57 protein-coding genes (1 of these 57 only partly in view) are annotated in these 53,868 nt (G+C 71.5%); 26 read left to right on the forward strand and 31 right to left on the reverse strand.

Features of this window, described 5'->3' with window-relative positions; translation table 11 throughout:
• On the forward strand, positions 1-333 hold a 333-nt coding region (locus HNQ09_RS00005; RefSeq protein ID WP_484482065.1), incomplete at its 5' end, for a transposase family protein.
• On the opposite strand, the gene HNQ09_RS00010 is transcribed toward HNQ09_RS00005, so the two are convergent.
• From HNQ09_RS00010 to HNQ09_RS00025, 4 genes are all read right to left on the reverse strand, one after another.
• The gene (locus HNQ09_RS00010) at positions 320-1,579 is read right to left on the reverse strand and encodes a hypothetical protein (RefSeq protein ID WP_184023751.1); all 1,260 of its coding nucleotides are present in this window, start codon (positions 1,577-1,579) and stop codon (positions 320-322) included. The two genes, HNQ09_RS00005 and HNQ09_RS00010, sit on opposite strands and share 14 nt — an antisense overlap.
• Positions 1,580-1,697: 118 nt before the next feature.
• On the reverse strand, positions 1,698-2,249 hold the full coding sequence (locus tag HNQ09_RS00015; protein WP_184023754.1) for a DUF402 domain-containing protein: 552 nt from the start codon (positions 2,247-2,249) through the stop codon (positions 1,698-1,700).
• A complete protein-coding gene (gene purN, locus HNQ09_RS00020) occupies positions 2,246-2,818 on the reverse strand; it encodes a phosphoribosylglycinamide formyltransferase (protein WP_184023757.1) in 573 nt (190 codons plus the stop codon). The genes HNQ09_RS00015 and purN overlap by 4 nt, the downstream gene beginning before the upstream one ends.
• Before the next feature lie 91 nt (positions 2,819-2,909).
• Positions 2,910-4,274, reverse strand: a complete 1,365-nt coding sequence (locus HNQ09_RS00025; protein WP_184023760.1) for a dipeptidase — start codon at positions 4,272-4,274, stop codon at positions 2,910-2,912.
• A gap of 182 nt (positions 4,275-4,456) precedes the next feature.
• Here HNQ09_RS00025 and hspR point away from each other — a divergent pair, with 182 nt between their 5' ends.
• From hspR to HNQ09_RS00055, 6 genes are read left to right on the forward strand one after another with little or no spacing between them, the layout of a single operon-like run.
• Entirely contained in the window at positions 4,457-5,233 is a 777-nt protein-coding gene (gene hspR / locus HNQ09_RS00030; protein ID WP_184023764.1) for a heat shock protein transcriptional repressor HspR, fused homodimer type, read from the forward strand.
• Positions 5,230-5,565 carry an NUDIX domain-containing protein gene (locus tag HNQ09_RS19070; protein ID WP_184023766.1) on the forward strand — a complete coding sequence of 112 codons (336 nt, stop codon included), beginning with the start codon at positions 5,230-5,232 and terminating at the stop codon, positions 5,563-5,565. Before hspR ends, HNQ09_RS19070 begins: the two co-directional genes overlap by 4 nt.
• Positions 5,562-6,467 (forward strand): metallophosphoesterase, encoded by a 906-nt coding sequence (locus HNQ09_RS00040; RefSeq protein ID WP_343057538.1) that lies wholly within the window; start codon positions 5,562-5,564, stop codon positions 6,465-6,467. The genes HNQ09_RS19070 and HNQ09_RS00040 overlap by 4 nt, the downstream gene beginning before the upstream one ends.
• Before the next feature lie 52 nt (positions 6,468-6,519).
• Positions 6,520-7,050 (forward strand): phosphoribosyltransferase family protein, encoded by a 531-nt coding sequence (locus HNQ09_RS00045; RefSeq protein WP_184023768.1) that lies wholly within the window; start codon positions 6,520-6,522, stop codon positions 7,048-7,050.
• A 7-nt stretch (positions 7,051-7,057) separates the two neighbouring features.
• Entirely contained in the window at positions 7,058-7,642 is a 585-nt protein-coding gene (locus HNQ09_RS00050) for a GNAT family N-acetyltransferase (protein ID WP_184023770.1), read from the forward strand.
• Positions 7,643-7,652: 10 nt separating this feature from the next.
• On the forward strand, positions 7,653-8,213 hold the full coding sequence (locus HNQ09_RS00055) for a phosphoribosyltransferase family protein (RefSeq protein WP_184023772.1): 561 nt from the start codon (positions 7,653-7,655) through the stop codon (positions 8,211-8,213).
• 64 nt (positions 8,214-8,277) lie between these two features.
• On the opposite strand, the gene HNQ09_RS00060 is transcribed toward HNQ09_RS00055, so the two are convergent.
• Entirely contained in the window at positions 8,278-9,171 is an 894-nt protein-coding gene (locus tag HNQ09_RS00060; protein ID WP_184023774.1) for a complex I NDUFA9 subunit family protein, read from the reverse strand.
• On the reverse strand, positions 9,168-10,163 hold the full coding sequence (locus HNQ09_RS00065) for a MerR family transcriptional regulator (RefSeq protein WP_184023777.1): 996 nt from the start codon (positions 10,161-10,163) through the stop codon (positions 9,168-9,170). Before HNQ09_RS00065 ends, HNQ09_RS00060 begins: the two co-directional genes overlap by 4 nt.
• 177 nt (positions 10,164-10,340) lie before the next feature.
• On the opposite strand from HNQ09_RS00065, the gene HNQ09_RS00070 reads away from it, so the two are divergent.
• Positions 10,341-11,219 carry a UbiA family prenyltransferase gene (locus HNQ09_RS00070; RefSeq protein WP_184023779.1) on the forward strand — a complete coding sequence of 293 codons (879 nt, stop codon included), beginning with the start codon at positions 10,341-10,343 and terminating at the stop codon, positions 11,217-11,219.
• Positions 11,216-12,592 carry a phytoene desaturase family protein gene (locus HNQ09_RS00075; protein WP_184023782.1) on the forward strand — a complete coding sequence of 459 codons (1,377 nt, stop codon included), beginning with the start codon at positions 11,216-11,218 and terminating at the stop codon, positions 12,590-12,592. The genes HNQ09_RS00070 and HNQ09_RS00075 overlap by 4 nt, the downstream gene beginning before the upstream one ends.
• 141 nt (positions 12,593-12,733) lie before the next feature.
• Here the strand turns inward: HNQ09_RS00075 and HNQ09_RS00080 are convergent, their stop codons facing one another.
• From HNQ09_RS00080 to HNQ09_RS00115, 8 genes are all read right to left on the reverse strand, one after another.
• Positions 12,734-14,491, reverse strand: coding sequence for a S8 family serine peptidase (locus tag HNQ09_RS00080; RefSeq protein WP_184023785.1), 1,758 nt, complete (start codon positions 14,489-14,491; stop codon positions 12,734-12,736).
• Between the two features lie 347 nt (positions 14,492-14,838).
• Positions 14,839-16,410 carry an L-glutamate gamma-semialdehyde dehydrogenase gene (gene pruA / locus HNQ09_RS00085; RefSeq protein WP_184023787.1) on the reverse strand — a complete coding sequence of 524 codons (1,572 nt, stop codon included), beginning with the start codon at positions 16,408-16,410 and terminating at the stop codon, positions 14,839-14,841.
• The gene (locus tag HNQ09_RS00090; RefSeq protein WP_184023790.1) at positions 16,403-17,284 is read right to left on the reverse strand and encodes an SDR family oxidoreductase; all 882 of its coding nucleotides are present in this window, start codon (positions 17,282-17,284) and stop codon (positions 16,403-16,405) included. Before HNQ09_RS00090 ends, pruA begins: the two co-directional genes overlap by 8 nt.
• Positions 17,281-18,228, reverse strand: a complete 948-nt coding sequence (locus HNQ09_RS00095) for a proline dehydrogenase family protein (protein WP_184023793.1) — start codon at positions 18,226-18,228, stop codon at positions 17,281-17,283. The genes HNQ09_RS00090 and HNQ09_RS00095 overlap by 4 nt, the downstream gene beginning before the upstream one ends.
• Complete coding sequence (locus HNQ09_RS00100; protein WP_184023796.1) at positions 18,225-18,878, reverse strand: GntR family transcriptional regulator; 654 nt, start codon at positions 18,876-18,878, stop codon at positions 18,225-18,227. Before HNQ09_RS00100 ends, HNQ09_RS00095 begins: the two co-directional genes overlap by 4 nt.
• Positions 18,879-18,992: 114 nt before the next feature.
• The gene (locus HNQ09_RS00105) at positions 18,993-19,490 is read right to left on the reverse strand and encodes an MgtC/SapB family protein (RefSeq protein WP_184023799.1); all 498 of its coding nucleotides are present in this window, start codon (positions 19,488-19,490) and stop codon (positions 18,993-18,995) included.
• A 68-nt stretch (positions 19,491-19,558) separates the two neighbouring features.
• The gene (locus tag HNQ09_RS00110) at positions 19,559-19,816 is read right to left on the reverse strand and encodes a hypothetical protein (protein ID WP_184023802.1); all 258 of its coding nucleotides are present in this window, start codon (positions 19,814-19,816) and stop codon (positions 19,559-19,561) included.
• 134 nt (positions 19,817-19,950) lie between these two features.
• The gene (locus HNQ09_RS00115) at positions 19,951-20,355 is read right to left on the reverse strand and encodes a hypothetical protein (RefSeq protein WP_184023805.1); all 405 of its coding nucleotides are present in this window, start codon (positions 20,353-20,355) and stop codon (positions 19,951-19,953) included.
• Between the two features lie 192 nt (positions 20,356-20,547).
• Here HNQ09_RS00115 and recO point away from each other — a divergent pair, with 192 nt between their 5' ends.
• Positions 20,548-21,282 (forward strand): DNA repair protein RecO, encoded by a 735-nt coding sequence (recO, locus tag HNQ09_RS00120; RefSeq protein WP_184023808.1) that lies wholly within the window; start codon positions 20,548-20,550, stop codon positions 21,280-21,282.
• Between the two features lie 4 nt (positions 21,283-21,286).
• Here the strand turns inward: recO and HNQ09_RS00125 are convergent, their stop codons facing one another.
• Together HNQ09_RS00125 and HNQ09_RS00130 are read right to left on the reverse strand one after the other, a co-directional pair.
• Positions 21,287-21,700, reverse strand: a complete 414-nt coding sequence (locus HNQ09_RS00125) for a hypothetical protein (protein WP_184023811.1) — start codon at positions 21,698-21,700, stop codon at positions 21,287-21,289.
• Positions 21,701-21,818: 118 nt separating this feature from the next.
• Positions 21,819-22,712 carry an alpha/beta hydrolase gene (locus HNQ09_RS00130; RefSeq protein WP_184023815.1) on the reverse strand — a complete coding sequence of 298 codons (894 nt, stop codon included), beginning with the start codon at positions 22,710-22,712 and terminating at the stop codon, positions 21,819-21,821.
• A 172-nt stretch (positions 22,713-22,884) separates the two neighbouring features.
• Between HNQ09_RS00130 and HNQ09_RS00135 the strand changes: the two genes are divergently transcribed.
• The 4 genes from HNQ09_RS00135 to sdaAA all read left to right on the forward strand — a co-directional run bounded on the left by HNQ09_RS00135 (position 22,885) and on the right by sdaAA (position 26,248).
• Positions 22,885-24,120 (forward strand): lycopene cyclase family protein, encoded by a 1,236-nt coding sequence (locus tag HNQ09_RS00135; RefSeq protein WP_184023819.1) that lies wholly within the window; start codon positions 22,885-22,887, stop codon positions 24,118-24,120.
• A 69-nt stretch (positions 24,121-24,189) separates the two neighbouring features.
• Positions 24,190-24,405, forward strand: a complete 216-nt coding sequence (locus HNQ09_RS00140; RefSeq protein ID WP_184023823.1) for a hypothetical protein — start codon at positions 24,190-24,192, stop codon at positions 24,403-24,405.
• Positions 24,406-24,634: 229 nt separating this feature from the next.
• Positions 24,635-25,300 (forward strand): L-serine ammonia-lyase, iron-sulfur-dependent subunit beta, encoded by a 666-nt coding sequence (sdaAB, locus tag HNQ09_RS00145; protein WP_184023826.1) that lies wholly within the window; start codon positions 24,635-24,637, stop codon positions 25,298-25,300.
• Between the two features lie 63 nt (positions 25,301-25,363).
• Positions 25,364-26,248, forward strand: a complete 885-nt coding sequence (gene sdaAA, locus HNQ09_RS00150) for an L-serine ammonia-lyase, iron-sulfur-dependent, subunit alpha (protein ID WP_184023829.1) — start codon at positions 25,364-25,366, stop codon at positions 26,246-26,248.
• Positions 26,249-26,267: 19 nt separating this feature from the next.
• On the opposite strand, the gene HNQ09_RS00155 is transcribed toward sdaAA, so the two are convergent.
• From HNQ09_RS00155 to HNQ09_RS00165, 3 genes are all read right to left on the reverse strand, one after another.
• Positions 26,268-26,840: a Uma2 family endonuclease gene (locus HNQ09_RS00155; RefSeq protein WP_184023832.1), complete on the reverse strand. Its 573-nt coding sequence runs from the start codon at positions 26,838-26,840 to the stop codon at positions 26,268-26,270.
• Positions 26,841-26,919: 79 nt separating this feature from the next.
• The gene (locus HNQ09_RS00160) at positions 26,920-27,603 is read right to left on the reverse strand and encodes an HAD-IA family hydrolase (protein ID WP_184023835.1); all 684 of its coding nucleotides are present in this window, start codon (positions 27,601-27,603) and stop codon (positions 26,920-26,922) included.
• Complete coding sequence (locus HNQ09_RS00165) at positions 27,600-27,956, reverse strand: histidine triad nucleotide-binding protein (RefSeq protein ID WP_184023838.1); 357 nt, start codon at positions 27,954-27,956, stop codon at positions 27,600-27,602. The genes HNQ09_RS00160 and HNQ09_RS00165 overlap by 4 nt, the downstream gene beginning before the upstream one ends.
• Before the next feature lie 49 nt (positions 27,957-28,005).
• Between HNQ09_RS00165 and HNQ09_RS00170 the strand changes: the two genes are divergently transcribed.
• Positions 28,006-28,998 carry an SDR family NAD(P)-dependent oxidoreductase gene (locus HNQ09_RS00170; protein WP_184023841.1) on the forward strand — a complete coding sequence of 331 codons (993 nt, stop codon included), beginning with the start codon at positions 28,006-28,008 and terminating at the stop codon, positions 28,996-28,998.
• Here the strand turns inward: HNQ09_RS00170 and HNQ09_RS00175 are convergent.
• The gene (locus tag HNQ09_RS00175) at positions 28,995-29,657 is read right to left on the reverse strand and encodes an alpha/beta fold hydrolase (protein WP_184023844.1); all 663 of its coding nucleotides are present in this window, start codon (positions 29,655-29,657) and stop codon (positions 28,995-28,997) included. The two genes, HNQ09_RS00170 and HNQ09_RS00175, sit on opposite strands and share 4 nt — an antisense overlap.
• A gap of 46 nt (positions 29,658-29,703) precedes the next feature.
• Entirely contained in the window at positions 29,704-30,540 is an 837-nt protein-coding gene (nadE, locus tag HNQ09_RS00180; protein WP_184023861.1) for an ammonia-dependent NAD(+) synthetase, read from the reverse strand.
• Between the two features lie 401 nt (positions 30,541-30,941).
• On the opposite strand from nadE, the gene HNQ09_RS00185 reads away from it, so the two are divergent.
• The 3 genes from HNQ09_RS00185 to HNQ09_RS00195 are packed head-to-tail and all read left to right on the forward strand — an operon-like array spanning position 30,942 to position 34,719.
• On the forward strand, positions 30,942-32,315 hold the full coding sequence (locus HNQ09_RS00185) for an MFS transporter (protein WP_184023864.1): 1,374 nt from the start codon (positions 30,942-30,944) through the stop codon (positions 32,313-32,315).
• A complete protein-coding gene (locus HNQ09_RS00190; RefSeq protein WP_184023867.1) occupies positions 32,312-33,778 on the forward strand; it encodes a nicotinate phosphoribosyltransferase in 1,467 nt (488 codons plus the stop codon). Before HNQ09_RS00185 ends, HNQ09_RS00190 begins: the two co-directional genes overlap by 4 nt.
• Positions 33,775-34,719: an adenylyltransferase/cytidyltransferase family protein gene (locus HNQ09_RS00195; RefSeq protein WP_184023871.1), complete on the forward strand. Its 945-nt coding sequence runs from the start codon at positions 33,775-33,777 to the stop codon at positions 34,717-34,719. The genes HNQ09_RS00190 and HNQ09_RS00195 overlap by 4 nt, the downstream gene beginning before the upstream one ends.
• Positions 34,720-34,736: 17 nt before the next feature.
• Here HNQ09_RS00195 and meaB read toward each other — a convergent pair whose 3' ends face one another.
• Complete coding sequence (meaB, locus tag HNQ09_RS00200) at positions 34,737-35,687, reverse strand: methylmalonyl Co-A mutase-associated GTPase MeaB (protein WP_184023873.1); 951 nt, start codon at positions 35,685-35,687, stop codon at positions 34,737-34,739.
• Between the two features lie 152 nt (positions 35,688-35,839).
• On the opposite strand from meaB, the gene HNQ09_RS00205 reads away from it, so the two are divergent.
• A complete protein-coding gene (locus HNQ09_RS00205) occupies positions 35,840-37,270 on the forward strand; it encodes an aldehyde dehydrogenase family protein (protein ID WP_184023876.1) in 1,431 nt (476 codons plus the stop codon).
• Between the two features lies 1 nt (position 37,271).
• On the opposite strand, the gene HNQ09_RS00210 is transcribed toward HNQ09_RS00205, so the two are convergent.
• Together HNQ09_RS00210 and scpA are read right to left on the reverse strand one after the other, a co-directional pair.
• On the reverse strand, positions 37,272-37,691 hold the full coding sequence (locus tag HNQ09_RS00210; RefSeq protein WP_184023879.1) for a hypothetical protein: 420 nt from the start codon (positions 37,689-37,691) through the stop codon (positions 37,272-37,274).
• Between the two features lie 60 nt (positions 37,692-37,751).
• On the reverse strand, positions 37,752-39,914 hold the full coding sequence (gene scpA / locus HNQ09_RS00215) for a methylmalonyl-CoA mutase (RefSeq protein ID WP_184023882.1): 2,163 nt from the start codon (positions 39,912-39,914) through the stop codon (positions 37,752-37,754).
• 161 nt (positions 39,915-40,075) lie between these two features.
• On the opposite strand from scpA, the gene rpe reads away from it, so the two are divergent.
• From rpe to nspC, 3 genes are all read left to right on the forward strand, one after another.
• Positions 40,076-40,762, forward strand: a complete 687-nt coding sequence (gene rpe, locus HNQ09_RS00220) for a ribulose-phosphate 3-epimerase (RefSeq protein ID WP_343057541.1) — start codon at positions 40,076-40,078, stop codon at positions 40,760-40,762.
• Positions 40,759-41,502: a 2-phosphosulfolactate phosphatase gene (locus HNQ09_RS00225; protein ID WP_184023885.1), complete on the forward strand. Its 744-nt coding sequence runs from the start codon at positions 40,759-40,761 to the stop codon at positions 41,500-41,502. The genes rpe and HNQ09_RS00225 overlap by 4 nt, the downstream gene beginning before the upstream one ends.
• Before the next feature lie 117 nt (positions 41,503-41,619).
• Entirely contained in the window at positions 41,620-42,849 is a 1,230-nt protein-coding gene (gene nspC / locus HNQ09_RS00230; protein ID WP_184023888.1) for a carboxynorspermidine decarboxylase, read from the forward strand.
• Positions 42,850-42,868: 19 nt separating this feature from the next.
• Here nspC and HNQ09_RS00235 read toward each other — a convergent pair whose 3' ends face one another.
• Positions 42,869-43,747, reverse strand: a complete 879-nt coding sequence (locus HNQ09_RS00235; protein WP_246363041.1) for an SDR family NAD(P)-dependent oxidoreductase — start codon at positions 43,745-43,747, stop codon at positions 42,869-42,871.
• A 282-nt stretch (positions 43,748-44,029) separates the two neighbouring features.
• Positions 44,030-45,280: a DUF4384 domain-containing protein gene (locus HNQ09_RS00240; protein ID WP_184023891.1), complete on the reverse strand. Its 1,251-nt coding sequence runs from the start codon at positions 45,278-45,280 to the stop codon at positions 44,030-44,032.
• Between the two features lie 206 nt (positions 45,281-45,486).
• Between HNQ09_RS00240 and HNQ09_RS00245 the strand changes: the two genes are divergently transcribed.
• Positions 45,487-45,924, forward strand: a complete 438-nt coding sequence (locus HNQ09_RS00245; protein ID WP_184023894.1) for a hypothetical protein — start codon at positions 45,487-45,489, stop codon at positions 45,922-45,924.
• Between the two features lie 14 nt (positions 45,925-45,938).
• Here the strand turns inward: HNQ09_RS00245 and HNQ09_RS00250 are convergent, their stop codons facing one another.
• Positions 45,939-46,709, reverse strand: a complete 771-nt coding sequence (locus HNQ09_RS00250) for a DUF554 domain-containing protein (protein ID WP_184023897.1) — start codon at positions 46,707-46,709, stop codon at positions 45,939-45,941.
• A 287-nt stretch (positions 46,710-46,996) separates the two neighbouring features.
• Between HNQ09_RS00250 and HNQ09_RS00255 the strand changes: the two genes are divergently transcribed.
• A complete protein-coding gene (locus HNQ09_RS00255) occupies positions 46,997-47,200 on the forward strand; it encodes a helix-turn-helix domain-containing protein (protein WP_034359803.1) in 204 nt (67 codons plus the stop codon).
• A 333-nt stretch (positions 47,201-47,533) separates the two neighbouring features.
• Positions 47,534-48,250, forward strand: a complete 717-nt coding sequence (locus HNQ09_RS00260; RefSeq protein WP_343057542.1) for a hypothetical protein — start codon at positions 47,534-47,536, stop codon at positions 48,248-48,250.
• Positions 48,251-48,258: 8 nt separating this feature from the next.
• Here HNQ09_RS00260 and HNQ09_RS00265 read toward each other — a convergent pair whose 3' ends face one another.
• The 4 genes from HNQ09_RS00265 to HNQ09_RS00280 form a co-directional block, all read right to left on the reverse strand.
• Entirely contained in the window at positions 48,259-49,080 is an 822-nt protein-coding gene (locus tag HNQ09_RS00265) for an ion transporter (protein WP_184023900.1), read from the reverse strand.
• A 78-nt stretch (positions 49,081-49,158) separates the two neighbouring features.
• Positions 49,159-50,403, reverse strand: coding sequence for a cytochrome P450 (locus HNQ09_RS00270; protein ID WP_184023910.1), 1,245 nt, complete (start codon positions 50,401-50,403; stop codon positions 49,159-49,161).
• 41 nt (positions 50,404-50,444) lie between these two features.
• Positions 50,445-51,320 (reverse strand): DivIVA domain-containing protein, encoded by an 876-nt coding sequence (locus tag HNQ09_RS00275; protein WP_184023912.1) that lies wholly within the window; start codon positions 51,318-51,320, stop codon positions 50,445-50,447.
• Positions 51,317-51,991, reverse strand: coding sequence for a YggS family pyridoxal phosphate enzyme (locus tag HNQ09_RS00280; protein WP_184023914.1), 675 nt, complete (start codon positions 51,989-51,991; stop codon positions 51,317-51,319). Before HNQ09_RS00280 ends, HNQ09_RS00275 begins: the two co-directional genes overlap by 4 nt.
• Before the next feature lie 260 nt (positions 51,992-52,251).
• On the opposite strand from HNQ09_RS00280, the gene HNQ09_RS00285 reads away from it, so the two are divergent.
• Positions 52,252-53,868 carry the 5' portion of a BamA/OMP85 family outer membrane protein gene (locus HNQ09_RS00285; protein ID WP_184023916.1) on the forward strand. It continues 930 nt past the right edge of the window, so the window shows 1,617 of its 2,547 coding nt (coding positions 1-1,617); the start codon lies at positions 52,252-52,254; the stop codon falls past the right edge of the window.

Raw genomic sequence — 53,868 nt, forward strand, 5'->3', positions numbered from 1 at the left:
GGCCGGATTCTTCAGTACCTGATTCGACCCGCGAACCTGCATGACACCACGGTGGCGTACGAGCTGAATGCCAGATGGGGGGAGTTTGGTGGCCCCAAGATCATCGGAGATAAGGGGTACTGCTCTCTGGGCTTCGTGTATCCACCGAAGAAAAACACCCGGTACGACACGGGGTGGCGGTCAGACCGCCATCCCGTGTTCCGTCGTCGCGTGGAAACCGTATTTGCTCAGTTGGTGGAGTCGCAGATTCGTTCGGTGCAGACAAAAACGATGGGGTCACTGCGTCTGAGGACCGTCCTGGCCGTGATCGCCCATAACCTCAGCCAGCCCTAAACGACGTTATATAACGTAAGAACCTTTCTGCATCGATGTTAACTTCTAAGGACTTTTCTTTATCTCGCTGGTACCAACGTCTAGCAGCCCCTCGCACTATTGGAATTGAGATGGGGTCGTTGTTTGCTGCCTGCGCGGCAAGAATCGCTATGTTGATGGCATCTCGCGGTACTCCTTCTGCCGACCTTACAAGTTCTTCAAAAGCATTTATTTGCGTAAATCCTCTGCTGACCAACATGTCAGATGTGGCGTAAGAAGCTGTTTCAGGAAGATCGGCTCTTACATGACGGAAAAATAAATCTTTAAAAAATTCCTTCGATTTCTCGGCATCATTGTCGAATACCATGAAGTCATCAAGATTAACGTCTGCCGATATATCTGCACCTAGCTCAAATCCAATATAAGAACTGTCTCCGATAGATTCTCTAAAGTTCGCTCTTTGCTCAATTGCCGCAATCTTCAAAGTAACTTTTCTAATAGAAAGAATGGTTCTTTTCAACATGTCAGACGGATAGGGTTGTAAATCTTCGGGAATCACGCTCCACTCGTCCAGAAGGACATAGAGCCTCTTATCCACTAGGGTTAAGATTCCTTCCAGTGGATTTGAGATGGAACCGAAATGTATTCGGAGTCTTGCTTTCCCCTTGCTCAAATGTTTTTCGTTGGACTTTGAGGAGGATGCGAGCGTATCAGAAGAGTTGAGTGTTGCCGATGGATTCTGGGAAGCACTTACAGTAAGCCCTTGTTGTGAGCTGCGGGAATCCACGGCCTCCTTCGAAACCTCGCTTTCGATGTCTCCCTCCACCTTGATTTGCTCTAAGCCATTGGCTAGGTCCTCTAAAAGACGCACGGCCTTCTCAAATTTCTGATCAGAGTCCAACAAATCGTTGTTTAATAGAACATCTTGAAGTTTATGATAAATTTCGTTCCCAACGTCTACTAGAAGTTGGGAAACCCTTTCTGATTGACTTAGTTTATTATTACTGTAGATGCCTCCGTTTGACCCTATCGTCCGCAAATCTATAAGAAGCGGAAGGTCGCCAGATTTGCTAATACGATCAGCCAAATAGGTGAGGGCGTGGGTTTTTCCAGTACCTCTTCTTCCATAGATAATTTGATGATCGGGCGACATCAAAATATCACCTAGTAGGCCGCCGTCAACGAAAGTATCGACGAGTAGAGCGCTGTCAGCCTGTTCTGCCCTGCGTACGAGTCTTGCTAAAGCTGTATTAACCTCATTCGGCATTTCTATCCCTCCTGGTTATAGTTTGGAATAACATAGACAGTGTTCATGTTACCACGTAGTTCATATGCTGTCTTGTTCTCTGAAATAACCTTGTCCTCTGCCAATTTAGAGTAGGTATTCACGTATAAGGGTCCTCCAGATACCTCCGCAGCACTTCCAGCGGCGCATACGTCCCGGCCCGCAACGCCTCCTCGACCTTGCGCGCATGTGCCCAGGCGGCCCCGGCTAGGGCGGGGGAGACCCGGCCTGCCTCCACCGCCTCCTCCAACTCGTCGCCGTCGATGATGTGCGTTTCGCCCACGCGCCAGCCGGGCTGCCAGTCCGCGATCACGTCGAGATACAGATCGTCGCACCAGGGCAGGCCGCCTTCGCCCACGCCCTCACCGCCGTGAATGTCCACGTAAAGCTGCTCCGGTTGCCCCGCCGCGTTCAGCATGACGGTCAGGGCGTCCCCCAGCGCGCCCTCGCCCGTGCCGGTGGGGTGGGCACGGACCCAGCGGAAGCCGTGGTCGAGAATGCGGACGGTGCGGCTCCCGAACGGCACGTCCAGCGTGCGGGCGACCTCGTGGGCGGTGAAGTCCACGATCACGAAACCGGGCACCTGCGTCACCGTCTGGGTGTGGCGCCGGGCACGCGACCAGGGGCGCAGGTCGAAGGTCTTGCGCTTCACTGGAACTCCCGCAGGGCGCCCAGCAACAACTCGCCCTCGGTCGCCTGCACGCGCGCCCGCAGCGTGTCCACCGTGTCGCCCGGCAGCACCGGCACCCTGGAGTGCGCCAGCACCGGCCCCTCGTCGATCCCGGCCGTGACCAGATGCACGCTCGCGCCCGATTCCGCGTCCCCGGAGGCCAGCACCGCCGCGTGGACCCGGTCGCCGTACATCCCGCGCCCGCCGTGCCGGGGCAGCAGGCTGGGATGGATGTTCAGCAACCGCCCGGCGTAGGCTCCGAGCACCTGCGGCCCCAGCGCCTTCATGTAGCCGCTGAGGACCAGGGTGTCCACCCCCGCCCCCTGCAAGAAGGCCAGGACCGCCCGGTCGAGTTCGCCGGGATCGGGAAACCGGGCCGCGCTGAGGTGCGCCGTCCTCAGCCCCGCCTCCTGCGCCCAGGCCAGCGCCGCGCTGCCGCTGTTGTTGCTCGCCAGGGCGGCGGGCGTAGCCATCAGCCGCCCGTCCTGGCAGGCAGCGGTCAGAAAGCGGGCGGCGCTGCCCCCGTGCGAGGCGAGAAAGCCGAGGATCATGGGCGCCCCGCGCCGTCAGGGGTGAGTGGGGAGTGGTCAGTGGGAGAAGCTGGCGTCCGGCCGACTGACCACTCCCCCCTGACCACGAACCTCACTTCGCCAGTTCCTGAAGCAGATAGGCGCTCGTCAGAATCCCGTTGTGGTAGTCCTCCACGGCGAAGCTCTCGTTGGGCGAGTGGGGGGCGTCCTCGTTCAGGCCGAAGTCCACCAGCAGCACGGGAGCGCCCAGCAGCGTCCGGAAGGCCGCCACGATGGGGATGCTGCCCCCGGTGCGGGCAAAGGCGGCGGGTTTGCCGTACACCCGCGTCAGCGCGCGGTCGGCGGCCTGGACATAGGGGTTGTCGAGGTCCACCTTGACGGGCTGGCCGCCGTGCAGGCCCCGCACCTCGACCTTGGTCCCCTCGGGCGCCAGGGTGGGCACGTAGTCCTGCACCAGCCGGGTGATGCGCTCCGGGTCCTGGCCAGGCACCAGGCGCATGGAGACCTTGGCCCCGGCCTTCGCGGCGATCACGGTCTTGCTGCCCTCGCCCTGGTAGCCGCCCCAGATGCCGTTCACGTCCAGCGTGGGCCGCGCCCACAGCCGCTCCAGGGTGGCGTATCCCGCCTCGCCGGGCAGGGCCGGAACGCCGATGGAGGCGGCGAATTCCTCGTCGGAATGCGGCAGGCGCGCCCACATCTCGCGCTCCTCCTGGGTCAGTTCCTCCACGCCGTCGTAGAAGCCGGGGATGGTGACGCGGCCCTGGTCGTCCTTGAGCCCCGCGATGATCTCGGCCAGCGCGTTGATCGGGTTGGGCGCCGCGCCGCCGTAGGAGCCGGAGTGCAGGTCGCGGCTCGCCCCCTGCACGTGAATTTCCACGTAGCTCAGGCCGCGCAGCCCGTAGGTCACGGTGGGCACGTCGGGCGCGAAGCGGCTGCCGTCGGAAATCACAATCACGTCGGCCTTCAGCTCGCTCGCGTGCTCTTGCAGGTAGGCTTCGAGGTTGGGGCTGCCGACTTCCTCCTCGCCTTCGAGCAGGAACTTCACGTTCACGGGCAGCTCGCCCGCCCGGAGCAGCAGCTCGGCGCCGCGCACGTGGGCATAGGCCTGGCCCTTGTCGTCGGTGGCGCCGCGCGCGTAGATGCGCCCGTCCCGCACGGTCGGCTCGAAGGGGGGCGTCTCCCACTCCTCCAGCGGCGCTTCCGGCTGCACGTCGTAGTGCCCGTAGATCAGGACCGTGGGCTGGCCGGGGGCCGCGAGGCGCTCGGCGTACACCAGGGGGTGCCCGGCGGTCGGGTCCACCCGCGCCGTGAAGCCCAGGCCCTGCAACTTGGCCCGCAGGAATTCGGCGGCGCGGGCCATGTCGGGCGCGTGGGCGGGGTCGGCGCTCACGCTGGGAATCCGCAGCAGGTCGAACAGCTCCTGCTCGGCCTGGGCGCGGTCGTGGAGGGCGGCGAGGTCGGTCTGGGCCTGGGTCATGGGGCGATGATAGCGGGGGTGGTCGGTGGGAAGTGGTGCGTGGAGGCGGGAGACGGCGCGCTGCGCCTGCGCTCGGTGTTTCCCGTTCCCTGCGGCCCACTCTCCCCGGCCTCCTGCCATCCCCCTCAACCTCACCTTTCGCCACCTTCAAAAACCCTGCCTCCGGTATACTCAAGCAACGTATGCCCGCCGACTCCAAGCACCGTCCCGTGTACGTGATCTCGGTCGCGGCTGAACTCGTCGACATGCATCCCCAGACCCTGCGGCTGTACGAGCGCAAGGGCTTGATCCGTCCGGGGCGCAGCAGCGGCAAGACGCGGCTGTATTCCGAGCGCGACATCGAGCACCTGCGCGAGATCCGCCGCCTGACCCAGGAACTCGGCGTCAACCTCGCGGGCGTCGAGGAGGTGATGCGGCTCCAGCACGAACTCGACGACCTCCAGGGCGAGTTCGAGGCCGAGATCGAGCGCATCGAGGACGAGCTGCGCGGGCGGGCCGCCTCTCCCCAGGCCCTGCCTGCCGCCGACGGCCGCACCGATCCCAAGGACCGCCCGGTGTACGTGATCTCCATCGCCGCCGAACTGGTGGACATGCACCCGCAGACGCTGCGGCTGTACGAGCGCAAGCAGCTGATCCGCCCCGGCAGGAGCAGCGGCAAGACGCGGCTGTATTCCGAACGCGACATCGAGCATCTGCGCGAGATTCGCCGCCTGACCCAGGAACTCGGTGTCAACCTGGCTGGGGTCGAGGAGATCATGCGCCTGCGCCACGAACTCGACGGCGCGAAATTCCACATGGAGGGCAACGTGCGCCGCCTCCAGCAGGACATCACCGAGCGCATGACCAGCTGGCGCACCCTGCCCGCGCCGGACGGCCCGCGAGCGGAGGCGCCGGACCCCGCCCAGGAACCTGAAGAGGCCGAGGCGGCGGCGGCCGCTCCCGGGGTTCCGGCGGAATGATCCTGCCGGGCGGCCTGCGTCAGCGGGTGGACGCGGGGGTGGCCCTGCTCGTCGGTCGCCGCGACCACGCCCGCTGGGACCTGCCCGGCGGCGGCGTGGAGCCGGGCGAGGAGGTCGGGGCCGCCGCCCGCCGCGAGCTGCGCGAGGAAACGGGCCTCGGGGCCGGGCCACTCACGCTGCTGGGCGTCTTCAGCGGGGAGATGCCCAGCAACCTCTACCCGGACGGCTATGCGGTCGCCTGGGTGCCGGTGCCCGACCGGGGCGAGCCAGCCAGGGGCGCGGCGCGGGCCTCTTGCGCGGTCCTGTCCGCCGCCTCGCGCGGGGCGCCGTGAACGGTGCGCCCGCCCGCGCGCTGTGGGTGGTCGGGGACGTTCACGGCGCGCACGACAAGTTGCGCACGCTGCTGCTGGGCGCCCGGCTGATCACAGAGGACGGCAGCTGGAGCGGCGGCACGGCTCACCTCGCCTTTCTGGGCGATTACCTCGACCGGGGGCCGGACGGGCTGGGCGTGGTGCAGCTGGTGCGCGGGCTGGAGGCTGGGGCGCGGGCGGCGGGCGGGCAGGTGACGGCGCTGCTGGGCAACCACGAGGTGATGTTCCTGGCGGCGCTGCACTTTGCGCGGCGCGACCCGCACGACCGCCACGGCTTCCGCGACTACTGGCGCGCCAACGGCGGCCAGCCGGGAGACGCCGCGCGCGTGACCCCGGAAGACCTCGCCTGGCTGCTGGCCCGTCCCGCCCTGGCCCGCGCGGGCCGCTGGCTGCTGCTGCACGCCGACACGCCGATGTACCTGCGGCTGGGCGGCAGCCTGGAGGCGGTCAACGCCCGCGTGGCCGGGCTGCTGGGCAGCCACGATCCGCACGTCTGGGGCACCTTCGCCAACGCCTTTGCCGACCGCTTCGCCTTTGCCGCGCCGGGGGGCGAGCGCGCGGCGCAGAGCCTGCTGGACACCTTCGGCGGTGAGCGGCTGGCGCACGGCCACACCCCGGTGCCGCTGCTGCTGGGCGAGTCGCTGGCCGGGCCGGAAGACGGGAGCGACCGGGGGACCTGCGGCGCGGGCGCACCTCTGCTGTACGCGGGCGGGCGCTGCCTGGCCCTCGACAGCGCGCTGGCCTACCGCCCGCAGGCAGGCTTCCTGGCGCGGCTGAACGGGCGCGGCGTGGCGCAGGTCGTGACCTATGGGGGCGCAGGCGAGACGGTGCAGCAGGCCGGACCAGGCGGCCCGGCCCCGTGACGCCCCTTCCCGGCCGGCTCCTGCCGGGGCGCGGAACGGTACACTCCGGCCTGTGAGAACGTACAAGGTCGAAGTCGGGAACGTGACGCGCGAACTGCCGGTGGTGGAGGTCGCCCCGGGCGTCAGCGTGGCCCTCTTCAACATGCTGGGCGACACCGAGGTCACCGAGGCGGCCGGGCGGGCGCTGGCCGGGCTGTTGCCCCCGGACATCGACGTGCTGGTCACGCCCGAGGTCAAGGCGCTGTCGCTGGCGCACGTCATCAGCCGCGAGACGGGCAAGCCCTACATCGTGATTCGCAAGACCGAAAAGCCCTACATGGTCGATCCCATCGCCCGCGAGGTCGTCAGCATCACGACCGGCAAACCGCAGCTGCTGGTGCTCGACGGCTTCGACGTGGGCAAGGTGCGCGGCAAGCGGGTCGCCATCGTGGACGACGTGGTCTCCAGCGGCGGCACCCTGCACTCTTTGCGGCAGATTATCGAGGAGGTCGGCGGCGAGGTCGCGGCGGTCGTCGCCGTCTTTACCGAGGGCCAGGAGCGCCCCGACGTGACGGCGCTGGGGCACCTGCCGCTCTTTCAGTGAGCGCCGCATGAGGCCCGCAGGCGGGTGGGACCCTAACCCGCCTCTCCAGACCGCCCGCCTGCGCCTGGAACCGCAGCGGGCTGGCCACGCCGGGGCCATGCAGGCGGTGCTGGCCGACCCGCGCGTGCATGCCTTCTTGCCTTCCTCGCCGCCGGATGTGGAGGCCCTGCGGGAGCGTTTCGCGCGGCTGGAGTCGCGCCGCTCGCCGGACGGGCGGGAAGGCTGGCTCAACTGGGTCGTCTTCCCGCGCCTGGACGGCCCGGCCCTGGGCACGGTGCAGGCGACGGTGCGCCCGGTGGCCGCTGAGGCGGACCTAGCCTACGTGTTTGCCCCGCACGCGTGGGGTCAGGGCTATGGGACGGAGGCGGTGGGTGCCCTGCTGAGCTTCCTGGCGGGCCGTTGGGGCGTGCGGGAGGCGGTCGCCCAGGTCGATACCCGCAACCACGCCTCCATCCGCCTGCTGACCCGGCTGGGTTTTCGGCAGACCGGCTTCACGCCGCACGCCGACACCTTCCGGGGAGAGGGCAGCGACGAGTTCACCTTCCGGCTGCTGCTCGCGGCCCCTCGGGCAGACGGCCAGGCCTTCAGGTAGGGTGGGCGGCATGACTCAACTGGGCAAGAAGGCTCCCGAGGTCAGGACCCTGAGCGTCACGGTCGGGGACGTGATCCGCGAACTGGCGACCGTGCGGGTGGGCAGCGTGGGGCGGGTGCCGCTGGTGGAATTCCTGGGCGACCCCGCGCTGACCAACGCCGCCGCGCAGGCGCTGGTGCCGCTGATTCCGGCAGGCACCGATCTGCTGCTCACGGTCGTCACCAACGCCCTGCCGCTGGCCCACGAACTCAGCGACCGCGCCGGGCTGCCCTATGTGGTCGTCCGCAAGAAACGCCGCACCTACATGCAAGACCCCCTGATTCAGGACGTGCCCAGCATGACTCTGGGGGTCGCGGAAACCCTCTGGCTCGACGGCCCCCACGCCGCCCGCCTGAAGGGCCAGCGCGTGACCATCGTGCAAGACGTCGTGGCCTCGGGCGGCACCGCGCAGGCCCTGGCGCGGCTGACCGAGCGCGCGGGCGGCACCGTGCAGGGCTACCTCGCGGCCTTCAAGCAGGGCGAAAGCCGCCTGCCGGTCATCTACCTTCAGGAACTGCCCACCCACCTCTGAAGGTCAGGAGAAGGGGAGGGGCCGCCCCGGCATGTTTCCGGGGCGGCCCCTGTCGCTGGCATGGTCAGGCCGGGGGCGCCGCCGGGCGGCCCAGAATCTGCGGCAGGCGGTCTTCCAGGCGCAGCAGCGGCAGGTCGAACACCGTGCGGGCGGGTTCGCTCGGGGCCGTGTTGCCTGCCTTGAGCATCGCGTACTGGTCGCGGGTGATGGGCGGCTTGGGCAGCAGGCCCATCAGCGGCACGGCCAGGTTCATCAAGGCGAGCGGCACCGGCACGATGGGTTTTTTCTTGCCCAGCGCGGCGAGTTCCAGCTCCAGCAGTTGCCGGAAGGAGAACTCCTGTGGGCCGGTCAGGGCGTAGGTCTGCCCTGCGGTCTCGGGGCGGTCCAGCGCTCCGGCAAACGCCTGGGCCACGTCCTCCACGCTGACGGGCCGGAAGGGAAAGCGCCCGTCTCCGATCATGGGCACCACCGGCGCCTGCGAGACGAGGTCGCGCAGCACCCGCCCGAAAAAGTCGTCTCCGACGCCGAAAATCAGGCTGGGCTGGAAGATGGTCCAGGGCAGCCCGCTCGCGCGCACCAGCGCCTCGGCCTGGGCCTTGCTGCGGCTGTAGCCGCTCGCGCTGGCTTCGTCGGCGCCCAGGGCGCTCATGTGCAGGTAGCGGGCGCCGCGTGGGGTGGCGGCCAGCACGTGCCGGGTGCCTTCCACATGCACCCGCCCGAACGTCTGCTCGCCCGCCTCCGCGATGATGCCGACCAGATGCACGACCGCCTCCGGCGCGGCCCCCTGCACCGCGCGCAGCACGCTGGCGGGGTCGGTCACGTCGAGGCTCAGGCCCCGGGCGCCCGGCAGCCCCTCGCCCCGGCGCGATCCGGCGAAAACGGTGTGGCCCTGGCGCAGCAGTTCCTGCACGACTGCCCTGCCGACGAATCCGGTGGCTCCGGTAACCAGGATGTTCATGTGTCCTCCGTCTGTGGGTCGCTGGGGTCTGTGGAGTCCGGCGCTCTGGGACTCGGCGGGCGGTGCGCGGGAGAGGCGCCGGAATGCAGCCGCGCGATGATGGTCTCAGCGGCGTGCAGGGCGTCGGCCCCGGCGTAGTGGCCGCCCAAAGCTGCGGCCAGTTCGGGCCGCTGGTTGAGCAGCGCGCCGCCGTAAAAGACCGGGATGCCCAGCCCCGCCAGGGCGCCGAGCTGCGCCTGGGTGGGGCCGAGCGCCCACTCGCCGTTGAGGGCGATCAGCAGGGCGTCCACGCCGCCGGGACCGCGCTGCCGGGTGTAGGCCGCGAGTTCGGCCAGCGGGAGGTTGGCGCCCAGGTACTCGGCCCGCACGCCCCGGCGGCGCAGCAGCAGCGCCAGCATCAGCAGGCCGATCTCGTGGTGCTCGCCCGGGGCGCAGGCGGCCAGCACGGTCGGCCCGAACGCGCTGAGGCCCGCCAGCTCCAGCAGCGCCGCCAGCCGACCGCGCAAAAAAGCGCTGGCCTGGTGCTCGTGCGCCATGGTGATCTGGCCCTGTGCCCAGCGGGCGCCGATCTCGACCAGCGCGGGCGCCATCATGGTCAGCACGACTTCCTCGACGGTCAGGCGGGTGTGCGCCTCGGACAGCAGCGCGCCGGCCTGCCGCAGGTCCGAGGCGACCAGCGCGGCGACTAGTTCGGCGGCCAGCGGGGAAGGCGGGGCCGGCGCGGGCGGCTCGGCGAGCGCTTCGCCGGGCGCCTGCACAAGCTGCGCGGCGCGGCTGGCCGACACCCCGGCGAGCACGTGCGCCTGCATCTGCCCGATCTGCGCGAGGTCGTGGGGCGAGTAGAGGCGGTACCCGTTGGCGTGCCGCGCGGGGGCAGGCACGCCGTAGCGCCGCTCCCACTGCCGCAGGGTCGCGGCAGGCACGCCCGTGCGCGCCTCGGCCTCCGACGCCGTGAACATCGGCGTGGCGTCGGGAAGGGGGGCGGGTGTCATCTGGCCCTCATTGAGCCACGCCCACCCCGGCGACACCGTAAGCATTAAGGACATGCGTGCCCCGCGTCCCGGCATCTGTCCCGGGTGTGTCGCCTCTCCCCGGCTCTAAAATGGCCGGGCACGCGCGGGGCGCCAGTGGAAGAAAAAGCCTCAGCCCAGCCCCCTTCTGCCCCCACCATGCGCTCCCTGACCCTGCCCGCCCGCCTGTCCCTCGCCCGCCTGCTGGCCGTATCGCGCCCCGCGCTGTGGGTGAACACGGTCGGCCCGCTGGTCATGGGCCTGTGGCTGACCGGGCGGCTGTGGACGCCTGATCCCGCGTGGTGGCTGCTGCTGGCGTACCTCACGCTGCCGTTCAACCTGCTGATCTACGGCCTGAACGACCTCTCCGACCGCGAGGAGGACGCCGTCTCCGGGCGCAAGGGCGGGTGGCAGGGCGCTCGCCTGGGCGCCGGGGAAGGCGGGCCGCTGCTGGGGGCGGTGCTGGCGCTGAACCTGCCGTTCCTGGCGGCGCTGGCGCTGTTGCTGCCGCCCGGCGCTTTCGCGCTGCTGCTGGGCGCGGCGGCGCTGTTCGTCGCCTACAGCGTGCCCCCGCTGCGCCTGAAGGGCCGCCCCTTTCTCGACGGCCTCAGCAACGTCGCCTACGCGTTGCCGCTGGCTCTCCCAGCGCTGGCCCTGGGCGAGCCGGTGCCCGCGCTGCCACTGGCTGCCCTGATGGCCTACGCGGTGGGCAAGCACGCCTTTGACGCCGCGCAGGACGTGCCCGCCGACCGCGCCGCCGGGGTGCGGACGGTGGCGACCACCCTGGACGTGCGCGGCGCGGCCCTGTATGCCCTGGGGTGGTTCGGGCTGGCCGGGGCGCTGCTGTGGCCGGTCAGCCGCCTGACCGCCGCCGCCCTGTGGCTGGTATGCGGCGGCATGGGCCTGGCGCTGCTGCGGCGGCCCACCCCGGCCCGCGCTGCCCGGCTCTATCCCCTCAGCATCGTCACGCCCTGGATCGTGGGAACGGCGGCAGGGATGCCGCTGGTGTACCTGCTGGCGCGCGGGCTGTGGCCATGAAGGAAGTGCGGTCGGCCGCGCCCTGGTCCATCGGCCTTCTCGGCGGCGGGATCGCGGGGCTGGCGCTGGCGGCGCTGCTGGGGGAGCGGGGGCACGCGGTCACCGTGTACGAACGGGACCGGGTGGGGGGCAAGCTGCGGCGGATCACGGTGGGCGGGCTGGCCTTCGACACCGGCCCCAGCCTTTTTACCTTTCCGGAGGTCTGGCGGGCGTTGCTGGCGCGGCTAGGCGAGCCTGACCCGCTGGACCTGCGTCCGCTGCCCGGCGGACTGGGGGTGCACCACACCCCCTTCGGCGCCGCGCCGCTGCCGGTGCCGCCGGGGCATCCGCTGCACCCGGCCTGGGAGGCGTACCGCGCGCCGGCCCGTCCCCTCGCCGGGCACCTGACGACCCTCCTCACGACGCCGCCCCGCCTGAGTGACCCTACCTTTCGGCGGGGGAGCGCGGCTCTTTTTCGGGCGACGGGGGGACAGCCCACCGCTGAGGGGTGGGTGCGGGCGCGGCGGCTGCCCCCGGCACTGACCCACGCGGTGGGCACCCACGCCCTGAACGCGGGCCTGACTCCGCAGGACGCCCCAGCGCTGTACGCGCTGATTCCGGCCCTCGCCGCAGACGCGGTGTTCCGGCCCGCCCGGGGCATGGGCGCGCTGCTGGACGCCCTGCTCGCCTTCGCCGCCGCGCGCGGGGTGCAGGTCGAGGAGGGCGCGGAGGTGGCCCGCGTGGACCCCCGCACCGCCCGCCTCACGCTGAGCGGGGGAGAGGAGCGCCGCCACGACCTGCTGGTCAGTGCCCTGGACCCCGCGCGGCTGGCCGGAGTGCTGGGCCGACCCGTCCGCTCGCCCGTCGCCCGCCGCACGGTGAGCGGAGTGGCGCTCTACGCCGCGCTGCCGGGAGACGCGGGGCTGCCCCCCACCTCGGTCCTGCCGCCCGCCGATTTTGCCCGCTTTCGCGCGGCGGTGCGGGCAGGAGCGCTGCCGCCGGACACCCTGGCCCTCGTCCACGCCGACGGCCCCCGGCTCGCCGTGCTGCTCACGGCCCCGGCCACCGCCCGCGACCTGAGGCCGGAGCATCCCTGGGTGCGGGCGCAGGTCGGGCGGGTCGAGCGCACGCTGGGGGTGCCGGGCCTGCTCGCCTCGGCGCGGGACGTACTGGCCCTGCCGCCCAGGCACTACGCGGCGGGCGGGCACCCCGGCGGCGCGATCTATGGGGCGGCCCTGCCCGCCTGGCGCGGCGGTCCCCTGCACCCCCAGCCGTACCGCCCCCGGCCCCGGCTGTGGCAGGTGGGGACCGGGGTGCATCCCGGCGGGGGGCTTCCGGCGATCCTGGGCGGGGCGCTGATCGTAGATACGCTGCTGGGGGAAAGCGGCGTCTAGGCGCCGGGACCGGACTCGCGCGGGGCAAACCCCTCCCGCTGGAGGGCGGTGAGAAGAGGAGCCGGTTGGCCGCACCCGGCACGGAAAGGGCCGCCTCTATCTGCGGGGGCGGCCCTTCTCGCGCTGCTCTTTGGCCAGGGGTTACTGCCCGGTGATCGCCTTCAGCGGGTTGACCAGCCCGTAGCCGAAGTTGTCGTCCCGGCCCGCCGCGCCCAGATCCTTGGCGGTCGAGGTGAGCAGGCTCAGCAGCTGCGCGTTGGTCAGGCCCGGCTTGGCGGCCCAGACCACAGCGGCGGCGGCGCTGACGTGTGGGGTCGCCATGCTGGTGCCGTCGAGGTACTCGTAGTCCGCGCCCGTCACGCTGACCGTGCCCGTGGTGGGCAGCTGGCCCAGCAGGCCCTGGCCGTCCGCCTGGGTCAGGCCCACGACCGGCACGGAAGGGGCGTTGGTCAGGCTCATGCCCAGCGCGCCCGCCGTGTTGTTGTAGATCATGACGGCCTTGGCGCCGCTGCCGACCGCGTTGGCGGTCTTTTCCTCGAAGGAGCAGGTGCCGCGTGCAATGAGGGCGATGTTGCCGCTCAGGGCCGGGTTGCGGGTGCCCACGCCGCACAGTTCGTTGTTCGTGCCGCCCGCCGCCACCACCGCGCCCGTGAAGGTCGCCTTGGCGCTGAGGTCGGCCGCCTGCACGTCGCTGAAGGTCACCCCGCCGCCCGAGGCCGAGGCGCGGGTGCCCTGGCCCAGCGGAATGGTGCTCAGCACCCGCACGCCGGGGCCGACCAGATCGACCTGGGCGCCGAAGTTGGAGAAGTCGGCCCTGGCCTCGGCGTCGTCGATGGCGCCCACGCCGACCACGTTGGTGTAGGCGGCGGGGTACGAGACGGCGGCCCCGTCGTTGCCGGTCGCGGCAATCACCAGCGCGCCCTTGTTGTACACGCTGGTGTAGGCGCGCTGCTCGGTCTGGCTGGCGCGGCCCCCGCCCAGCGACAGGCTGATCACGACCTTGTTCTCGGTGCCGCCCTGGCTCTTGAGCTGCGCGGCGCACCAGTTCACCCCGTTGATGATCGCGCTGGAGCTGCCCGACCCCGTGTCGCCCAGCACGCGCGCCATGTACAGGTTCACGCCCGTCGCCGCGCCGACCACGCCGTTCGGGTCCATGCCGCTCTGCTGCCCCGCCGCGCCGGTTCCCGCCCCGTACTGCGCGAACACCGTGCCCGCCACGTGGGTGCCGTGGTGCGAGAGGTCGTTGAGCGCGTAGGGGTCGTTGCGGTTGGTTTCGGTGGTCACGAAGTTCTTGAAGCCCCTCAGCTTGCGCGCGAACTCGGGGTGGTTGCCGTCGATCCCGGTGTCCCCGATGCACACCGCCACGCCCGCCCCGGTGTAGTTGCTGGCCCGCAGCTGCGAGACGCGCAGGGCATTGTCGCCCCAGGTGTACTCGCCGCTGGGGGCGTAGAGCGGGGTCGCCTGCGCGTTCAGCGCCTGCGTACCCAGGCGGGCGCCGCCCGCGTCCGTGCCGCCGCTGCGCCGCCCCATCGCGTGGCGCTCCAGGTCAGGCTCCACGTACTCGACCAGCGGGTTGCCCCGCAGCTTGGCGAGTGCGGCGGCGTCCAGCCGCACGGCGGCGGCGCTGAGATCGGCCCACTGGCTCGTCAGCGTGCCTCCGGCGGCCGTGATCGCCTGCGCCTGAAGCTGCGCCTGCGCCGCCAGCTCCTGCGCGCTCAGGCCCTGCGCCCCCAGCCGCTCCCAGCGGAACCCCACCAGGTAGGCGTCTCCGGCCGCCGCGACCGGCGTGGGCGCGGCGGCCACCGGCCCGCTTCCCCCCTGCGGAACCTGGGCCTGCTGCCCACAGGCGGCGAGGGTGAGGGCGAGGGTGGCGGCCAGCAGGGAACGGGTACGCGACATGAAAACCTCCGGGATAAGGGGCTGAGAAACAGCGGGCGACCGCGCCGCACCGCGGGGCCGTGCGGACCAAGCTGAGGCGGGACGGCCCTGGCTCTGTGTTGGATGTGGGAGGGATGTTAGAGCGCAGATGTCCCGGCCCACCTCTCACATCTAGACAGCTCTGGACCGGGTCAAAAACCTGCCGGAAGGCCGTCCAGGCCAGCCTTCAGCCGGGAGAGGCCCCTGATCTTCGTCCCCGCCTGCCTGTCGGGGCGCCTATCCTGCTGTGCCCATCCGGCAGCCCCGGCGCCCAAAGGCGGGAGGCCGGTCTGTCACGACCGGCCTCCCCGAGCCTGCGGAGTCGCCGCCTACCAGCGCTCGGTGACGGTCTTGAGCTGCAGGAAGTTGGCGAGGTAATCCGGACCGCCCGCCTTGGAGTCGGTGCCGCTCATGTAATACCCGCCGAAGGGCTGCACGCCCACGATGGCCCCGGTGATCTTGCGGTTGAAGTACAGGTTCCCGGCCTCGAACTCAAAGCGGGCCTGTTCCAGCCGCTCGCGCCGGTTGCTGATGACGCCGCCGGTCAGGCCGTACTCGGTCGCGTTGGCGATTTCCAGTGCGTGCGCCCAGTCGCGCGCGCGCAGCACGCTGACGACCGGCCCGAAGATCTCCTCCTGCGCGAGGCGGGCGTGCGCGTCCACGTCCCCCACGACTGTGGGCTGGATGTAGTAGCCCGTCTTGCCGTTCGCCTCGCCGGGGGCCTCGCCGCCCAGCAGCACCTTCCCCTCCTGCGGGGCGAGGTCCAGATAGCCGCTGATCTTGTCGAAGCTCATCTGGTTGACCACGGCGGTCACGTTGGCGTTCTCCTCGCCCGTGCCGAGTTGGAGCCCCCGCGCCCGCTCGACGAACTGCCCCACGACCGTGTCATACACCTCGTCCACCACGATCAGGCGGCTCATCGCGCTGCACTTCTGGCCGTTGAAGCCGAAGGCCCCCTGCACGGCGGCGGTCACCGCCACGTCCAGGTCCGCCGTCTCGTCCACGATCAGGGCGTCCTTGCCGCCGAGTTCGAGAATCACCTTCTTGATCCACTTCTGGCCGGGCATGGTCCTCGCCGCGACCTCGTTGATGTGCAGGCCCACCGCCCGCGACCCGGTAAAGGTGATAAAGCGCGTCCGCGCGTGGGTGGTGAGATACTCGCCCACCTCCTTGCCGACGCCCGGCAGGAATTGCAGCACCCCGGCGGGCAGCCCGGCTTCCAGCATGACGTCCACCATGAACCCGGCGATCAGGCCTGAGTCCTCGGCGGGCTTGGCGATCACGCAGTTCCCGGCCACGATGGGCGCGGCGGCCATCCCGATAAAGATCGCGCAGGGAAAGTTCCAGGGGCTGATCGAGACGCCCACGCCCAGCGGCAGGTACATCAGGCCGTTTTCCTCGCCCTCGAACCAGGTCGTCTCGGCGGCGCCGAAGCCCGCGTATTTCATGGCGCTGCGGGCGTAGTACTCCAGGAAGTCGATGGCCTCCGCGACTTCCACGTCGGCCTCGGCGTAGTTCTTGCCGACCTCGATGCTCATCAGGGCGCAGGCTTCCAGGCGGCGGCGCTTCAGGATCGCGGCGGCTTTCAGCAGGATGCGGGCGCGGGCGTCCATGTCCCACTTCTTCCAGCTCTCGAAGGCGGCCCAGGCGCCGTCCAGGGCACGCTGAGCATCCTTGACCGTGGCCTTGGCAGTCGTGCCCACCACTTCCGAGGTGTCGCAGGGGTTGAGCGAGGTCAGTTTTTCAGCGGTGTCCACCCGTTCCCCGTCGATGATCAGCGGGTAGTGCTTGCCGACGAGTTCGGCGCGGACCTTTTTCAGCGCCTCCTGGTACGCCTGCACATTCTCGGGCCGGGTGAAGTCGGTGAAGGGCTGGGGGCGGTAGTCCTGAATTTTAAGCATGGGAGGTCTCCTGAGTGAGAAGGGGGGCCACGTCGCGGGCGAAGTCGTCAAACGACCGGGGCGCTCTTCCCAGCAGCCGGGCCGTGTCGGGGGTCACCCGTGCGGCCAGGCCGAAGCGGGCAGTGGCGTAGATCGCCTCCATCACCATGACCTGCGCGGTCGGCACCCCCCGCGCCCGCATGTGCCGGAAAAAGGCCAGCGGGCTGGGGTCCGTGTAGCGGACGGGCCGCCCCGTCGCGGCGCTGAACTTCTGGGCGACTTCCGTATAGGTCAGCGCCCCGGGGCCGGTCAGCTCGTAGGCTTGCCCCGCGTGGCCCGGCTCGGTGAGCACCAGGGCCGCCACCTCCGCGATGTCGCGCACATCGATAAAACTGGTGCGGCCCCGCCCCGCCGGAACATAGACCTCGCCCCGCCGCAGCTCGGGCAGGTGGGTGGTGGTCAGGTTCTGCATGAAAAAGGAGGGCCGCAGCAGCGTGTAGGCCGCGCCGCTCGCCCGCAGGTAGTGTTCGAGCTGGGCGTGGGGCACGAAGGTGATCTTCTCGGCGCCCTGTAAGGAAAGCAGCGCCATGTGCCGTACCCCGGCGCCCAGCGCCACGTCGAGCGCGGGCACCATGTCGCGGCCCACCTGACTGACCTGTGGGGGCCGCACCACGAACAGCCGGTCGACCCCCTGCATCGCCCCCACGTAGGTTCGGCGGTCCCCGAACTCCAGCGGGCGGTACTCCAACTCCGGCGCCTCGCCCAGCACGCGGCGGGCTTCCTCGGGGCGGCGGGCCAGCACCCGCACCCGCGCGCCGCGCGAGAGCAGCGCCCGCACCAGCGGCGTGCCCACGTTGCCGGGCGCGCCCGTCACCCCGATCAAGGGGCCGCTCATCCTTTCAGCATGCCGCGCAGCACGAACAGCACGTTGGCGGGGCGCTCGGCGATGCGGCGCGAGAAGTACGGGTACCAGTCGCGGCCGTAGGGGATATAGGCGCGCACCCGGTAGCCTTGCGCGGCCAGTTCCCGTTGCAGGTCGCGCCGGATGCCGTAGAGCATCTGGAACTCGAAGGCGTCCTTGCGGATGCCGTGGGCCAGCACGAAATGTTTCACGTCCGCGATGATGGACTCGTCGTGGGTGGCGACGTTCACGTACTGCGCTCCCCCAGTCTGGCCCGCCTGCATGTGCGCGTACACCAGCTTGCGGTAGCTGGCGTCCACGTCGGCCTTGTCGGGCATGGCGACCGTGTCCGGCTCCAGGTACGCGCCCTTCACGATCCGGAGGTTGGGCGAGAGGTCGTCCAGTGCGGCGCGGTCGGCCTCCGAGCGGTAGAGGTAGCTCTGGAGCACCGTGCCGACGTGCTGGCGGCCAAATTCGTTCACCAGCGTGCGGAACTGCGCGAGGGTCTGGTCCACCCGGGGGTGGTCTTCCATATCCAGGCACACGAACCCGCCGTACTCCTTCGCGCGGCCCACGATGCGCCGGGCGTTGGTCAGGCCGAGGTCCTCGCCGCCGACGGCCATGCCCTGCCCGATGCTCGACAGCTTGACGCTGACGTAGGGGGTGATTCCGGCGGCGTGGGCCTCGTCAAGCAGGTGCAGGACCTTGGCCGCGAACTCGTCGGCGGTGTCCGGCGACGTGACGAACTCGCCCAGCAGGTCGAGGTTCCCCAGAATGCCGTCTCCTTCCAGCTCCTTGACGGCGGCGATGGCGGAAGCGGCGTCCTCTCCGGCGACGAAGCGCTGCGCCAGCCCGTAGCCGCGCGCGCGCACGAGGTCTTCGACGAACTTCTGCCCCGAGACGGTCAGGACAGCCTTGCGGTACATCTGGTCGATCATGGCGTTTCTCCGAGGTTCTGCATCACGAGAGGGGCAAAGGTGCGGACGTGCGTGCGGGCCGCCTCGCGGGCGGCGTCCGCGTCGCGCGCGAGGACGGCGCTGAGAATCGCGCCGTGCTGCGCGGCGGTGTCCGGGTGGGCATTGTAGATGCGCGTCTGGTGCTTGATCAGCGCCACCCGCAGCGAGAGCCAGCGCGCCAGCTCGGCCAGCGCGGTGTTGTGGGCCGCCAGCGTGACCTCCCGGTGAAAGGCGAGGTCGAGCCGGGTCTGCTCGCGGTAGTCGCCGCCCGGCGCGGCGTTGAGGGCGTCCAGGGCGCCCCGCAGCGCCCCCGCATCGGCCTCGGTGTGGGCCTGGGCCGCCAGCGCCGCCGCCAGGCCGTCGAGTTCCTCGCGCACCACGTAGGTGCCCTGCGCCTCGGCGGCGCTCACGGTCCGCACCCGCACGCCCTTGTTCGCCTCGGCCACCAGCAGGCCGTCTTGCGTCAGCCGCATGATCGCCTCGCGGACCGGGGTGCGGCTCACGCCCAGCCGCTCGCCGAGTTCCACCTCGCCCAGCCGCTCGCCGGGCGCAATCTCGCCGTCCAGCACGGCGCGGCGCAGGTGGCCATACACGCCGTCGCGCACCAGGGTGGGCCGCTCGAAAGGGGTCATTGTGGATATTGTATACAATGCGATCCCCTCCAACAAGCCCAGGGTTGGGTTTGCCTCCCCCGGGAGGTTCAGCGCCCGCAAGGCCGGAGGCCGACCCCCAGGGAAGACCTCTGCTCACTCCGGCTCGCCGTCCGGCCTGGACTGTCCGGCCGGATTCTCGCGCTCCTTGACGCTCTCGGTCAGGCGGCCCAGCACGCCCAGCGTGAAGAGGAACAGCAGCGTGGCCCCGGTCGCCAGCACGTACAGATGCAGGCCGCACGCGACCCCGACGCCCGCAGTGGCGAGCATGCCCGCCGCCGTGGTCAGGCCCTTGGCGCCCTGGCCGCGCCGGTCGGAAAAGATCGCGCCCGCGCCCAGAAAGCTGACGCCGCTGACCACCGCGCCCAGTACGCCCACGAGGTCGAAGCGCACCTGTTCGGAGTCGTCGGCGAAGCGGAAGATCAGCGTATCGGCCAGCACCACGAACAGCGCCGCGCTCACGCCGATCAGGATGTAGGTGCGCAGCCCCGCGCCCCGGCCCAGCCGCTCGCGTTCCCAGCCGATCAGGCCGCTCAGCACGAAGGCGGCCAGCAGCCCCTGCATCAGCCGCAACTCGTTCCAGAAAGTCTCCACCCCGGCAGCGTAGGGTGGGGCGCGCGCAGGCCCGTTCGGGATTCCTTCAGCCGCTTGTCATGCAGAGGTCAGGTGGCCGCTTCGGCGTGCAGGCAGGCCGCACAGATCCAGTCGTCGGCGCGTTCGCGTCCAGTCCGGCGCCGCCTGCGTTGCTGGCGCCACTTCAGGATGAGCCACGCCGAAACCACGGCCCACACAAATCCGGCGACGAGAGCGGCGGCGCCCAGGAGGCTGCGCGAGCGGTAGCCCGTCCTCGTCAGCAGCTCCGTGGCGCCGGGCACCAGCAGGCACAGCGCGACCACAATCACCGCACCCCCCCACGGCACCGGAAATCACCAGCGCTCAGGCTCCCAGTTCACCCACAGGGATTCGGGCACCCGCGCCAGGTCGGCGCGCCGGGTCATCGGGTGGCGGCAGCGCGGGCACTCGCGCCACCCCCGGCCCCCGGCCAGAGGCCGCCTCAATCGGCGTGAACGGGTTCGAGCGGGAAGATGCGGTCAGCCAGGGTTTCCAGGCCCCGGCGCCCAGCCCGCTTCTGGCAGGCCTCGGTGCCCAGGCAAAGGGTCACGTAGCGGGTGCGGCGCGCGCCCACGACCACCCGGAAGAGGGTCGCCTCACTGCGCGAGCGGGTGTAGTGGCACAGGTCGCAGTGCAGCGCCTTGTTGCTCTTGGGGTCCAGCGGCGTGAATTCGGCCAGCTGGTCGCCGTGGACCAGCGCCAGCCGCCCGTCGGCGACCGGATAGAGGCCCAGCGTGAGGGGACCGCCCTCGGCCCCCCCGCCCTCGCCGAAAAGTTCCCGGTACGACTCCGGAAACAGTTCCCGCAACACGTCGCGGGCGCTGTGGTCTGTGCGGCGCTCACTCATGGAGGGAAGTCTAAGGGAGGCGCGGCGCGGCGGAAGGTGGGCAAGGTTTCAGCCGCCCTCCCCCCGCGCCTGACCGCTTTCAGGGCCACCGGCCTGCTGCGGCGTGCGCCCTCTGCCGCTGCCCCAACCGTGCCCCGCCGCCCTCTCGCCCCGCCGCCCGCGTCCTAGACTGCGGCCCGTGAGGCAGTTCCCTTGAGGTCGCGCAGCGCCAACCGCAGCGGCATCGTGATCCGGAGGCGGGTGACGCCTGCCGGGGACATCGTCGTGTCGCTGCTGACGCCCCAGGGCAAGATCAAGGCGATTGCGCGCGGCGGGGTGCGCGGGCCGCTCGCCAGCCGCCTGAACCTCTTCCACCATGTCGGGGTGCAGCTCTACCAGACGCCGCAGGCCGACCTGGCGACCGTGCAGCAGGCCGTGCTGGAAGGCGCCCTGACCAGCCTGGCCGAGCCGGAGCGCTACGCCTTCGCGCACCTGATGGCCGAACTGGCCGACGCCCTGTTTCAGGAGGGCGAGTTTTCCGAGCAGGCCTTTGACCTGTTCGCGGGCGCGCTGCGCGGCGTGTCGCGCCAGCCGGACCCCGAGTGGGTCGCGCTGGTCATGAGCTACAAGCTGCTGGGGCTGGCGGGCTTCGTGCCCCAGACCGCCCGCTGCGCCCGTTGCGGCGCCCCCGACCCCACGCACCCCGACCCCCTGGCCGGGCAGATGCTGTGCGCGAAGTGCGCCAGTCTGCCCGCCTACCCGCCGGAGGGCCTCGACTTTCTGCGGAACGTGGTGCGCCGCAGCGTGCGCGTCAGCATGGAGCAGCCCGTGCCCGAGGAGCAGCGCCCGGCCCTCTGGCGTGCGCTGGAACGCTTCGTGACCGTGCAGGTCGGGAACGTGCAGAGCTGGCGGCAACTGGTGCCGCACGCGGCGGGGGTGGCTGGGTAAGACTTCAGGCCGAATCAGTTTTCTCTGGCGCCTGACGTGGATAGCGCGACACGGCCAGATCAATCCTGAAGCGCCCCAGGGCGGCGAGCGATTCATGCGGAAATGAATCCACATGTGCGGCCACGTCGCGGTCCTCAATGCCAAAGTCGAGGACCCGGTCGTCCACGCGGGGGAACTCCGCCAGCGTCAGCAATGCGGCCTCATGCCGCTGGACGAAGGTCAGAGCATCGTCAATTTGTTGATCGGCGTCGTTCATCTCGGCCTCGCTGACCTCGGCATTGAACGAGGAGTATTCGTAAGGGCGACCAAAGAAGTTCAGTTCACCCCGACGCCGAACGAGACCTGGCGGGAAGTCCAGTTGGAGAAGCAGGCGGTCCAGATCGAGGTTCAGACCCGCGACGCGCAAGAGGGCAGACACCCCGCCAACATAGCCCAGAGAGCGGAAAGCGCCTGCTCATCAGCGTCGGCGGCAACTGTCCCCAAAACGTTCCCCCTGCGTTCCTGAAAGGATGCAGGGGCGCGTCGAAAGTCCCGGATCAGCGCGAGGTAGGCACCTTGTGCCGCTCGATAAAGTCGATCATCTGCTGGCGCGTCCCGCCCAGAAAGGTCAGCGGCCGGGCGATGGCGGCGGCGATCGTGATGTGGTTGACGCGCGGCAGCACCGTGCGCGTGACCGGGACTCCGGCTTTCTTCAGCGCGGCTTCCATGTTCAGGGCGTTTTGCGGGTGAACGGTGTCGTCGTTGGCGGCCACCAGCAGCAGGTGCGGCGGCGCGTCCCGGCGCACGTGGCGGTCAGGCATGACCTGCTCGGGGGTGCCGTTTTCCGGGAAGGCGACCCGGCTCTGGAACTGCCGGAAGTCGTAGGAATATGGCCCGGCGATGCCGATCACGCCCCGCACCGCGCCGATGGGTACGCCCGCCTCGCGCAGCCAGCGCTCGTTGACGACCGCCTCGACGGCGTTGAAGGCGCCCGCCGAGTGCCCGGTCACGAACAGGGAGTCGGGGTTGCCGCCGAACCGGCCCGCTTGCTCGCGCAGCCACTTCAGGGCGGCGGCGGTGTCCTGCACGTAGGCGGGATAGCGGTTTTGGGGGGCCAGGCGGTAGCTCATCACGCCCGTCACGTACCCGGCGCGCGCCAGGCTCTCCCCGACGAACTTGTGGCCGTCCTTGTCGCCGTTCTGCCACGAGCCGCCGTGGACGAACAGCACCACCGGGGCGCCCTTGGCGTTGGGCGGCGAGTACACGTCGATCAGGTTGCGGGCGTCGGGGCCGTAGCGCTGATCGGTGACCACGTTCAGGCCACGGGTATTGACTGCGCGGTTGAGGGCGTCTTGCGGGTTGGTGTTCGAGCAGGCGGTCAGCCCCAGGCCCAGCGCCAGGGTGCCCAGGCCCAGCAGCAGCGGGCGGGAAAGGCGGATGCGGGAAGACATGCCCCCGAGGCTAGCGGCCTGAAGGCCGGGGCAGGGGCGCCGGGGGCACACTCCGGCTTGAGAAGGCCTTGAGCCTGCCGGAATGAGTCTGCCCGGATGGAGGCGGCCGAGAGGCAGGCGCCGGGGTGCTGCCCCACCGTCCGCCGGGCCGCGCCCGCGCTAGCCTGCGGCGATGCACAGCGACACGCGCACGGACGTGCTGGTCGTGGGGGGAGGCCCGGCGGGCCTGGCGCTCGCGGCCGAACTCGCCGCCTGCGGCCTGAGCGTGCGGCTGGTCGCGCCCCACCCGCCCCGCCCCTTCCCGGCGACCTACGGCGCCTGGCTCGGCGAGCTGCCGCCCCTGGCCCTGACCTGTCTGACCGAGGTGTGGAGCGACGTGCGCGTCTATACGGGCGAGCAGCCCACGCCCCTGCTGCGGCCCTACGCCCTGCTGGACAATGCCCGGCTGCTGGGGGCGTTGCTCGCGCGGGCGGGCCGGGCGCTGCGATGGACGGTGGGCACGGTGCGCGGTGCCCAGCGGGAGGGGGAAGGCTGGACCGTTCACGGTGCAGGCGGCCAGACATGGCCTACCCGGCTGGTCGTGGACGCAGGGGGGCACGGCGGCGGCCTCATCCGGCCCCAGCACCCGGGGGGCGCGGCCCTCCAGACGGCCTACGGCCTCGTCGCGCACTTCGAGCAGCCGCCCGCCCCGCCCGGCGGCATGGTCTGGATGGACTACCGCGCCCCCCACCTCCCGCCCGCCGAGGTTCAAGCCGCGCCGACCTTCCTGTACGCCATGCACCTGGGCGGCACCCGCTACCTCGTCGAGGAAACCAGCCTGATCGCCCGTCCCGGCCTGACGCGCGCCCGCCTGAGGGAGCGCCTGCACGCCCGCCTGGCCGCGCAGGGCACCCTGCCCCGCGAGACCGAGGCCGAGGAGTGGGTCGCCTTTCCGATGAACGCCGCTGCGCCCGCGCCCGGCCCGCTGCTCGCGTACGGGTCGGCGGCGGGGCTGGTGCATCCGGTCAGCGGCTTTCAGCTGGCCGACGCCCTGTGCCGCGCGCCCGGAGTGGCGCAGGCGGTCGCGGCCGCGCTGGCTGCCGGGGGACCGCAGGCGGCCACGCAGGCCGGGTGGGCCGCCCTGTGGTCCCCGGAGCGCCGCGCCGCCCGCGAGGTCGCCCTGATCGGCGTGGACGCCCTGCTGGCACTGCCGGGCGAGCAGCTTCCCGCCTTCTTCGCCGCCTTTTTCGCGCTGCCCGCCGCCCAGTGGCACGCTTTTCTGGCTCCCGGCACCGACGCGGGCACGCTGGCCCGCACCATGCTGCGGCTCTTTGCCCACGCGCCGAACCCGGTGCGCCTGCCCCTTGCCCAGGCCGCGCTGGGGCAGGTTCCGGCCAGCGGACGTGCCCTGCGCGCCGCGCTGGGTTGACCGCGCTGCATTAACGCCGCCTCGCGCCCTCCACATCCCGCCCGCGCGGGGCTGGGCCACCCTTCAGCTATGACCGACAAGAGCGCCGAGGACCAGGGCCACACCTACGCCACCGACCAGCAGGAAGTGATTGAGGAGGGAATGCAGGGCGCGACTGGCAACGTTGATGCCAACGGCCTCTCCGGCGAAGCGGGCCGCGACAAGCTCGAAGAACTGCGCGCCAACCTCGCGGACATGACCCACGAGGAAGAAGCCCGCCTGCCGGACGAGGCCAGGGGCGAGTAAATCTCATCGCCTCACCAGAACGCCGCCGGGTTCCGCTCGGCGGCGCGCTTTTTTTCCTCTGCACCCTCCGCCACAGCTCGCCCCGCCAGATCGCGCGGTAGGGAAGCCGTCTTCGGCATTGGGAGCAACTGGGAGGGTGAGGGCGAGCCTGCCCAGGCGTTCAGGATTGCCCTGGCCCCGCGTCTCCCCGCCCCGGACGGCTCTCAGGGAGCCTGCCTATACTTCCCTTATGTCCCTCCTCGACATGATTGGCCCGGTCATGATCGGGCCGAGCAGCAGCCACACGGCGGGTGCCTGCCGCCTGGGCCTGGTGGCCCACCACCTGCTGGGCGAGCCTCCCCGCCGGGCGGTGATCGGCCTGCACGCGTCTTTTGCCAAGACCGGGCGGGGGCACGGCACCCACCTCGCGCTGGTGGCGGGCCTGCTGGGGTACGCCCCCGACGACGCCCGCCTGCCCCGCGCCTTCGAGGAGGCCGAGGCGGCGGGCCTGACGGCCGAGTTCCGCGACGTGGACCTGGGGGACGTGCATCCGAATACCGCCCAGATCGAATTGCACGGGGACACGCTGGCGGTCACGGTGCAGGGCAGCTCGACGGGCGGCGGCGTGATCCTGGTCACGGGGGTGCAGGGGCTGGGGGTGAACTTCAGCGGGGCGAGTCCCACCGTGCTGCTGCGCTACACCGACGCGGTCGGGATGATCGCCCGCATCGCTTCCACCATCGCCGCCGACGGGGTGAACATCGCCGCGCTGACCTGCACCCGCGAGACGCGCGGCGGGCAGGCGCTGGTCGCCATCGAACTCGACGCGCCGCTCAGCCCGCAGGCGCTGGCCTTTCTCGACCACTGGCCCGACACCAACTGGGTGCGGCTGCTGCCCAAGCTGATGGACGGCTGAGCGCACCCAGCGCCTGTTCCTCGCTCCCGATTACCGCTACTTCGCCCCGCCGCAGGAGGCCGTATGACCCTCGAAGAACTGATGAACGCGCCCGCTCCGGCCTCCGGCTGGGTGCTGGCGCAAGACTGCGCCGAGACGGGCCTGGACCCCCAGGACATCCGCAGCGAGATGAGCAGGCGCATCGGGGAGATGCGCGCCTCTGTCGAGCGGGGGCTAAGCAGCGACGCCAAGAGCATCACCGGCATGGTGGGCTGGAACGCCAAGGGCCTCTGGGACGCGCCCGACGCGCTGAATGCCCCCCTGATCCGCCGGGTGCAGGCCTACGCGATGGCCGTGAACGAGGAAAACGCCCGCATGGGCCGCATCGTGGCCGCCCCCACGGCGGGCAGCGCGGGCACCATTCCCGGGGCGCTGCTGGGCGTGGCCGACCACCTGGGCCTCCCCGACGAACGGCTGGTGGACCCGATGATCCTGGCCGCCGGGGTGGGCAAGGCGATCAGCAAACGCATGTTCATCTCGGGCGCGGCAGGAGGCTGTCAGGCCGAGATCGGCTCCAGCGCCGCAATGGCCGCCGCCGCCGTGGTGGAGCTACTGGGCGGCTCGCCGCGCGCCGCCGTCCACGCCGCGTCCCTCGCCCTGATGAACACCATCGGGCTGGTGTGCGACCCGGTGGGCGGCTACGTGGAAGTGCCCTGCGTGAGCCGCAACGCCTTTTTCGCCGTTCACGCCGTCAGCGCGGCGCAACTCGCCCTGGCGCAGCTCGAATCCTTCATCCCCCCGGACGAGGTGGTGGGCGCGATGGCCTCGGTGGGCCGCCTGATGCCCGCCGAACTGCGCGAGACGGCCGAAGGTGGGCTGGCCCAGACCCCGACCGGCCTCGCGGTGACGGCGCGGATGGAGGGCCGTCAGGAGGAGCCGGGCGGCATGATCGAACTGCCGATGGCGTAGGGGCGCCGGGAGAGACGCTCTACCGTACGCCCCGGTAAATCTCGTCCAGGCTGAGCGTTCGGCCCAGGCAGGGGACGTCCACCTGCCCCGCGCCCCGGTGCTCGCGCATGGCCCACTTCTCTGCGCCGTCCTCCGCGCCGCGCTGGTACTCCACCACGTAGCGGTCGTCCTGCGAGACGATCAGGTAAGTCCGGAGGGTGGGAATCGCCGTGTAGACGGCGTGCTTGTGGCGACGGTCGTTGTGCGCCGTGCTGCCCGACAGCACCTCGACCAGCAAGCAGGGTGAGGTCTCGTGGTACCGCCCCGGCGGCTCGCCCCCACACACCAGCATCACGTCGGGGTAGAAGTAACTGGACGCGCCGAGGACGTAAAGCTGCATGTCCGACTGGTAGAGGCGGCAGCCCTGGTGGTCGGCATCGGGCAGCAGGGCCGCCGCAATTCGCAGGCTGATCCGCACATGCTCCCCACTCGCCCCCGCCTGGGCGTGCAGTGGGTACACGAAGCCGCCCACGTACTCGCGCTTGTAGGGACTCTCGCGCTCGGTCCGCAGGTAATCCGCCTCGCTCATGGCCTGTGGAGCTGCGTCCGTCATAGGGTCAGTTTACGGCGGCCCGTGTGGGAGTACAGCGGCGGCCCTGGCCTCAGCGGCTGAGGTCAGCCCCCCCGCGGCCTCACACGCCCACGGTCAGGCCCAGCGCCGCTCGCAGCTCGGCGTGGTCGCGCAGGACCCGCGCGGCTCCGGCCTCCCTCAGCGCCGCCGCACCGTCAGGATGGACGTGGCCGCCCGCCAGCAGGCCCCACACGGTCGCGCCTGCCGCCACGCCCGCCCTCAGCCCGGTCACGCTGTCCTCAATGACCAGGCAGCGGTCGGGGGAGACGCCCAGGCGCGCGGCGGCGTGGGCGTACAGGTCCGGCAGCGGCTTGCCCCGGCCCCCCACATGGGCGGGGTCGTAGGCGTGCTCTCCGACCAGTTCGGCCAGCCCGGCGGCCTCCAGCTTGAGGTGCAGGCGTGACCGCAGGCTGTTGCTCGCCACCGCAAAGGGCAGGCCCGCCGCCGACAGCGCCCGCAAGGTCCCCGCCGCGCCCTCGATGGCGGGCGTGGCGTGAAAGGCCCGCGCCAGCCGGGCGTCGAGTTCGGGCAAGAAGCCCTCGGGCCGCTCCCAGCCGCGCTCCCCACGCAACCAGTCGAACAGCGCGGCGTGCGTGCTGCCCACCGCGCGGGCCATGAACTCGGCGCGGTCCAGCCTCAGCCCGTGCTCGGCCAGCAGCTCCACCCAGACCGCGTTCGCCAGCGTCTCGCTGTCCACCAGCACGCCGTCGAGGTCGAAGAGGACGGCCCCGAAGGCGGCCCTCACTGGGTGTCGCTCTCGGGGCCGCTTTCCCAGCCCGCCAGGATATGCACGTGGGTATGGGGCACGACCTGGCCGCCGCCCTCGCCGCAGTTGACCAGCAGGCGGTAGTCTGGCGCGTGCTGGCGGGCGACCCGCACGGCGGTGAGCCACAGCTCGCCCATCTCGGCGGCGTCCGTGACCTCGTCGAGGCGGGTGGTGACCCGCTTGGGAATCACCAGCAGGTGAATGGGCGCCTTGGGCGCGATGTCGCGAATGGCGATATAGCGCTCGTCTTCATACACCACGTCTGCGGGCAGCTCGCGGGCGACGATGCGCGTGAAGAGGGTGGTCGGCTGGCCGGGGGCGGCGTTGTCCATGCCTTCACTCTAAGGATTCCAGGTGGGGAAGGCGGGCAGACTCGGGGGTATGAGACTCTCCAAACGTCTGCTGGTCCTGGCTGGAGTGGGAGCGCTGGCGGCCCGGCGGGTGCTGGGCGCCCCCTTTGCCCTGAGCGGCAAGAGCGTGCTGATCACCGGCGGGGCGCGCGGCCTGGGGCTGGCGCTGGCCCGCGAATTCACGGCGCGCGGCGCCCGCGTCACCCTGGTGTCGCGCAGCGGAGACGAGCTGGACCGGGCAGCGGCGGACCTGCGCGCGAGCGGGGCCACGGTCCACACTATCGTCGCGGACGTGACCCAGGCGGGCGACATCGGGCGCGCGGTGGAGGAGACGGCGCGGGTCCACGGCGGCCTCGACGTGCTGGTCAACAACGCCGGAATCATCCAGACCGGACCGCTGGAGAACATGACCGAGGGGGACTTCCGCGAGATCATGGAGGTCAACGGCTTCGCGCCGCTGCGCCTGACCCGCGCAGCCCTGCCGCTGCTGCGCGCCCGCCGGGGCCGGGTTTTGATCGTCGCGTCGGTGGGCGGCAAGGTCGCCATTCCGCACCTCGCCCCGTACTCGGTCAGCAAGTTCGCGGCGGTCGGGGTGGGGCAGGCCCTGCGCGCCGAACTCGCCCGCGAGGGGGTCGGCGTGACCACCGTGCTCCCGGGGCTGATGCGCACCGGCAGCGCCCGCCACGCCCAGGTCAAGGGCCAGCAGCACAAGGAGTACGCCCTGTTCGCCACCCTGGACAACCTGCCGGTCGTGTCGCTGGACGCGGGTGTGGCGGCCCGCCGGATTGTGGACGCCCTGGTGCGCGGCGACGCCGAGGCGATGATCGGTGGCCCGGCCCTGATCCTGCGGTATGCCCAGGCGCTCGCCCCGCAGCTGACCGCCGACCTGATTGCGCTGGGCAACCGCGCCCTGCCCGGCCCCGCCACCCACACCCGCTCGGTGCGCGGCGCCGAGGTCGAGACGGCGCTCACCCGCGCCAACCCGCTCAAGCAGGCGGCGGAGGCCGACCTCAACGAGCGCTAGCCGAGCCGCTTCAGCTCGGGGGGCAGGGGGTCTCTCTGCACCCAGGCGCTGACGGTGCGGGCAAACAGCTCGGGCGCCTCCAGATTCCACACGTGGCCGGCCCCGGGCACGCCGAACGCGGGAGCGCCCAGCGTCCGGGCCAGGCGCGCGGCCCCGCTGCGGGCAGACCGCGTCTCCAGCGCGCCGACGAGCACCAGGGTGGGCGTGCCGGTGGGCGCGGGAGGGGAGAGGCTGACCAGCACCCGGACCAGATCGGCCTGCCAGCTCGGGACGAGCGTCCCGGCAAGCGCCTCGCGCACCCAGGCCCGGTCGCGGGCAGGAATCCGGAACTGGCGCAGCGCCAGCGTCAGCGCGGGGCCAGGCGGCAGCGGAAGGCGGGAGGCCCACGCCATCAGCCGGGCCTGAGCGGGGCTGAGCGGTCCCACGGTGCCGGACACCAGCAGGGACTGCACCTGTGCCGGGCGCTGCCGCGCCAGTTCCAGCCCGAGCGCTCCTCCCAGCGAATGCCCGACGACGTGCGCCGCCTGGCCGTCCAGCGCGTCCAGGGCCGCCGCAGGGCGCCTTCCAACGTGAGCCGCTCGCCCCGGCGGGCACTGTGGCCGGGCAGGTCCGGAGCGCGGACTTCGAAGTCCGGCAACCGCGCCCTCACCGCGTGCCACTGCCGCCCGTCCAGCCCACCCCCGTGCAGCAGCAAGGCCACAGGGGTCAGGGCTGCCACCAGCCGTCGAAGGGCGTCACCGGCAGCGCCCGCTTGTGCCGGGTCGCCAGGAACATCCGCTCCAGTTTCTCCGCCGCCTCCCCGGGCACCTCGCGGCCTTCCAGGTAGGCGTCGATCTGGGCGTAGCTCACGCCCAGCGCGGCCTCGTCGGGCAGGCCGGGGCGGTCGTCTTCCAGGTCGGCGGTGGGCACCTTGCGCCAGGTCGACTCCGGGGCGCCGAGGTGCGCGAGCAACCGGGCGCCCTGGCCTTTGGTCAGGCCGGTCAGGGGCGTCAGGTCCACGCCGCCGTCGCCGTACTTGGTGAAAAAGCCCGTCAGCGCCTCGGCCGCGTGGTCGGTGCCCACCACCAGCAGGCCCTCCTGCCCGGCCAGGGCGTACTGGGCGACCATCCGCTCGCGCGCCTTGATGTTGCCGCGCACGAAGTCGCGCAGCCCCTCGCCCGCCGCCAACCCCAGTGCCCCGGCGGCGGCCCGCGCGCTGGCGTCTGCCGCCTCCCGGATGTTCACGGTCACGCAGCGGTCGGGGCGCAGGAAAGCCAGGGCCGCCTGGGCGTCGGCCTCGTCGGCCTGCGTGCCGTAGGGGAGGCGCACAGCCAGAAAGGTCGCCTCGCCGCCCTGCGCCCGCACCCGCTCGGCGGCGAGCTGACAGAGCCGCCCGGCCAGGGTGCTGTCCTGGCCCCCGCTGATGCCCAGCACGAAGCCCCGGGCGGGCGTGGCGCGCAGGTACGCGGCCAGGAAGCTCACGCGGCGCTCCACCTCGGCGGCGGGGTCGATGTCGGGCTGGACATGGAGGTCGCGGCGGATGTGGTCGCGGAGGGTGGGCATGGGGGGAGTATCCCATGGGGGTTCGGGTAGGGGTTTTGGGGCAGGGCGTCTTGATCCGGCTTTCCCCGCCCCCCAGCCCTCTCCCCGGGGGGTAGGGGGAGCGAAGCGCTGCGCTCGGCAAGGGCAGACGGGCGGCGCTAGGCGGGCGTCGTCCTCGGCGGCAACGTTTGATCTTGGTGCGATCTCGCCTGCGACCACCGTCTCGCTGCGCGATTGAGGCGTGGAGAAGGCGGTGCGGACTCTACCGACACGGTCCTGTGCGGCGTCCGCAGTGCCTGTTTTTAAGAGAAGCGCAAGCTGTGGCTGCCGTCCTCCACAGGAGAAGTGCGGTCGGGCAACCTCGCTGACCCGCCCCAGATTGTGCTCCCTCGCCGCTTCCCGCCACGTACACTCTCGGGGCTATGACTGCCGCCCCGAAGGCTGTTCCCCTTGACGACGCGATCGACCGGCTGGGCCTCGGCCGCTTTCAGTGGCGGCTGCTGGCGATCTGCGGCCTGACCTGGGCCGCCGACGCGATGGAGGTGCTCTTGATGGGCTTCGCGCTGCCGGGCATCAGCGCCGCCTTCGGGCTGGAGCGGGGGTCGGCGGACGCCACGTGGCTGCTCACCGCGACCTTCGCGGGGATGCTGGTGGGCGCGGTGTTCTGGGGCTGGTTGGCTGACCGGGTGGGGCGGCGGGCGGTCTTTCTGACGACCGTCGCGCTGGGGGTGGTGTTCGGGCTGCTGGGGGCCTTTGCGCCCACCGTCGCGCTGCTGGTGCTGGCCCGTTTTCTGACCGGCTTCGCCCTCGGCGGCACCCTGCCGGTGGACTACGCGATGATGGCCGAGTTCGTGCCGACCGCGTGGCGCGGGCGCTTTCTGGTGTATCTGGAGAGCTTCTGGGCGCTGGGGACCATCCTGGTCGCGGCCCTGGCGTGGTGGCTGAGCGCGCTGTTTGAGCCGCCAGAAGCGTGGCGCTGGCTGCTGGCGCTCGCCGCGCTGCCGGGCGTGATCGGGCTGCTGGCGCGGCTGGGCGTGCCCGACTCGCCCCGGTCGCTGCTGGTGCGGGGCCGGGACGCGGAGGCGCGGGCCGCGCTGGAACGGGTCGCGCGGGCCAATGGGACCGCCCTGCCGGACGCGCCCCTCGCCGCCCCGCCGCCCGCCCCCCGCGCCACGCCCGCCGCCCTCTTCGCGGGGGGGCTGCGCCGCCGCACGGCGCTGCTCGCGCTGGTGTGGTTCGGCCTGAGCCTGGGGTACTACGGCATCTTCTCGTGGCTGCCGTCGTATCTGCGGGCGCAGGGGCTGGAGCTGGGCGCGGTGTACCGCACCACGCTGCTGCTGGCGCTGGCGCAGATTCCGGGGTACGTGCTGGCGGCGTATCTGGTGGAGAGAATCGGGCGCCGCCCCACCCTGGTCGGCTACCTCGCCGTGTCGGCGCTGGGCGCGTACTTTTTCCTGCTGGCGGGCACGCCGGGAGCGGTGCTGGTCACGTCGGCGGGGCTGTCCTTCGCGCTGCTGGGGGCCTGGGGCGCGCTGTACGCCTACACGCCCGAGCTGTTCCCGACGCCGCTGCGGACCACCGGCATGGGCTTTGTGAGCGGCATGGCGCGGCTCGCCAGCGTGCTGTCGCCCAGCGTGGGGGCGCTGCTGCTGACCGGGCGACTGGGCGCGGCCCTGAGCCTCTTCGCCGGGTGCTTCGCGCTGGCCGCCGCCTGCGCCTGGGCCATCGGCGTCGAGACGCGCGGACGCAGGCTGCCCGAAACGGTGGGGTCGCCCGTGCCGGAGAATGGCGCATGATCTCTGCCCCCCCGCCCTCTGCCTCCCACCCCTCCGCGCTGTTTACCGACCTCTACCAGCTCACGATGATGCAGGGGTACCACGCCCAGGGCCTGCATACGCAGGAGGCGGTCTTCGACCTGTACTTTCGCAAGCTGCCTTTTCAGGGGGGGTTCGCGGTGTGGGCGGGGCTGGAAGCGGCGCTCGACCTGCTGGAAAACCTGCGCTTCAGCGAGGAAGACCTGGGGTACCTCGGCTCGCTGGGCCTGTTCCGCCCCGAGTTCCTGACGGCGCTGGGTGGCTGGCGCTTCAGCGGGCGGGTCACGGCCTTTCGCGAGGGCCGGGTGGTGTTCGCGCACGAACCGCTGCTGACCGTCACCGCGCCGCTGTGGGAGGCGCAGCTCGTCGAGACGGCGCTGCTGAACACCCTGAACTTCCAGACGCTGGTGGCGACCAAGGCGGCCCGCTGCGTCCTGGCGGCGGCGGCCAGCCCGCACGGCGGGCAGGTCATCGAGTTCGGCGCCCGGCGCGCCCAGGGACCCGATGGGGCGCTCAGCGCGGCGCGGGCGGCGTTCGTGGGCGGCGCGGTGGGCAGCTCCAACGTGGAGGCGGGGCAGCGCTACGGTCTCCCGCTGACCGGCACCCACGCCCACGCCTGGGTCGAGAGCTTTCCCGACGAACTGAGCGCCTTTCGCGCCTACGCCGAGCTGTACCCGGACGCGACCACCCTGCTGCTGGACACGGTGGATACCCTGCGCTCCGGCCTCCCCAACGCCCTGACGGTCGCGCGCGAACTGCGGGCGCGCGGCTTTGAACTGCGCGGCGTGCGCCTCGACAGCGGCGACCTCGCTTACCTGTCGTGCCGGGTGCGCGAGGCCCTCGACGCGGCGGGCTTTCCCGGGGTCAAGATCGTGGCGAGCAACGACCTCTCGGAATCGGTGATCGCCTCGATCATCGCGGAAGGCGGGCGGGTGGACGTGTACGGGGTGGGCACCCAGCTGGTCACGGCGGGGGGCGAGGGCGGCGGGGCGCTGGGCGGCGTCTACAAGCTCGCGGGGCTGGGCGGCGTGCCCAAGATGAAGCTGACCGGCGAACCCGCCAAGTCCAGCCTGCCCGGCGAGAAGCGGGTCTGGCGCGGCGAGGGGGAGGACGGCAGTTTCGTGCTCGACGTGCTGACGCTGGGCGAGGCTCCCCGCGCGGGCCAGCGCGTCAGCGACCCCACCAACCCGCTGCGTTTCTCGCGCCTGCCCGGCGAGCTGAGCTGGCAGGATGCCCGCGAGGTCGTGCTGGAGGGGGGGCGCCGGACCCTCCCCGCCGAGACGCTGCCCGAAGCCCAGGCCCGCGCCCGCGCGGACCTCGCCCGGCTTCCGGCCGGGACCCGCCGCGCCCTCAACCCGCACCTCTACCGGGTCGGCCTGGGAGACGACGTGGCCGCGCTGCGCGACCGGGTGGCCGGAGAACTGCGGGCGCACGCGGGCGCGTGACCCCGCTGGGTGCCGTCTACGTCGGGCGCTTCCAGCCGCCCCACGCGGCGCATGTGGCGAGCGTCCGGCACGCGCTGGCCCAGGCTCCCCGCGTGCTGGTGCTGCTGGGAAGCGCCAACCTCGCCCGCTCGGTGAAAAATCCCTTCACGGCCGCCGAGCGGGCGCGGATGCTGCGGGGTGCCCTGCGGGAGGCGGGGGCGGACCTGCGCCGGGTCGCCTTCCGGCCGCTGCCCGACCGCTTCGACCCGGACGCCTGGGCGGCGGACGTGCGCGGGGTGGCGGGGGAAGTGTTCGGCGCGGGGGCGGCGGTCGCCCTCGTCGGCTTCGAAAAGGACGCCAGCAGCGCCTACCTGCGCTGGTTTCCCGGCTGGGAGCGCCTGCCCGTGCCCGAGGTCCCCGGCCTGAACGCGACCGACCTGCGCGCGGCGCTGTTCACGGGGAGGCCGAGGCCGCTGCCCGGGGCAGTGCCGCAGGCGGTGCGCGCCTTGCTGGCTGGGTTCGCCCTCACGCCTGCCTTTGCCCGGCTGCGGGCCGAGTGGGCGGCGGTGGAGGCGGCCCGCGCGTTGCTGCCGCCCGGCACGCACCTGCAAGAGGAACGCTGGCTGCACGTCCGGGAAGGGCAGGTCTGGCTGCACACCCGCCCCCAGGCCATCGGGCGCGGGTTGTGGGAGCTGCCGGGGCGCGTTCTGCCGCCTGGCGAGCGGCCCGAGGCTCCCGCCGCCGCCGTCTTCGGCGCTCCCGCCCGCGCCCTGGTCGCGCCGACCGCCGCGCACGTCTTTCTCGGCCCGGCGCCCGCCGTCTTCCCGGCCCGACCGGTTCCCCTGGCCCGCGCGCTGGCCGCGCCCCGGCGCTTTCACGAAGACCACCACGTGATCCTGACGCGGCTGCTGAGGGGTGAGGCTGGCCCGGTGCCCCCGCGTGGGGAAGCGCTCCCGTCCTGACGGGGCGCGGGGGCTGGCTACCCGGCGACAGGGGAGAGCAGCGCCCGCACGCCCTGCACCGGCGTGCGGGTGCCCGCCAGCACCTCTCCGCGTAGCTCGCGCAGCCGCTCCCGGTCCAGCCCCGTCTGGAAGGCCCGCCAGGCCGCCTCGCGCAGCAGCTCGTCGAACCACACGGCGGTCTGGGCGCGGCGTTTTTCCGCGAGATTCACCGTGGCTGCGTACTCGCCCACCGCCTCCCACAGCTCCGCGATGCCCGCCCCCGTCGTGGCCGAGGTCCGCAGCGCGCGGGGCCGCCAGAGGGCGCCGTGCGGGGTCAGCAGCCGCAGCGCCGCCGTCAGCTCGGTCTGGGCGCGGGTGGCGGCCCGGGGATCGGTGTCGGCCTTGTTCACCACGCACAGGTCGGCCAGTTCCATGATCCCGCGCTTGATGCCCTGAAGCTCGTCTCCCGCGTTGGGTAGCGTCAGCAGCACGAAGAGGTCGGTCATGGCGGCGACCTGCGTTTCCGACTGCCCCACGCCTACCGTCTCGACGAGCAGCACGTCGTATCCGGCGGCCTCGCACAGCGTGATCGTCTCGCGGGTGCGCCGCGCCACGCCGCCGAGCGTGCCGCCGCTGGGGCTGGGGCGGATATAGGCGCCCGGATGCACGGTGAGCCGGGGCATTCGCGTCTTGTCCCCCATGATCGAGCCGCCGGTACGGGCGCTGGAGGGGTCCACCGCCAGCACCGCGACCCGGTGCCCCGCGTCCGCGAGGTGCAGGCCCAGCGCCTCGATCAGCGTGCTTTTGCCCACGCCCGGCACGCCCGTCAGGCCGACCCGGATGGACCGCCCGGCGTGGGGCAGCACCTCCGCGAGCAGCGCCTGCGCCTCCTGCTCGTGGTCGGGGCGGGTCGATTCGGTCAGGGTGATCGCGCGGGCCAGCGCCCGGCGGTGGCCCGAGAGGAGGGGAGCGGCGAGGGGATGGGACATGGGCAAGGGGAGAGGTCAGGGCCGGACGCCGGGCCTGCCGCCCCAGCTTATAGGCATTGCGCACCCAGGCGCCCGGCATCCAGCCGTGCCCCGACGAAAACACGGGGGAGTTGCGCGCTTTCGTGCCCCGGATTCTGTGCTTTGCTGGCCCCATGACCCCCCGCGCCGCCGCGACCGCTCCCCCGGACCTCCGCGCCCTGTTCGAGGCCCAACAGGCCCACCGCCTGCGGATGGCGCAGACCGGGGCCGCCGAGCGGCAGGCCGTCTTGCGCCGCCTGCGCGCGGGCCTCCAGCGGCACCGCGCGCGCCTGGCCGGGGCGCTCGCGCTCGATCTGGGCAAGAGCCGCGCCGAGGCCGAGATCACCGAACTGCATCCGGTGGTGGCCGAACTCAACCACGCCCTCACCCATCTGCCGCGCTGGATGCGGCCCCGCACGGTGCCGACCCCCGCCACGCTGCTCGGCTCGCGCAGCCGGGTGGTGCCCGAGGCGCGCGGGGTCACGCTGATCCTCAGCCCCTGGAACTATCCGGTGAACCTCGCGCTCGTTCCCTTGATCGCCAGCCTCGCCGCCGGAAACACCGTGATCCTCAAGCCCAGCGAAAAGGCCCCGGCGACCGCGCGGGCGCTGCAAGAGTTGCTGGAGGAGGTCTTCGAGCCTCGCCTCGTCGCGGTGGTCGAGGGCGGCGCGGACGTGGCCGCCGCCCTGACCGCCCTGCCTTTCGACCACATCTTCTTCACCGGCAGCGGCGAGGTGGGGCGCCGGGTGATGGCCGCCGCCGCCCCCAACCTGACCCCGGTCACGCTGGAGCTGGGCGGCAAGAGTCCGGCCATCGTGGAGGCGAGCGCCGACCTGACCCTCGCCGCCGAGCGCGTCGGCTGGGGCAAGTTCCTGAACGCCGGGCAGACCTGCGTGGCGCCCGACTACGTGCTGGTGCCCCACGAGCAGCACGACCCCTTCGTGGAGCGGCTGGTCGGGGTGGTCGCGCGGCGTTTCAGCGACCCCGGCGCCTTCGGGCGGATGGTGGACGCCCGCAGCGTCGAGCGTCTGGAGCGCCTGACCCGCCAGAGCGTGGCGGCGGGCGCGCGGGTGGTTCTGGGCGGCGACTTCGATCCGGCCCGCCGCTTCGTCTCGCCCACGCTGGTGACCGGCGTCACGCCCGACATGCCGCTGATGCGAGAAGAACTGTTCGGCCCGGTGTTGCCGGTGCTGCGCTACGGCGAGCTGGAAGACGCGCTGGCGCTGGTGCGGCGGCTCGATACGCCGCTGGCCCTCTATGTCTTTACCCGTGACCCCGCCCAGGCCGAGCGGGTGCGCGCCGGGACCCGCAGCGGCGGCCTGATGGTCAACGGCACGGTGGTCCACCTCAGCAACCCCCACCTGCCTTTCGGCGGCAGCGGTCCCAGCGGCATGGGCAACTACCACGGCGAGTCGGGCTTCCGCACCTTCAGCCACGAGCGCGCGGTGATGCAGGAAGCGGCCCTTAGCCCCACCCGGCTGGGGTATCCACCCTACGGCCGCCCCGGCCCGCGCCTGAGCGCCTGGCTGCTGCGCCAGCTCGAGCGCACGCTGCCGTCAGGCTAGGTCAGCATTCCACCCGGCCCGGCGCAGGCCGCAGGAACGAGCGCAGCGGCGCCGTGACCCCCGGCGCGCGGAAGCCTGTCTCGTTCACCAGCCGCCCCCGCGCGTCGAACGTCCCGCGCAGCTCCAGCACCCGCCCGGCGAAGCCCGTCTGCCGCACGGTCACGCCGCCCAGCCGCCCGGCCCGGTCGTAGCTCTGCGTGACACGCAGCAGGTTGTCGGGAAAACGCTGCCCGTGGTCGAGGAAGCGCACCCGGCCCTGGGAGTCCACCCGGTAGCGCACCTCGCCGCGCACGCACACGCGCAACCCCGCCACGACCTTGGACGGCGGGGCGGGGCGGAGGGTGGGAACGGGCGGAAGGCTGGCGGCCCCGGCGGGGAGAGTCAGCGACAGGGCCAGGGCGGCGAGCAGGGAGCGCGGCATGCTGGGGTTACGGGGTCGGCGCCTGGAGGGTTGCCCGGCTCCCCCTCCCAGGCCCCGGGTTCAGGGCGTGAGGGGCGTCCCCTGCCGCCCCCGCAGCAGCCCCAGCACTTCGCGCGCCGAGTGCAGGATCGGCGTGCCCGGCCCGAAGATGCCCGCCACGCCCGCCGCGCGCAGCTCGGCGTAATCCTGCTGCGGAATCACGCCGCCCGCGACGACCAGAATGTCGTCCGCGCCCTGTTCCCGCAGCGCCTGGATCAGTTGCGGAATCAGGGTGCGGTGCCCGGCAGCCTGGCTGCTCACGCCGATCACGTGCACGTCGTTTTCCACCGCCTGCCGCGCGGCCTCCTCGGGCGTCTGGAACAGCGGACCCACGTCCACGTCGAAGCCCAGGTCGGCAAAGCCCGTGGCGATCACCTTCGCGCCCCGGTCGTGGCCGTCCTGGCCCATCTTCACGACCAGAATGCGCGGGCGGCGGCCCTCGGCCTCGGCGAAGGCCTCGATCTCGCCTTGCAGGGCCGCGAAGCCCTCGTCGTTTTCAAAGCCCTGCGCGTACACGCCCGACAGGGTGCGCACCTCGGCCTGGTGACGGCCCCAGACCCGTTCCAGCGCGTCACTGACCTCGCCCACGGTGGCGCGGGCGCGCATGGCCTCCACGCTGAGGGCCAGCAGGTTGCCCTCACCCGTGCGGGCAGCGTCCTCCAGCGCCTTTAATGCCGCCTCGGCGGCCGCGGGGTCCCGCTCCGCCTTCACCCGCGTCAGCCGATTGATCTGCGACTCGCGCACCGCGCCGTTGTCGATGTTCAGCACGTCCACATGGGTCTCAGCGGTCGGGCGGTACTTGTTCACGCCCACGATCACGTCCTCGCCCCGGTCGATGCGGGCCTGTTTGCGCGCCGCCGACTCCTCGATGCGCAGCTTGGGCACGCCGGATTCGATGGCCTTCGCCATGCCGCCCAGCTCCTCGACCTCGCGCATCAGCTCGCGGGCTTTCTCCGCGAGGTCATGGGTCAGCCGCTCCATCAGGTACGAGCCGCCCCAGGGGTCCACCACGCCCGGGATGCCCGTCTCCTCCTGAATCACCAGCTGCGTGTTGCGCGCGATGCGGGCCGAGAAGTCGGTGGGCAGGCCGATGGCCTCGTCAAAGGCGTTGGTGTGCAGGCTCTGGGTGCCGCCGAACACCGCCGCCATCGCCTCGACCGCCGTGCGAATCACGTTGTTGTAGGGGTCCTGCTCGGTCAGGCTCCAGCCGGAAGTCTGGCAGTGGGTCCGCAGGGCGCGGCTCATGGGGTTCTTCGGCCCAAATTGACCCATGATCTCGTCCCACAGCAGCCGGGCGGCACGCAGCTTGGCGACCTCGGTGTAGAAGTTCATCCCGATGGCGAAGAAAAAGGAGAGCCGGGGCGCGAACTCGTCCACGTCCAGCCCGGACTTCAGTGCCGCCCGCACGTACTCCAGCCCGTCCGCCAGCGTGTAGGCAAGTTCCAGCGCCGCGTTCGCCCCCGCCTCCTGAAGGTGGTAGCCGGAAATCGAGATCGAGTTGAACTTCGGCATCTCCCGCGCCGTGTACGCGATGATGTCGGCCACGATCCGCATAGACGGCGTGGGCGGGTAGATGTAGGTGTTGCGCACCATGAACTCTTTGAGGATGTCGTTCTGGATGGTGCCCGAAAGCTGCGCGCGGGGCACGCCCTGCTCCTCGCCCGCGACGATGAAGGCCGCCAGTACGGGGAGCACGGCGCCGTTCATCGTCATGGAGACCGACATCTCGTTCAGCGGAATGCCGTCGAAGAGGATTTTCATGTCTTCCACGGAATCAATCGCCACGCCCGCCTTGCCCACGTCGCCCACCACGCGCGGGTGGTCGGAGTCGTAGCCCCGGTGGGTGGCAAGGTCAAAGGCCACGCTGAGGCCCTTTTGCCCGGCGGCGAGGTTGCGGCGGTAAAAGGCGTTGGACTCCTCGGCGGTGGAAAAGCCCGCGTACTGCCGGATGGTCCAGGGCCGCGCGGCGTACATGGTGGCGCGCGGGCCGCGCGTGAAGGGCGGCAGGCCGGGCAGGGTGTCTACCCCTTCAGGCAGGTCGGCGCGGGTGTACAGCGCCTTGAGGGTCAGGCCCTCGGGGGTGGTGCGGTTCAGCGTCTCGGGATCGGCGCCGCGCAGGTCCTTTTGCGCCAGCGCCTTCCACGCGGAAAGGTCAGGGGCGGTGGGGTCGGGCAGGACGGTCATGGGGGTTCCTCCGTACAGCGCCATGATGCCACGGGCCACGCGCCCCGCGCCCACCGCCAGCGCCTCGGGCACCCTCCCCGGCGCCGATGCGGACTCCCCCTCTGGATGCCCCCGTTGTCTGTGCTGTTTTTTATATATGTGGAGACTGTTAAGCTAGGGGCGTGAATCCTCCTCCGGCTGCCGCTGCTCTCCCGGCCCGGCGCGTGAAACTCGCGCCCAGCCTGCTCGCCTGCGACTTCACCCGGCTCGGGGAAGAACTCGGGCAGGTTGCCGGGGCCGACTGGGCGCATGTGGACGTGATGGACGGTCTGTTCGTGCCCAACATCTCCTTCGGGCTGCCCATCCTGGCCGCCGCCCGGCGGGCGAGTGCGCTGTTCATGGACGTTCACCTGATGATCGAGCGGCCCGAGCGCTACCTGCGCGACTTTGCCGAGGCGGGCGCGGACGGCCTCACGGTCCACGTCGAGGCCACCGCGCACCTGCACCGCGCGGTCGGCATGATCCGCGAACTGGGCAAGCGCGCGGGCGTCACCCTCAACCCCGGCACGTCCTTGGAGACGCTGCGCCCGGTGCTGGCGGACGTGGACCTCGTGCTGGTGATGAGCGTGAATCCCGGCTTCGGCGGGCAGAAGTTCATTCCGCAGAGCCTGGAGCGCGTCCGCCTCCTGCGCGGCTGGCTGGACGAGCTGGGCAGCGCGGCCGAGCTTCAGGTGGACGGCGGGGTGACCCCGCACAATGCCCGCCTGCTGGCAGAGGCCGGGGCGACCAACCTCGTCGCGGGCAGCAGCGTGTTCGGCCCCGACGGGGCGGCGGCGGGCCTCGCGCGGCTGCGGGAGGCGCTGACATGAGGCTTCGGGTGGACCTGCTGCCCCACGGCAACTATCCCGACGTGGTGCTGGTGGTAGATGTGCTGCGCGCGACGACCACCGCCGTCACCTATCTGGAGCGCGGCGCCGACGCCCTGCTGCTCACCGTCACGCCCGAACTCGCCCTGTCGCTGCGTGCGGGGGCAGGCGGCGGGGACGCCGTGCTGCTGGGCGGCGAGCGCGGCGGGCTGCCCCTTCCCGGCTTCGACTTCGGCAACAGCCCGGCCGAGGCGGCCGACCAGAACTTCACCGGCAAGACCGTGGTGATGAACACCACCAACGGCACCGGGGCCGCGCACGTCGCCGCGCAGACCGGCAAACACGTGCTGCTGGCGGCCCTGATCAACGCGCACGCCGCCGCCCGCCGCGCCCGCGCGCTGGCGACCGAGGAGATCGCCATCGTCTGTGCTGGAACCGACGGCCGCGCCGGGCTGGAGGACGTGTACGCCGCCGGGGTGCTCGCCGAGTACCTGCTGGCGATGGGGGTCTTTACCGTCGACGACGGCGCCCGCATCGCCCTGACGATCCGCCGCAACGCCGGGAATCCCATCGAGGCCCTGGGCAGCAGCGGGCACGGCCAGCACCTCGCGCGCCTGGGCCTGGAAGGCGACGTGCGCCACGCCGCCCAGGTCAGCATCAGCCGGGTCGTGCCGGTCCTCGCCCCCGAGCAGGGCGTTCCCGGCGCCCTGAAGCCCGGCGCCCTGAAGTTCGTGGCGAGCTGAGCCGCGCCCGGCCCTCTCCTGCCCCTTGCCCAGCCGCCCGGCGCCCGGCGCCGCCCAGGCGTGGACACCGGCCAGGGTGACGGTGCGGGGGGAGCTTCACCCGTTACCCTGTCCTGCATGACCGTTGCCGACCTTGCCCTGCCCGCCGTGACGCCCACGGAGTCCATCGACTGGGCCAGCATTCCCAGCCCCGCTTTCGTGCTCGACGAGTCGCGGCTGCGGCGCAACCTCGCCCTGATCTCGCACGTTCAGCGGGAAAGCGGCGCGCAGATCATCGTGGCCTTCAAGGGCTACGCGATGTGGAGCACCTTCCCGGTCCTGCGCGAGTACGGCATCCGGGGCGCGACCGCCAGCAGCCTCAACGAGGCGATCCTGGCGAAAGAGGAGATGCAGGGCGAGGTCCACGTCTACGCGCCCGCCTATTCCGACGAGGACTTCCCCCGGATTCTCGAACTGGCCGACCACCTCGTCTTCAACTCGTTCTCCCAGTGGGAGCGCTTCCGGCCCCAGGTCGAGGCCGCCCGCGCCGCCGGGAGGGCGCTGCACGTCGGCCTGCGCGTGAACCCCGAATACGCCGAGGTGGAAACCGACCTCTACAACCCCGCCGGGCCGTTCTCGCGGCTGGGCGTGACGCGGCGCGAGTTCCGGCCTGAGCTGCTGGACGGCATCGACGGCCTGCACTTCCATACCCTCTGCGAGAAGGATTCCGACACGCTGGAGCGCACGCTGGAGGTCCTCGAGCGCTCCTTCGGGGAGTTTCTGCCGCGCATGAGCTGGGTCAACTTCGGTGGCGGCCACCTGATGACCCGCGAGGGCTACGACGTCGAGCGGCTGGTCCGCGTGGTGCGGGCCTTCCGCGAGAAATGGGGCGTCCACGTGATCCTGGAACCTGGCAGCGCCTTTGGCTGGCAGACCGGCTGGCTGGTCAGTAGCGTGCTCGACGTGGTCCACAACGTCAAGGACGCCGCGCTGCTCGACGTGTCGGTCAGCGCGCACATGCCCGACGTGCTGGAGATGCCCTACCGCCCGCGCATCCTGGGGGCGCGCGACCCCGGCGAGGGCGAGCACACCCACCGCGAGGCGAACGACTACGCCCCCGGCGACCACCCCTACCTGATCGGCGGCACGACCTGCCTCGCCGGGGACGTGGTGGGCGAGTACGTCTTCGACCAGCCGCTGAAGCCTGGCGACCGGGTGGTCTTCGACGACATGATCCACTACACCATGGTCAAGACGACCTTTTTCAACGGGGTCAAGCACCCCGACATCGGCATCCTGCGCCCGGACGGCCGCTACGAGCGCGTGAAGACCTTCGGCTACGAGGAATTCAAGGCCAAGCTGAGCTGAGCGCTGGGCACGGCCCCCGTCACTCCTGAAAGGAGGCGCGGGCGGACGGGGGCTGCTTGCCATCGATATCGGTAAATCCGTACTCCTGCGCGAGTTCCGCTGCCACCAGGGTCTGCCCCGAGCGCTCCAGCACGCCCGGATCGGCGGCGAGGTGGGCAACGGCCCGGCCCAGGAACTGCGGAGATTCCGAGCTGGAAAGGTCGAAGGTGCCCTCGGGGGCCAGCAGCACGCCCTCGGTTCGGACCAGACCGGGGTAGAGCGAGACGGCGCTCACCCCCTGCGGGCGAAAGTGGTTGGCGAACGCCTGGACCATGCGGTCGTCGGCATTCTTGGCAAGGAAGTAGGGAATGTTCTCGGTGTCCCGGTGCCGCTGCCCTGCGAAGAAGCTGATGTTCACGGTCAGTCCCCCAGCTGCGATCAGCAGTGGGGCCGCGAGCGCGGTGGTGATGTAGTGCGCCCGCACCCCCGCCCCGAACATCTCATCCCACAGCGAGAGCGGCTGTTCCCAGAAAGGAGCGTTCCACGTCTGCCCCCGCTCGTCCCAGAGGTGCAGGCCCTCGTAGCCTCCCCAGACGTTGTTCACGAGCAAGTCGAGGTGGCCACGCTCCTGCGCGATCCGCTCCAGCACCGCCCGGGTCTGGGCATCGTCGCGGTGATCGCACTGGAGGGGAACGCCCAGTCCGCCCAGCGCCGTCACGTCCGCCGCCGTCTCTTCCAGGCTGCCCGCCAGGAAGGGCATTCCGGGGTGCCGCCCGCTGAGAGTGCGGCCCGTCACGTACACCGTCGCCCCGGCCTCGCCCAGCCCGAGGGCGACCCCGCGCCCGACGCCCCGGCTGGCCCCCGTCACCAGAGTGACCTTTCCGCGCAGGTCTGGCAGGTTTTGAAAGGCTGTTGGCATGAAGCCTCCTTTCCAGCTTCAGCCTAGCGGTTTAAGTTTGCGGGGCAGGCAGACCGCGCAGCGCCCCCGGGACCACTTCGGGCCGGGGGCGCGCCGCGCTGCTGGAATCCTGTCTGGGAGAAGGGGCGGAGGAGGGTGCGCGGCGGGGGCGGGACTCACCGCCCACCCGCGCGCCGATTGAAACCCGGGGTCCGGAAGGCGTCCGGAGCGCGGGAGAAAACAGGCCGGGGGTGGGGAGGGGAGAGCAGCGGTCCTGCCAGTCACCCCCGGCGCCGGAGAGGCTTACTTGCGGGACACCTTGACGGCGCCGTTCACGGTGCGGAGGGTGCCGCCCTCGAAGTCGGCGGCCCAGCCCCCGTTCAGGAGGTACTGGTCGCGGGTGGGAAAGCCCAGAAAGGAGCCGCTGCCGCCCAGGCCCTGGTAGGTCTTCAGGACGTTCCCGGTGAGCCAGAAGGTGCCGTATTTCTCGGTGCCGTACAGGGCGCCGTTCTGGAAAAAGCCGTACAGGCCGCTGGTGCCGTAGCTGTTGCGCGGGATGACCTTCTCGTCGCCCGCCGCCCAGCCCAGGCGCGAGGGCGGGCGGGTGCCGCCGTTTTCGGCCTGCGCGAGCGCGAGGTAGCGCTCCAGCAGGCGCCCGTGAACCGCGTACGCGCGGCTGGAGCCGTTCGCGTGCAGCAGCACGGCGTCGCCGTAGGCCGCCACCCCCCGGAACTTCTGCCACAGGCCGTCGCTCCAGCCTTGCGCGTAGCTGGTCGCCGCGCCCAGCGACTCGTCGCCCTTGAGACGGCTGTAGGCGTCCACCATCGCCGCGTCAAAGGAGCCGTCCCCCTTCTCGCCGGGCTGGATGCGGGTGACGGGCTGCTCGGGAGCGGGTTCGCTGGGGGCGGGCGGGTCGGGCGTCACGGTCACGGTGCCGGTGGCGCCGCCCTGGGCGGGAGGCCGCTGCGCCACGTTGCCCACCCGGAAGGTCGCCACGTCGGTCACCCAGCCGTCGGCGGGCAGCGGGTTCAGCACCACGCTCAGGGCGCGGGCGAGGTTCTCCTGGCCCTGCACCTTTACCTCCGCGAAGCCCTGGCCACCGGCGAAGGTGGCGATGTCGTCGATGTTCAGCTCACGGGTGCTGGCGAGCGCCAGCAGCTTGTCCTGGCCATTGGGGCCGCCGACCGTGAGCGTGTAACTGGCATTCCGGGCCGGAAAGACCCGGGTCGCGCCCGCCTGCACGAAGTTGCTCTCCTCATAGGTGTTGGGAAAGAACAGGTCGATCTGCCCGTTGGCGTTGACGTTGAAGAGGTACACGTAGGCGTCCCGGTTGGTCTTGAGGCCCACGCTGATCTGCTCGCCCTTGCGGTAGACCGGGTTGCCGCGCCCGCTGGCGTCCTTGTTGACCCAGACCTGCACGTCCAGCTGCGGCTGACTGGGGTTCACGATGATGCTCTGGGCCGTGATTCTGGCCGGTCCGGCATGGGCGGCGGTGGCAGCGCTCAGGCCGAGCAGGGCCGTGATGGTCAGCATTCCCTTCAGGTTCGTGTGCATGTGGCGCCTCCTGTGATGGGCGGCAGCCTAGGGGGCGAAGCTGACGAAGCACTGACAGCGGCCCGGGAAAAAACCCGTGCTGCGCGAGCATGAACGTCTGCTCAAGCTGGGCGCGGCCGGGTGCGGACCGAGTGAGCCGGGGCTGACGGGCAAATGACCGCCCGCCTTCCCCCGCCCGCCCCACCGCTTTCCCTTACCCTGGACGCATGAAGTGGCGGCCTCCCCGGGCGCGGATGGCGCTGGCCCTGCTGGGGCTGGCCGCCCTGACGCCTGCCGGGGGCCGCGCCGCCCCTGCCCCCTGGCCGGGCGACCCCTGGCCGGGCAGTCCCGCCCTGATCCGGCTGTACCTGCTGCCCGCAGGCCGCGCCGACGGCGAGCGGCTGGCCCGTGACCTGGCCCTGCGCCCCGAGCAGGTCGCCGAGCTGCGCGAGCTGGCCCGGACCGAGGCCGCTGCCGGGCAGGCCGGGCGCCAGGTGATCGGCCGCGCCGAGGCCGCGCGGTTCAATGCCGAACTGGCCGCCCTGCGCGCCGAAAAAGACCGCCGGGTGCGCGCCGCGCTGGGGGAGCAGTACCCGGCCTTCCGCGCGTGGCTGAGCGGCTGGTGGGCCGAGCAGGTGAGCGCCGCGCGGCAGCGGGTCCGCTGAGGTCCCGCCCGCCCTTACAGTCTGCCCGCCGCCCACAGCGCCAGCGGCCCCAGCAGCAGCGCGGGCAGCAGGCTGCCGACCCGCACCCGGCGGTCTTCCCAGCCCAGGCCCGCCAGCATCAGGTTCCACGAGATGCCCACGATAATCAGTCCGCCCATGCCGGTGATCAGCAGGACGTAGGGATCGGTCTTGAGGACCCCCGGGTCGGCCCCCCCCAGCAGCCCCGCCGCAAAGGCCCCCGCCGCCAGACTGATGCCCCCCTGAAGCAGCAGCACCGTCAGCGCGCTGAAGCCCACGCCGATCCCGTAGGCTCCCGCCAGCGCCAGCGCCGCGATGCCGTCGAGCGTGCTCTTGAGGACGTAGGTCGAGTTGTCGCCGGTCAGGCCGTTTTGCAGCCCGCCCACCACCGTCATCGGCCCGATGCAAAACAGCAGGCTGGCCGCCACGAAGCCCTCCGTGAAGCGGCCCCCGCCCCGGAAGCGCCGCTTGAGGGTGTCGCCCAGCCGGGAGAGGCCCTCCTCGATGCCCAGCGCCTCCCCGACCACCGCCCCCAGGGCCAGGCTGATCAGCGCCAGCAGAACGCCGGGAATGCTGCCGCCCGTGACCCGGTTCAAGCTCCCGGCCATGTCCAGCGCGATAAACAGCGTGACCAGCGACAGGGTTTGCAGCAGGGTGCGCTGGGTGCGTTCGGGCAGCCGCCCGCCCAGCAGCAGGCCCAGCACGGTGCCGGCGAGGACGGCGGCGACATTGATCAGCGTGCCGGACAGCGAGCTAAGCGGACTCATCGGCGCCCAGCCTAGAGCATGGGTTGCCCCCCTGCCGGGTCAGGCCACGGGAGGTCGGGGCGGCGGCGGCCCGGCGGGTGTACCCCCTGAGCGCACCTTTAGCCTTGACCGGCGGCTGACCGCCTGCGTGGTAGCCTCCCCTCAAGTTGACCGGTCTGACTGCGCGCCCGCTGCCTCTGCCGCCCTGCGGCGGGGGAGACAGCGGGCGCGCGGCGGGCCGGGACACCATTCAGAACGTCGTCGGGGTTGCTTGCGGGCAGCCCCGCCTGCTTTTTGGGAGGTTCCCCTTGACACTCACCGAACAGTTCCAGACGCTGCCCAAGCTCCTGAAAGTCCGCGAGGTCGCCGACTTCACCGGCACCCACGAACGCACCGTGCGCCGCTGGATCCGTGACGGCCGCCTCGGCGCGGTCGAACACCCCAGCGGGCTGCGGGTGCCCCGGCGTTCGCTGTGGCGCTTCCTGGGTCTGGACTTCGGCCTGAGCGCCTGACCCTGGGCGGCGAGAACGCTCCGGCGCTGGAACGAACGGTCTCCGCAGGGCCGCTATGCTGGTCGTCATGCAGGCCGCTTCCGGGACCCTTCAGCGCGCCCCCTTCCGCTGGCCCGGCCTGGGCGCCATTCGGGCGGGGCCGGTCCGGCTTGGCCCTGGTCCGGGGAACGGCAAAAAGCGCTGGTGGGTCGCTGACCCGCTGCGCGGGCTGGGGCACCCGGAGCACCCCCGCGCCTCGTTGATGCCGGAGCCAGGCGGGCACGGCGAGCGGCCCTGGGCTGACCAGCTTGCCGGCGAGTTGGGGGCTTCCAGGGGGTACGTGGGGAGCCGCCCGTGACCCTGGCCGCCGTCCACGCGGCGCTGGAAGGCGGGGACGATCCAGGCGCCCTGGCCGCGCTGCACGCCTTGACCTCCCCCGTCCCCGCCGGGGCCGCCGCCCTCGCGCTCCACCTGGGTTGCCCCCGGCTGGCCGCGCGCTGGGCGGGTGAGACGGGAGACTCCCTCACCCTCGCCGCCGCGCAGTTGCGGCTGGGGGCGTCCGCTCAGGCGCTCGCCACGCTGGAGGCGCAGCCCGGCACGGCGCGGCCTGCGCTGCTGCGTGCCCGCGCCGGGTGGCAGCTGCGCTCGCCCCAGGCCCCCGACCTCGCCCACCACGCCCGCACCCTGGCCCGCCAGCAGGGAGACGCCGGGGCGCTGGTGGCCGCCGCGACCCTGCTGGGCGAAATGCTGCTGCCCGGGGACGCCCGCGCCGCCCTGCGCGCCCTGGCCGAGGGCCTCAAGGTGGCCGAGCTGACGGCTCAGGCTGCCGACGCGCACCTGCTGGCGGTGCTGGCCCACGCGCAGGCCGCGCTGGGGAGCCGCCCGAAAGCCGCCCGCACCGCCGAAAAGGCCATGGACCGCAGCCCCCCGCGCAGCCCTGCCCGCGTGCTGGCCCTGCTGGCGCTGGAGCGGCGCGCGGAGGCCAGGGCCGAGGCGGCGGCGGGGGAACTCGCGGCCGTCTGGTGGCGGGACCTGGCAGGGCCAGCAGCGCCTGTGAGGCACGGCCCCTGAGCCGCCGCTCAGACCACCATGCCCTCGCCGCAGCGTTTGCAAAAACGGGCGTCGGGGTCGTGGCCCTCCAGGCCGCAGCGGGGGCAGCTGCGCTCGCGCTGGCGCCGGTCCTGCGCGCGGGCCAGGCTGACGGTCACGATGCCGGTGGGCACCGCCAGGATGCCGTACCCCAGGATCATGGCGAAGGAGGCCAGCCCCTTGCCCAGCGGCGTTTTCGGCGCGATGTCGCCGTACCCCACGGTGGTCAGCGTCACGATGGCCCAGTAGATGCTGGTCGGGATGCTGGTGTAGCCGTTGTCCGGCCCCTCGATCAGGTACATCAGCGCCCCGATGATGGTCACCAGGGACAACACGGCGGCCAGAAACACCGTGATCTTGGCGGCGCTGGCGCGAATGGCCTCGGTCAGCACGCTGGCTTCCGTGAGGTAGCGCGCGAGCTTGAGAATCCGGAAAATCCGCATCAGCCGCAGCACGCGCACGATCAAGAGGGCCTCGGCGCCCGGCAGCAGCAGCGCCAGATACCCCGGCAGAATCGACAGCACGTCCACGATGCCGAAGAAACTGAGGGCGTAGTGCGAGGCGCGGCGGGCCGAGATCAGCCGCAGCAGGTATTCCAGCGTGAACAGCAGGGTCAGCACCAGCTCGGCGCGGTCGAGGGCCGCCCCGTACACCGCCTGAAAGGGGCGCACGCTGTCGAGCATGACCACCAGGATGCTGGCGACGATCAAAACGATCAGCAGCAGGTCGAAGGCCCGCCCGGCAGGGGTGTCGTTGTTGAAGATGATGTTGCCCAGGGTGACCCGCCAGGGTGCCCGCGTGTCGCGCCGCATGCCGGGGAGTCTAGCGGAGGCCGCTCGCCGCCCACGCCTGAGCAAAGGGCACGTAGGGCGGCGGCCAGATAAAGGCTGTCACCCCGTGACCACGTCCAGCCGCCGCAGGCCCCGGATCACGAAGCCGCCGATGTACTCGGGATCACGGCCGGGGTCCTGCAACCTCAGGTCCGGACAGGCCCGCGCCAGCGCCCGCAGGCTCAGGGCAAGTTCCAGCCGCGCCAGCGGAGCGCCCAGGCAGTAGTGGGTGCCCAGCCCGAAGGTGAGGTGCGGGTTGGGGTCGCGCGTCAGGTCCAGCCGGTCGGGGTCGGCGAAGCGCCGGGCGTCGCGGTTGCCGCTGGCGTACAGCAGCCCCACCTTCTCGCCGGGGCGCAGGGGGTGGCCGTGCAGCTCCAGCCCCTCCAGCACGTAGCGCTCGAAGAGGGGCAGCGGCGTGTCGAAGCGCAGCAGTTCCTCGGCGGCGGTGCGGAAAAGGGGCAAGCTGTCCGGGGTTCCGGCGGCCTGCACCAGCGCCCTCCAGTGGTCTCGCTCCCGCAGCAAGGCCAGCACCCCCGCCGCCAGCCCGTTCACGCTGGCCTCGTGCCCGGCGTTGAGCAGCAGGATGCAGGTGTCGATCAGCTCGGCTTCGCTCAGGCGGTCGCCCCCCTGCTCGGCCCCCACCAGCGCGGTGATCAGGTCGTCTTCCGGCTGCCGCCGCCGCGCCCGCGCGAGGTCGCGCAGCAGGGCGCTGAAGTCCAGCACCGCCCGCTCGGCTTCCGACTGCTCCTGCGCGGTGTAGCCCGGCTCGTACAGCCGCACGATCGCCGCCGACCAGGGCCGCAGCCTCCCGCGCTCCTCCGGCGGCACGCCCAGCAGCTCCGCGATCACCGTGACGGGCAGCGGCTCGGCATAGTCGGCCACCAGGTCGAAGGCCCCCGCCGCCCCCAGCCCCGCGAGCTGCGCGGCCAGGATCGCCTCGATGCGCCCCGCCAGCGCCTCCACCCGCCGGGGCGTGAAGGCCAGCCCCACCAGCGAGCGCAGCCGGGTGTGCTTGGGCGGCTCGGAGTCCAGCAGGTGGTTGCCGTTGAAGGCGTCGAAGTGCGCCTGCCGGGGGTCGGGCGGCGGCCACCCCAGCTCGTCGCGCGCGAAGCGGTGCAAGACGCTGCGCCCGAAGCGGCGGTCGCGCAGCAGGGCCGCGATGTCCGCGTGCCGGGTGAGAAAGACCCGTCCCAGCGCCGGGTCGAAAAAGGCGGGCGTCTCCTCGCGCAGCCGGGCCAGCAGGGAATAGGGATCGCGGACGAACGCCGGGTCGCCCAGCGGCAGCGTGAATTCGGGCAGGGGCATGGCTCCAGGCTAGAACACGCGGGCCGGAGGCCGAGGGGGCTTTACAGGAACTGCTGGACCGCCACCCGCTCCGGCGCGTGGGGGTCCTCGGGGGCCGGGTCGGGCGCGGGGAGGGGCGTCGGCGGGTCCGCGTCCAGGGTCGTGGCCGTCTCGTGGACGATCCCGGCCGCCGGGCCGTTCGCGGGCGGCTCGCCGGGCAGCAGTTCGTCCCCGGTGGCGAGGTGGCGGGCGCTGAGTTCCATAAAGGATGCCATCAGCGCCCGGTACTGGCTGACGAACTGGGCGTACTCGGTCCGCACGGCGCTCAGGCGCCCGCTGAGGTCGGCGTGGCGCTCGCTGTAGGCGCGCTCCAGGTACACGCTGCGCTCGGCGTGGGCGCGGTCGCGCTCCAGCGTGAGCTGGTGGTGCTCGCGCTCCAGCTCGGCAAAGCGGGTCCGGAACTCGGCCTCCAGCTCCTGGGTGCGGACCCGGTGGGCGGCCTCCTGCTCCCCGGCGCGGGCCTCGGCGGCGCGCAGCAGGTCGTCGCACTGGGTCTGGGCCTGCGCCAGCATCAGCTCGCACTGGCGGGCCGAGTTCTCGCGCAGGTCGTGGCCGATGCGCTCGGCGGCGACCACCGCGCGGCGAATCTCGTCTTCGGACTGGCGGCGGTCTTCCAGCTCGCGTTCCAGGGTGCCCACCCGTTCGCGCAGGGCCTGACGCTCGTGCAGCAGGGCTTCAAGCTGATCGGCCACCTGCCCCAGAAAGGCGCGCACGCCGCCCCGGTCGTAGCCCAGCGCCCGCCCGCGAAACTGCTGGTGCCCGATGTCGAGGGGGCTGAGGGGAGGCCGGGCGCTGGAGGACGGGACGGACAGCGAAAAGGCGTCCTGAGGCGTGGGCTGCTCGCTGCCGAACGGCCCGCTGATGGAGTTCTGGCTCATGTAAAAAGGCTCCTTCCGACGCGCACCAGGGTGGCGCCCGCGTGAATGGCGAGCGGATAGTCCCCGCTCATGCCCATGCTGAGTTCCGGCAGGCCGAGGTCGTGGCCGCGCCGCGCCGTGTCGGCAAAGACGCGCCGGGCCTGGTCCTCGGCGCCTTCCGGGGCCATCACCATCAGGCCCCGCACCGTCAGGCCGGTCTGTACCACCTCCGCGTGGACGCGGTGCAGGCTCTCTGGGGGAATGCCGTGTTTCTGGGCCTCGCCGTTGTGCACCTGTAGCAGCACGTCCGGCGCGTGGCCCCACTTCGCCCCGGCGTCCGCGATGGCCTGGGCCTGCCGCACGTCCTCCAGCGCGTGAACCAGCGCCACCGGCCGCAGGTACTTGACCTTGTTGAGTTGCAGCGGCCCGACGTAGTGCCACTCCAGAGACGTTCCGTCCGGAGCGGTCAGCCTGGCCTCCTGCGCGGCGGCGGCCTTGTCGCGCAGCTCCTGCGCGCGGCCCTCGCCCAGCGGGAAGCCCCCCGGCTGAAGGTGGGCGTGGACCAGCACCCGCTCGCGGACCTGCTCCAGGGGTTGCCCCTTGGTCACGGCGACCAGCCGCACGCTGCCTGCGCGGCGGCCCGCCTGCGCCTCGGCCGCGCGGATGCCCGCCAACACCTCGGGCAGGCTCATCGGACCTGGGGCGCCGGAACGGGGGAAGCGACCGGCCTTGAGCGTCGGCTCATGTCCGGCCTTGCGGATTGCTGGTTCACGCCGGGCATTGTGCCCTCTGGAGCCGTCCGGCTCAAGTGCGGCCCCCTGAACCGGCGGACGTGGAGGCCCCGTCAACGTTCCTTCACCCTTCTCAGCCGGGCAGCGGGAAAGGTGATGCAGCACCCAGGGCGGCTTTTTCCAGCCGGAAGGCCACAACCCTGTGCCACACTAGGAGACGCATGCGACACCCTCATACCCTCGCCCTGACCCTCGTCCTGGCCGCCCCGGTCGCCTCCGCGCAGCAGGCCGCCACGGTGCAGGACGTGGTCGTCAACGGCACCAACGATCTGCTTTCGAACTTCGTCAAGGCCACGCTCAGCGTGCAGCCGGGCGCCGCGCTCTCCAGCGTGAACCTGCGGCAGGTCGAGCAGGACGTGCTGGGCACCGGCTACTTCCGCACGGCCAGTGCCGAGTTGCGCACGGTCGGCGGGCGCGACACGCTGGTGATCACCGTGGCGCCCAACGCGACCATTCAGACGGTGGAGGCGACCGGCCTGACCTTCCTGCCCGCCGACGCTTTCAAGCGCAGCATCGCCGAGCTGCTGAACGTGGCGCCCGGCGCGACCCTGAACACCGGGCGGCTGGAGCAGGCGCGCGAGGCCCTGGCCCAGAACTACCGCTCCGAGGGCTTTCCCTTCACCCCCAGCATCAGCGCCCAGACCAAGGCCAACGCCGACGGCACCGTGGGCGTGACCTTCGTGGTGGACGAGAGCGCGCCCATCACCCGCGTGGAGGTCGAGGGCGTGACCCTGCTGCCCGCGCAGACGGTGACCAACCTCTTCAAGCCGCTGTACGACGCCAAGAAGTTCACCACCCCCGCGTACTACGCGGCGGTCGAGGGCCTGCAACGCGCCTACGACGAGGCCGGGTACCTTCAGAGCGGCGTGAACGTGCAGGCCAGCACCCTGGAAGGGGGCGTGCTGAAAGTCCGCGTGATCGAGGGCCGCGCCGCCGCCGTCAACCTCGACGGGATCACTGTCCCTGCCGGAACCACCCTCCAGACCCAGGTGGGCCAGCCGCTCTCGGTCGAGCGCCTGCGCGCCGACGTGCGGACCCTGTCGAACACGACGGGGAGGCCGGTGGGCTTTGCGCTTCAGAGTGATCCGCAAAATCCCGCGCGGGTGGCCGTCTTCTTCGGAGCCGCCGACGTGGCGAGCGGGCCGGTGCGGGCGATCACCTTCACCGGCAACACCCAGGTGCCCAGCGCCACGCTGGCCGCCGCCGTCAAGACCAAAGTCGGCGACGTGTACTCGCCGCAGCTCGCGCAGGAGGATTTCCTCGCCATCCGCGACGCCTACCGCAAGGCCGGATACGAGATCAGCACCCGTGACGCGGTGACCTTCAACGAGGGCACGCTGACCTTTAACATCCGCGAGGTCAAGCTGGCCGCCTACCAGATCCAGTGGCAGGGCGAGAAGCAGACCCAGGACCGGGTGATCCTGCGCGAGCTGCCCGCGCCGGGGGGCCTCTTTAACATCGAGGAGCTGCGCGCGGGGCTGGCGCGTATCAGCCGCCTGGGCTACGTGCAGATCGTGGGCGCCGAGACCCGCAGCGATCCCCAGAACCCCGAGAGCGTGACCTACGTCCTGACCGTCTCCGAGAGCAGCCAGGGCATCCCGGTGGCGCTGGGGCTGCAATACGACACCCTGACGGGGTTTGCGGGCGACGTGTCGTACTCCAACCCCAACCTGTTCGGCCTGGGCCACAACCTCAGCGTGACGGCGGGCGCCCAGCAAAACGACGCGAGGCAGAACCTCTTCGGCAACGTGTCGTACACCATTCCCTGGCTGGACCTG

Source organism: Deinococcus budaensis, from assembly GCF_014201885.1.
In the GTDB taxonomy this organism is placed as follows: Bacteria; Deinococcota; Deinococci; order Deinococcales; family Deinococcaceae; genus Deinococcus; species Deinococcus budaensis.

Excerpts from the sequence above, each read along its gene's own strand:
- HNQ09_RS00010 (WP_184023751.1), bottom strand. The coding sequence starts at position 1,579 with ATGCCGAATGAGGTTAATACAGCTTTAGCAAGACTCGTACGCAGGGCA.
- purN (WP_184023757.1), bottom strand. The coding sequence starts at position 2,818 with ATGATCCTCGGCTTTCTCGCCTCGCACGGGGGCAGCGCCGCCCGCTTT.
- HNQ09_RS00025 (WP_184023760.1), bottom strand. The coding sequence starts at position 4,274 with ATGACCCAGGCCCAGACCGACCTCGCCGCCCTCCACGACCGCGCCCAG.
- hspR (WP_184023764.1), top strand. The coding sequence starts at position 4,457 with ATGCCCGCCGACTCCAAGCACCGTCCCGTGTACGTGATCTCGGTCGCG.
- HNQ09_RS19070 (WP_184023766.1), top strand. The coding sequence starts at position 5,230 with ATGATCCTGCCGGGCGGCCTGCGTCAGCGGGTGGACGCGGGGGTGGCC.
- HNQ09_RS00050 (WP_184023770.1), top strand. The coding sequence starts at position 7,058 with ATGAGGCCCGCAGGCGGGTGGGACCCTAACCCGCCTCTCCAGACCGCC.
- HNQ09_RS00055 (WP_184023772.1), top strand. The coding sequence starts at position 7,653 with ATGACTCAACTGGGCAAGAAGGCTCCCGAGGTCAGGACCCTGAGCGTC.
- HNQ09_RS00060 (WP_184023774.1), bottom strand. The coding sequence starts at position 9,171 with ATGAACATCCTGGTTACCGGAGCCACCGGATTCGTCGGCAGGGCAGTC.
- HNQ09_RS00065 (WP_184023777.1), bottom strand. The coding sequence starts at position 10,163 with ATGACACCCGCCCCCCTTCCCGACGCCACGCCGATGTTCACGGCGTCG.
- HNQ09_RS00070 (WP_184023779.1), top strand. The coding sequence starts at position 10,341 with ATGCGCTCCCTGACCCTGCCCGCCCGCCTGTCCCTCGCCCGCCTGCTG.
- HNQ09_RS00075 (WP_184023782.1), top strand. The coding sequence starts at position 11,216 with ATGAAGGAAGTGCGGTCGGCCGCGCCCTGGTCCATCGGCCTTCTCGGC.
- HNQ09_RS00080 (WP_184023785.1), bottom strand. The coding sequence starts at position 14,491 with ATGTCGCGTACCCGTTCCCTGCTGGCCGCCACCCTCGCCCTCACCCTC.
- pruA (WP_184023787.1), bottom strand. The coding sequence starts at position 16,410 with ATGCTTAAAATTCAGGACTACCGCCCCCAGCCCTTCACCGACTTCACC.
- HNQ09_RS00090 (WP_184023790.1), bottom strand. The coding sequence starts at position 17,284 with ATGAGCGGCCCCTTGATCGGGGTGACGGGCGCGCCCGGCAACGTGGGC.
- HNQ09_RS00095 (WP_184023793.1), bottom strand. The coding sequence starts at position 18,228 with ATGATCGACCAGATGTACCGCAAGGCTGTCCTGACCGTCTCGGGGCAG.
- HNQ09_RS00100 (WP_184023796.1), bottom strand. The coding sequence starts at position 18,878 with ATGACCCCTTTCGAGCGGCCCACCCTGGTGCGCGACGGCGTGTATGGC.
- HNQ09_RS00115 (WP_184023805.1), bottom strand. The coding sequence starts at position 20,355 with ATGAGTGAGCGCCGCACAGACCACAGCGCCCGCGACGTGTTGCGGGAA.
- HNQ09_RS00130 (WP_184023815.1), bottom strand. The coding sequence starts at position 22,712 with ATGTCTTCCCGCATCCGCCTTTCCCGCCCGCTGCTGCTGGGCCTGGGC.
- HNQ09_RS00135 (WP_184023819.1), top strand. The coding sequence starts at position 22,885 with ATGCACAGCGACACGCGCACGGACGTGCTGGTCGTGGGGGGAGGCCCG.
- HNQ09_RS00140 (WP_184023823.1), top strand. The coding sequence starts at position 24,190 with ATGACCGACAAGAGCGCCGAGGACCAGGGCCACACCTACGCCACCGAC.
- sdaAB (WP_184023826.1), top strand. The coding sequence starts at position 24,635 with ATGTCCCTCCTCGACATGATTGGCCCGGTCATGATCGGGCCGAGCAGC.
- sdaAA (WP_184023829.1), top strand. The coding sequence starts at position 25,364 with ATGACCCTCGAAGAACTGATGAACGCGCCCGCTCCGGCCTCCGGCTGG.
- HNQ09_RS00155 (WP_184023832.1), bottom strand. The coding sequence starts at position 26,840 with ATGACGGACGCAGCTCCACAGGCCATGAGCGAGGCGGATTACCTGCGG.
- HNQ09_RS00165 (WP_184023838.1), bottom strand. The coding sequence starts at position 27,956 with ATGGACAACGCCGCCCCCGGCCAGCCGACCACCCTCTTCACGCGCATC.
- HNQ09_RS00170 (WP_184023841.1), top strand. The coding sequence starts at position 28,006 with ATGAGACTCTCCAAACGTCTGCTGGTCCTGGCTGGAGTGGGAGCGCTG.
- nadE (WP_184023861.1), bottom strand. The coding sequence starts at position 30,540 with ATGCCCACCCTCCGCGACCACATCCGCCGCGACCTCCATGTCCAGCCC.
- HNQ09_RS00185 (WP_184023864.1), top strand. The coding sequence starts at position 30,942 with ATGACTGCCGCCCCGAAGGCTGTTCCCCTTGACGACGCGATCGACCGG.
- HNQ09_RS00190 (WP_184023867.1), top strand. The coding sequence starts at position 32,312 with ATGATCTCTGCCCCCCCGCCCTCTGCCTCCCACCCCTCCGCGCTGTTT.
- meaB (WP_184023873.1), bottom strand. The coding sequence starts at position 35,687 with ATGTCCCATCCCCTCGCCGCTCCCCTCCTCTCGGGCCACCGCCGGGCG.
- HNQ09_RS00205 (WP_184023876.1), top strand. The coding sequence starts at position 35,840 with ATGACCCCCCGCGCCGCCGCGACCGCTCCCCCGGACCTCCGCGCCCTG.
- HNQ09_RS00210 (WP_184023879.1), bottom strand. The coding sequence starts at position 37,691 with ATGCCGCGCTCCCTGCTCGCCGCCCTGGCCCTGTCGCTGACTCTCCCC.
- scpA (WP_184023882.1), bottom strand. The coding sequence starts at position 39,914 with ATGACCGTCCTGCCCGACCCCACCGCCCCTGACCTTTCCGCGTGGAAG.
- HNQ09_RS00225 (WP_184023885.1), top strand. The coding sequence starts at position 40,759 with ATGAGGCTTCGGGTGGACCTGCTGCCCCACGGCAACTATCCCGACGTG.
- nspC (WP_184023888.1), top strand. The coding sequence starts at position 41,620 with ATGACCGTTGCCGACCTTGCCCTGCCCGCCGTGACGCCCACGGAGTCC.
- HNQ09_RS00235 (WP_246363041.1), bottom strand. The coding sequence starts at position 43,747 with ATGCCAACAGCCTTTCAAAACCTGCCAGACCTGCGCGGAAAGGTCACT.
- HNQ09_RS00240 (WP_184023891.1), bottom strand. The coding sequence starts at position 45,280 with ATGCACACGAACCTGAAGGGAATGCTGACCATCACGGCCCTGCTCGGC.
- HNQ09_RS00245 (WP_184023894.1), top strand. The coding sequence starts at position 45,487 with ATGAAGTGGCGGCCTCCCCGGGCGCGGATGGCGCTGGCCCTGCTGGGG.
- HNQ09_RS00250 (WP_184023897.1), bottom strand. The coding sequence starts at position 46,709 with ATGAGTCCGCTTAGCTCGCTGTCCGGCACGCTGATCAATGTCGCCGCC.
- HNQ09_RS00265 (WP_184023900.1), bottom strand. The coding sequence starts at position 49,080 with ATGCGGCGCGACACGCGGGCACCCTGGCGGGTCACCCTGGGCAACATC.
- HNQ09_RS00270 (WP_184023910.1), bottom strand. The coding sequence starts at position 50,403 with ATGCCCCTGCCCGAATTCACGCTGCCGCTGGGCGACCCGGCGTTCGTC.
- HNQ09_RS00275 (WP_184023912.1), bottom strand. The coding sequence starts at position 51,320 with ATGAGCCAGAACTCCATCAGCGGGCCGTTCGGCAGCGAGCAGCCCACG.
- HNQ09_RS00280 (WP_184023914.1), bottom strand. The coding sequence starts at position 51,991 with ATGAGCCTGCCCGAGGTGTTGGCGGGCATCCGCGCGGCCGAGGCGCAG.